At 36.2% G+C, this 57,671-nt stretch carries 57 protein-coding genes, 5 tRNA genes and 1 pseudogene (1 of these 63 running past the window's edge); 25 read left to right on the forward strand and 38 right to left on the reverse strand.

Going from position 1 to position 57,671, the window contains the following annotated elements:
• The 5 genes from INT04_RS19355 to INT04_RS10475 all read left to right on the forward strand — a co-directional run.
• Positions 1-246, forward strand: a 246-nt coding sequence (locus tag INT04_RS19355; RefSeq protein ID WP_226894066.1) for a hypothetical protein, incomplete at its 5' end; no start/stop codon positions are given.
• 65 nt (positions 247-311) lie between these two features.
• Positions 312-387 (forward strand) — tRNA-Asn (locus INT04_RS10460).
• A gap of 198 nt (positions 388-585) precedes the next feature.
• On the forward strand, positions 586-1,638 hold the full coding sequence (gene pyrC, locus INT04_RS10465) for a dihydroorotase (protein WP_193016087.1): 1,053 nt from the start codon (positions 586-588) through the stop codon (positions 1,636-1,638).
• Between the two features lie 212 nt (positions 1,639-1,850).
• Complete coding sequence (gene bssS, locus INT04_RS10470; RefSeq protein WP_075673847.1) at positions 1,851-2,105, forward strand: biofilm formation regulator BssS; 255 nt, start codon at positions 1,851-1,853, stop codon at positions 2,103-2,105.
• Positions 2,106-2,383: 278 nt separating this feature from the next.
• On the forward strand, positions 2,384-2,986 hold the full coding sequence (locus tag INT04_RS10475) for a LuxR C-terminal-related transcriptional regulator (RefSeq protein ID WP_193016088.1): 603 nt from the start codon (positions 2,384-2,386) through the stop codon (positions 2,984-2,986).
• A gap of 269 nt (positions 2,987-3,255) precedes the next feature.
• Here the strand turns inward: INT04_RS10475 and ttrA are convergent, their stop codons facing one another.
• Genes ttrA through ttrB form a run of 3 tightly spaced genes read right to left on the reverse strand, consistent with a single transcriptional unit; the run spans position 3,256 to position 8,097 of the window.
• Positions 3,256-6,336, reverse strand: a complete 3,081-nt coding sequence (gene ttrA, locus INT04_RS10480; protein ID WP_193016089.1) for a tetrathionate reductase subunit TtrA — start codon at positions 6,334-6,336, stop codon at positions 3,256-3,258.
• On the reverse strand, positions 6,329-7,357 hold the full coding sequence (ttrC, locus tag INT04_RS10485) for a tetrathionate reductase subunit TtrC (RefSeq protein ID WP_193016090.1): 1,029 nt from the start codon (positions 7,355-7,357) through the stop codon (positions 6,329-6,331). The genes ttrA and ttrC overlap by 8 nt, the downstream gene beginning before the upstream one ends.
• Positions 7,354-8,097 carry a tetrathionate reductase subunit TtrB gene (gene ttrB / locus INT04_RS10490; protein ID WP_193016091.1) on the reverse strand — a complete coding sequence of 248 codons (744 nt, stop codon included), beginning with the start codon at positions 8,095-8,097 and terminating at the stop codon, positions 7,354-7,356. Before ttrB ends, ttrC begins: the two co-directional genes overlap by 4 nt.
• Before the next feature lie 176 nt (positions 8,098-8,273).
• Between ttrB and ttrS the strand changes: the two genes are divergently transcribed.
• The 7 genes from ttrS to INT04_RS10525 all read left to right on the forward strand — a co-directional run bounded on the left by ttrS (position 8,274) and on the right by INT04_RS10525 (position 16,563).
• Positions 8,274-10,037, forward strand: coding sequence for a tetrathionate respiration histidine kinase TtrS (gene ttrS / locus INT04_RS10495; protein WP_193016092.1), 1,764 nt, complete (start codon positions 8,274-8,276; stop codon positions 10,035-10,037).
• A 10-nt stretch (positions 10,038-10,047) separates the two neighbouring features.
• The gene (gene ttrR, locus INT04_RS10500) at positions 10,048-10,650 is read left to right on the forward strand and encodes a tetrathionate respiration response regulator TtrR (RefSeq protein WP_193016093.1); all 603 of its coding nucleotides are present in this window, start codon (positions 10,048-10,050) and stop codon (positions 10,648-10,650) included.
• Between the two features lie 73 nt (positions 10,651-10,723).
• Positions 10,724-11,665, forward strand: coding sequence for a Kdo(2)-lipid IV(A) acyltransferase (locus INT04_RS10505; RefSeq protein WP_193016094.1), 942 nt, complete (start codon positions 10,724-10,726; stop codon positions 11,663-11,665).
• 277 nt (positions 11,666-11,942) lie between these two features.
• Positions 11,943-13,154, forward strand: a complete 1,212-nt coding sequence (mdtG, locus tag INT04_RS10510) for a multidrug efflux MFS transporter MdtG (protein ID WP_193016095.1) — start codon at positions 11,943-11,945, stop codon at positions 13,152-13,154.
• Between the two features lie 417 nt (positions 13,155-13,571).
• Positions 13,572-15,107 carry a peptide MFS transporter gene (locus INT04_RS10515; protein ID WP_193016096.1) on the forward strand — a complete coding sequence of 512 codons (1,536 nt, stop codon included), beginning with the start codon at positions 13,572-13,574 and terminating at the stop codon, positions 15,105-15,107.
• A gap of 162 nt (positions 15,108-15,269) precedes the next feature.
• The gene (locus INT04_RS10520) at positions 15,270-16,049 is read left to right on the forward strand and encodes a PhzF family phenazine biosynthesis protein (protein ID WP_193016097.1); all 780 of its coding nucleotides are present in this window, start codon (positions 15,270-15,272) and stop codon (positions 16,047-16,049) included.
• Between the two features lie 103 nt (positions 16,050-16,152).
• The gene (locus INT04_RS10525; RefSeq protein ID WP_193016098.1) at positions 16,153-16,563 is read left to right on the forward strand and encodes an acyl-CoA thioesterase; all 411 of its coding nucleotides are present in this window, start codon (positions 16,153-16,155) and stop codon (positions 16,561-16,563) included.
• Between the two features lie 230 nt (positions 16,564-16,793).
• On the opposite strand, the gene INT04_RS10530 is transcribed toward INT04_RS10525, so the two are convergent.
• From INT04_RS10530 to INT04_RS10555, 6 genes are all read right to left on the reverse strand, one after another.
• On the reverse strand, positions 16,794-17,114 hold the full coding sequence (locus INT04_RS10530) for a hypothetical protein (protein ID WP_226894067.1): 321 nt from the start codon (positions 17,112-17,114) through the stop codon (positions 16,794-16,796).
• 137 nt (positions 17,115-17,251) lie between these two features.
• The gene (locus tag INT04_RS10535; protein WP_193016099.1) at positions 17,252-19,039 is read right to left on the reverse strand and encodes a YadA-like family protein; all 1,788 of its coding nucleotides are present in this window, start codon (positions 19,037-19,039) and stop codon (positions 17,252-17,254) included.
• Between the two features lie 407 nt (positions 19,040-19,446).
• A complete protein-coding gene (locus INT04_RS10540) occupies positions 19,447-20,076 on the reverse strand; it encodes a CatB-related O-acetyltransferase (RefSeq protein WP_193016100.1) in 630 nt (209 codons plus the stop codon).
• Positions 20,077-20,320: 244 nt separating this feature from the next.
• On the reverse strand, positions 20,321-21,412 hold the full coding sequence (locus INT04_RS10545; protein ID WP_193016101.1) for an NADH:flavin oxidoreductase/NADH oxidase: 1,092 nt from the start codon (positions 21,410-21,412) through the stop codon (positions 20,321-20,323).
• 348 nt (positions 21,413-21,760) lie between these two features.
• Positions 21,761-22,039: a DUF2798 domain-containing protein gene (locus tag INT04_RS10550; RefSeq protein ID WP_193016102.1), complete on the reverse strand. Its 279-nt coding sequence runs from the start codon at positions 22,037-22,039 to the stop codon at positions 21,761-21,763.
• 290 nt (positions 22,040-22,329) lie between these two features.
• A complete protein-coding gene (locus tag INT04_RS10555; RefSeq protein ID WP_226894068.1) occupies positions 22,330-22,668 on the reverse strand; it encodes a DUF5713 family protein in 339 nt (112 codons plus the stop codon).
• A 161-nt stretch (positions 22,669-22,829) separates the two neighbouring features.
• Here INT04_RS10555 and INT04_RS10560 point away from each other — a divergent pair, with 161 nt between their 5' ends.
• The 3 genes from INT04_RS10560 (at position 22,830) to INT04_RS10570 (ending at position 26,354) form a co-directional block, all read left to right on the forward strand.
• Positions 22,830-23,561, forward strand: coding sequence for a hypothetical protein (locus tag INT04_RS10560; RefSeq protein ID WP_193016104.1), 732 nt, complete (start codon positions 22,830-22,832; stop codon positions 23,559-23,561).
• Between the two features lie 723 nt (positions 23,562-24,284).
• Complete coding sequence (locus tag INT04_RS10565; RefSeq protein ID WP_193016105.1) at positions 24,285-24,950, forward strand: response regulator transcription factor; 666 nt, start codon at positions 24,285-24,287, stop codon at positions 24,948-24,950.
• On the forward strand, positions 24,951-26,354 hold the full coding sequence (locus tag INT04_RS10570; RefSeq protein ID WP_193016106.1) for an ATP-binding protein: 1,404 nt from the start codon (positions 24,951-24,953) through the stop codon (positions 26,352-26,354).
• A gap of 77 nt (positions 26,355-26,431) precedes the next feature.
• On the opposite strand, the gene INT04_RS10575 is transcribed toward INT04_RS10570, so the two are convergent.
• Together INT04_RS10575 and INT04_RS10580 are read right to left on the reverse strand one after the other, a co-directional pair.
• A complete protein-coding gene (locus INT04_RS10575; protein WP_193016220.1) occupies positions 26,432-26,761 on the reverse strand; it encodes an AzlD domain-containing protein in 330 nt (109 codons plus the stop codon).
• Positions 26,758-27,420 carry an AzlC family ABC transporter permease gene (locus INT04_RS10580; protein ID WP_193016107.1) on the reverse strand — a complete coding sequence of 221 codons (663 nt, stop codon included), beginning with the start codon at positions 27,418-27,420 and terminating at the stop codon, positions 26,758-26,760. Before INT04_RS10580 ends, INT04_RS10575 begins: the two co-directional genes overlap by 4 nt.
• 85 nt (positions 27,421-27,505) lie before the next feature.
• Between INT04_RS10580 and INT04_RS10585 the strand changes: the two genes are divergently transcribed.
• Positions 27,506-28,066: a helix-turn-helix domain-containing protein gene (locus tag INT04_RS10585; protein ID WP_193016108.1), complete on the forward strand. Its 561-nt coding sequence runs from the start codon at positions 27,506-27,508 to the stop codon at positions 28,064-28,066.
• A gap of 90 nt (positions 28,067-28,156) precedes the next feature.
• Here INT04_RS10585 and INT04_RS10590 read toward each other — a convergent pair whose 3' ends face one another.
• A complete protein-coding gene (locus INT04_RS10590) occupies positions 28,157-29,017 on the reverse strand; it encodes a D-amino-acid transaminase (protein WP_193016109.1) in 861 nt (286 codons plus the stop codon).
• A gap of 196 nt (positions 29,018-29,213) precedes the next feature.
• On the opposite strand from INT04_RS10590, the gene INT04_RS10595 reads away from it, so the two are divergent.
• Entirely contained in the window at positions 29,214-29,792 is a 579-nt protein-coding gene (locus INT04_RS10595; protein WP_193016110.1) for an HdeD family acid-resistance protein, read from the forward strand.
• Between the two features lie 75 nt (positions 29,793-29,867).
• On the opposite strand, the gene INT04_RS10600 is transcribed toward INT04_RS10595, so the two are convergent.
• Positions 29,868-31,490: a hypothetical protein gene (locus INT04_RS10600; protein ID WP_193016111.1), complete on the reverse strand. Its 1,623-nt coding sequence runs from the start codon at positions 31,488-31,490 to the stop codon at positions 29,868-29,870.
• A 600-nt stretch (positions 31,491-32,090) separates the two neighbouring features.
• Here INT04_RS10600 and INT04_RS10605 point away from each other — a divergent pair.
• From INT04_RS10605 to INT04_RS10620, 4 genes are all read left to right on the forward strand, one after another.
• Entirely contained in the window at positions 32,091-33,347 is a 1,257-nt protein-coding gene (locus INT04_RS10605) for a mechanosensitive ion channel family protein (RefSeq protein ID WP_193016112.1), read from the forward strand.
• Positions 33,348-33,705: 358 nt separating this feature from the next.
• Positions 33,706-36,141 (forward strand): DMSO/selenate family reductase complex A subunit, encoded by a 2,436-nt coding sequence (locus INT04_RS10610; RefSeq protein ID WP_193016113.1) that lies wholly within the window; start codon positions 33,706-33,708, stop codon positions 36,139-36,141.
• 11 nt (positions 36,142-36,152) lie between these two features.
• The gene (locus INT04_RS10615; protein ID WP_023581764.1) at positions 36,153-36,770 is read left to right on the forward strand and encodes a DMSO/selenate family reductase complex B subunit; all 618 of its coding nucleotides are present in this window, start codon (positions 36,153-36,155) and stop codon (positions 36,768-36,770) included.
• Positions 36,771-36,773: 3 nt separating this feature from the next.
• Positions 36,774-37,550 carry a dimethyl sulfoxide reductase anchor subunit family protein gene (locus tag INT04_RS10620; RefSeq protein WP_098942386.1) on the forward strand — a complete coding sequence of 259 codons (777 nt, stop codon included), beginning with the start codon at positions 36,774-36,776 and terminating at the stop codon, positions 37,548-37,550.
• A 74-nt stretch (positions 37,551-37,624) separates the two neighbouring features.
• On the opposite strand, the gene INT04_RS10625 is transcribed toward INT04_RS10620, so the two are convergent.
• A complete protein-coding gene (locus INT04_RS10625; protein ID WP_193016114.1) occupies positions 37,625-38,167 on the reverse strand; it encodes a DUF924 family protein in 543 nt (180 codons plus the stop codon).
• A gap of 704 nt (positions 38,168-38,871) precedes the next feature.
• Between INT04_RS10625 and INT04_RS10630 the strand changes: the two genes are divergently transcribed.
• Both INT04_RS10630 and INT04_RS10635 read left to right on the forward strand, forming a co-directional pair.
• Complete coding sequence (locus INT04_RS10630) at positions 38,872-39,051, forward strand: GhoT/OrtT family toxin (protein WP_193016115.1); 180 nt, start codon at positions 38,872-38,874, stop codon at positions 39,049-39,051.
• A gap of 296 nt (positions 39,052-39,347) precedes the next feature.
• Complete coding sequence (locus tag INT04_RS10635) at positions 39,348-40,262, forward strand: helix-turn-helix domain-containing protein (RefSeq protein WP_193016116.1); 915 nt, start codon at positions 39,348-39,350, stop codon at positions 40,260-40,262.
• Between the two features lie 53 nt (positions 40,263-40,315).
• Here INT04_RS10635 and INT04_RS10640 read toward each other — a convergent pair whose 3' ends face one another.
• From INT04_RS10640 to INT04_RS10735, 20 genes and pseudogenes are all read right to left on the reverse strand, one after another.
• A complete protein-coding gene (locus tag INT04_RS10640) occupies positions 40,316-40,738 on the reverse strand; it encodes a GNAT family N-acetyltransferase (protein WP_193016117.1) in 423 nt (140 codons plus the stop codon).
• Between the two features lie 172 nt (positions 40,739-40,910).
• Complete coding sequence (locus tag INT04_RS10645) at positions 40,911-41,303, reverse strand: tail fiber assembly protein (protein ID WP_193016118.1); 393 nt, start codon at positions 41,301-41,303, stop codon at positions 40,911-40,913.
• A gap of 13 nt (positions 41,304-41,316) precedes the next feature.
• Positions 41,317-42,534 carry a pyocin knob domain-containing protein gene (locus tag INT04_RS19485; protein ID WP_319022967.1) on the reverse strand — a complete coding sequence of 406 codons (1,218 nt, stop codon included), beginning with the start codon at positions 42,532-42,534 and terminating at the stop codon, positions 41,317-41,319.
• Positions 42,517-42,897, reverse strand: a pseudogene (locus tag INT04_RS10655) (hypothetical protein); the annotation flags it as partial. The gene INT04_RS19485 and the pseudogene INT04_RS10655, both read right to left, overlap by 18 nt.
• 5 nt (positions 42,898-42,902) lie before the next feature.
• Positions 42,903-43,559, reverse strand: a complete 657-nt coding sequence (locus INT04_RS10660; protein ID WP_193016119.1) for a DUF2612 domain-containing protein — start codon at positions 43,557-43,559, stop codon at positions 42,903-42,905.
• Positions 43,556-44,743 (reverse strand): baseplate J/gp47 family protein, encoded by a 1,188-nt coding sequence (locus INT04_RS10665; RefSeq protein WP_193016120.1) that lies wholly within the window; start codon positions 44,741-44,743, stop codon positions 43,556-43,558. Before INT04_RS10665 ends, INT04_RS10660 begins: the two co-directional genes overlap by 4 nt.
• Complete coding sequence (locus INT04_RS10670; protein ID WP_193016121.1) at positions 44,736-45,080, reverse strand: hypothetical protein; 345 nt, start codon at positions 45,078-45,080, stop codon at positions 44,736-44,738. Before INT04_RS10670 ends, INT04_RS10665 begins: the two co-directional genes overlap by 8 nt.
• Entirely contained in the window at positions 45,077-45,769 is a 693-nt protein-coding gene (locus INT04_RS10675) for a Gp138 family membrane-puncturing spike protein (protein ID WP_193016122.1), read from the reverse strand. Before INT04_RS10675 ends, INT04_RS10670 begins: the two co-directional genes overlap by 4 nt.
• A 2-nt stretch (positions 45,770-45,771) precedes the next feature.
• Positions 45,772-46,584: a baseplate hub protein gene (locus INT04_RS10680; RefSeq protein ID WP_075674206.1), complete on the reverse strand. Its 813-nt coding sequence runs from the start codon at positions 46,582-46,584 to the stop codon at positions 45,772-45,774.
• Positions 46,553-46,873, reverse strand: coding sequence for a phage baseplate plug protein (locus INT04_RS10685; protein ID WP_193016123.1), 321 nt, complete (start codon positions 46,871-46,873; stop codon positions 46,553-46,555). The genes INT04_RS10680 and INT04_RS10685 overlap by 32 nt, the downstream gene beginning before the upstream one ends.
• 12 nt (positions 46,874-46,885) lie before the next feature.
• A complete protein-coding gene (locus INT04_RS10690; RefSeq protein ID WP_193016124.1) occupies positions 46,886-47,374 on the reverse strand; it encodes a phage baseplate protein in 489 nt (162 codons plus the stop codon).
• A 2-nt stretch (positions 47,375-47,376) separates the two neighbouring features.
• Positions 47,377-49,680: a hypothetical protein gene (locus tag INT04_RS10695; RefSeq protein ID WP_193016125.1), complete on the reverse strand. Its 2,304-nt coding sequence runs from the start codon at positions 49,678-49,680 to the stop codon at positions 47,377-47,379.
• Positions 49,681-49,762: 82 nt separating this feature from the next.
• Positions 49,763-50,221: a hypothetical protein gene (locus INT04_RS10700; RefSeq protein WP_193016126.1), complete on the reverse strand. Its 459-nt coding sequence runs from the start codon at positions 50,219-50,221 to the stop codon at positions 49,763-49,765.
• A 62-nt stretch (positions 50,222-50,283) separates the two neighbouring features.
• Positions 50,284-50,736, reverse strand: a complete 453-nt coding sequence (locus INT04_RS10705) for a phage tail fiber protein (protein WP_193016127.1) — start codon at positions 50,734-50,736, stop codon at positions 50,284-50,286.
• Positions 50,737-50,746: 10 nt separating this feature from the next.
• The gene (locus tag INT04_RS10710; protein WP_193016128.1) at positions 50,747-52,234 is read right to left on the reverse strand and encodes a DUF3383 domain-containing protein; all 1,488 of its coding nucleotides are present in this window, start codon (positions 52,232-52,234) and stop codon (positions 50,747-50,749) included.
• An 8-nt stretch (positions 52,235-52,242) separates the two neighbouring features.
• Positions 52,243-52,755, reverse strand: a complete 513-nt coding sequence (locus INT04_RS10715) for a phage gateway protein (RefSeq protein WP_193016129.1) — start codon at positions 52,753-52,755, stop codon at positions 52,243-52,245.
• Positions 52,756-52,833: 78 nt separating this feature from the next.
• Positions 52,834-53,283 carry a lysis protein gene (locus INT04_RS10720; RefSeq protein WP_193016130.1) on the reverse strand — a complete coding sequence of 150 codons (450 nt, stop codon included), beginning with the start codon at positions 53,281-53,283 and terminating at the stop codon, positions 52,834-52,836.
• Positions 53,280-53,684 (reverse strand): structural protein, encoded by a 405-nt coding sequence (locus tag INT04_RS10725; RefSeq protein WP_193016131.1) that lies wholly within the window; start codon positions 53,682-53,684, stop codon positions 53,280-53,282. The genes INT04_RS10720 and INT04_RS10725 overlap by 4 nt, the downstream gene beginning before the upstream one ends.
• Positions 53,677-53,985, reverse strand: a complete 309-nt coding sequence (locus tag INT04_RS10730; protein WP_193016132.1) for a phage holin, lambda family — start codon at positions 53,983-53,985, stop codon at positions 53,677-53,679. Before INT04_RS10730 ends, INT04_RS10725 begins: the two co-directional genes overlap by 8 nt.
• A gap of 364 nt (positions 53,986-54,349) precedes the next feature.
• On the reverse strand, positions 54,350-55,165 hold the full coding sequence (locus INT04_RS10735) for an antitermination protein (protein ID WP_193016133.1): 816 nt from the start codon (positions 55,163-55,165) through the stop codon (positions 54,350-54,352).
• Positions 55,166-55,404: 239 nt separating this feature from the next.
• Here INT04_RS10735 and INT04_RS10740 point away from each other — a divergent pair, with 239 nt between their 5' ends.
• The gene (locus INT04_RS10740) at positions 55,405-56,142 is read left to right on the forward strand and encodes a helix-turn-helix transcriptional regulator (protein ID WP_193016134.1); all 738 of its coding nucleotides are present in this window, start codon (positions 55,405-55,407) and stop codon (positions 56,140-56,142) included.
• A gap of 145 nt (positions 56,143-56,287) precedes the next feature.
• On the opposite strand, the gene INT04_RS10745 is transcribed toward INT04_RS10740, so the two are convergent.
• The 4 genes from INT04_RS10745 to INT04_RS10760 all read right to left on the reverse strand — a co-directional run bounded on the left by INT04_RS10745 (position 56,288) and on the right by INT04_RS10760 (position 56,903).
• A tRNA-Thr gene (locus INT04_RS10745) sits at positions 56,288-56,363 on the reverse strand.
• 6 nt (positions 56,364-56,369) lie between these two features.
• Positions 56,370-56,457: transfer RNA gene (locus tag INT04_RS10750), tRNA-Ser, on the reverse strand.
• 276 nt (positions 56,458-56,733) lie between these two features.
• Positions 56,734-56,809 (reverse strand) — tRNA-Thr (locus tag INT04_RS10755).
• 6 nt (positions 56,810-56,815) lie between these two features.
• Positions 56,816-56,903, reverse strand: a tRNA-Ser gene (locus INT04_RS10760).
• A gap of 202 nt (positions 56,904-57,105) precedes the next feature.
• On the opposite strand from INT04_RS10760, the gene rcsD reads away from it, so the two are divergent.
• Positions 57,106-57,671, forward strand: the 5' end (the start) of a protein-coding gene (gene rcsD, locus INT04_RS10765) for a phosphotransferase RcsD (protein WP_193016135.1). Its footprint extends 2,143 nt past the window's final position; the window shows 566 of its 2,709 coding nt (coding positions 1-566); the start codon lies at positions 57,106-57,108; the stop codon falls past the right edge of the window.

The raw sequence follows: 57,671 nt of genomic DNA on the forward strand, positions 1-57,671 counted from the left end.
GAACGGCGGACTGTTAATCCGTATGTCACTGGTTCGAGTCCAGTTGGAGGAGCCAGATTTAGAAAAGCCCGCGCTATTACAGTGCGGGCTTTTTGCTTTCTACCTTTTCTTTTCCAATTCTCGTTCATTTTAATTCTTATTAATAACCATGAAAAATACCGCCAATCTCAATCCTCTATAATTCCTTTTATTCGATTATCTGTTTTAGAAATGCACAATATGTCGTTTATCTATGCACTTAAATAAATATCATTGATTGTCCTTTGACATATCAAATCGACCGCTATATGATACACGCCACTTAATGTTATTCCTCCATAGTTCAGTTGGTAGAACGGCGGACTGTTAATCCGTATGTCACTGGTTCGAGTCCAGTTGGAGGAGCCATTTTTGTTTGTGTCACCCTCGTAACCTTTTGATTTTACTCTCTGTTTTCCCTTACATCATTCTCCTATAGACAATAAAAAATACGATTAAATGGTAGCTATTTAATCATTTTCGTATTAGCATTCGTTTCCGGCTTGACTATTTAGTCCAATCCAATCCTTGATCTTTCGATTTTCCTAAGACACACGGAGCCGGTATATGACCACTGCACAACCTATCACTCTCACTATTCGCCGCCCTGATGATTGGCATGTTCACTTTCGTGATGATGACATGCTAAAAACTGTTGTTCCTTATACCAGTCGTTATTTTGGCAGAGCCATTGTCATGCCAAACCTTGTCCCCCCCGTGACAACAATTGAAGCTGCTCGTTCTTATCGTGATCGTATTAAAGCAGCTATTCCTGCTAGCGATAAGTTTGATCCTTTAATGACTTGTTATTTAACTGATGGCACACAGCCTTCAGAAGTAGAGCAAGGTTTCTTACAAGGTGTTTTTACCGCCTGTAAATTATATCCTGCAAATGCAACAACAAACTCAAGCCATGGTGTCTCTGATATCACAAAAATTTATCCAATCTTAAGTGTAATGGAAAAAATTGGCATGCCATTGCTGATCCACGGCGAAGTCACGGCCTCAAATATTGATATATTTGATAGAGAAGCACGTTTTATTGATAGCGTTATGTCTCCTGTACGTAAACAGTTCCCTGAGTTAAAAATTGTCTTTGAACATATTACAACCAAAGAAGCAGCTCAGTATGTACTTGAAGGAAATGAGTTTCTTGGTGCAACCATTACACCACAACATTTGATGTTTAACCGTAACCACATGTTAGTTAGTGGTGTTAAACCTCATCTTTATTGTCTTCCTATTCTTAAACGTAATATCCATCAAGAAGCGTTAAGACAAGCGGTTGCCTCTGGCCATCCTCGCTTTTTCTTAGGTACAGATTCCGCGCCACATTTACAACACCGTAAAGAATCTTCTTGCGGCTGTGCCGGTGTATTTAACGCACCAACTGCACTTGCCGCCTATGCGACCGTATTTAAAGAGCTTAATGCCTTAGCGCACTTTGAAGCCTTTTGTTCACTAAATGGTCCACGTTTTTATGGATTACCCGTTAATGAAGGCACACTTACACTAACTGAAAAATCAGTTGATGCCCCTGCTCACATTATTTCCGGTAATGAAGCACTTATCCCATTCTTAGCCAATGAAGATATTCGCTGGGATATTACTGTTGATTAATAACGCCTCTTGATGTTTATCTAAAATGCACCATATAATAATCATTCGACTATTAAATGGTGCATCACTCTTTTATCAGAGCTAGTGCACATTTTTTTGTTACAACAAAAATTTATCTTTTTAATCGCGATAAATCTCGTATACTGAAAAGCAACCACGTTGTGTGGGAACTTCTCTCTTAGTCAAAACCGGTTGTATGATTAGGAGGTATTATGAGTAGAAAAAATGAAGTTATTCAGACACATCCTGTTGTAGGCTGGGACATTAGTACAGTTGACATTTACGATGCCATGATGTTGCGTTTACATTATCTTCCTGAAAATGAACATCATCCTGAAAATGCAGTTGTAGATAAAACGCTTTGGCTCACAACAGATATCGCTAGACAGTTGATTCATATTCTTCAAGCAGGCATTGATAAAATTGAATCATCTGAAGATTCTGTTTCAGACAACACCAAGCATTAATAACAAGATCTAGAAAAAAGATAGCGAACGCAAAGCAGGAGTACAATGTACTCCTGTTCTCATTTTCACCTATCTATAAATATTATTTTTATCTATCAATATATTCATATTGAAAATAATTATTCTGATTAATAAATAAGATTTTATTAAATCCAATATTAATAATATTTGTTTTATTCGTTATATCTTAAGAAAAATAATATATAAGCCGAATTGACATAAAACAGCGTTATCTTTATTTTAATTAATAAAGCCAGAAACAAACAAGGAAGTTATTTGTGAAAGTATTAATTATTGATGAATGTTTTTTTACGCGTAATGGTATAAAAAATTTCTTCTCAATGAGAAATATTAGACATGAAATTATTGATACTCCATCTATACAAGAAGCTAATAATTATATTAATAATTCCATGCCTGATATTATATTTATTGATCTAACAAAATACTGCCGAGAAATAGCACATTGTCAGTATTTACAATTCTTTTTTATTTCAACTCGAAATTGCCGATTATATCTCTATATTGATGCAAATTATCCAGACAAGGAAAGGCCTATTGCATTGACAAATAACTGTTTTATCCTCCCTAAAAGAGTTCTGCCTTGGGTGCTTGAAAGAACGTCTCTGCTCACTTCTCGATGCCAAGTTGTCTTCCCAACATACAATCATTCACTGTGTTCCATTTTTAGCGCTCAAGAGCAAAAAATCATTACTTATTGGATGAATGAATTACCCAATCACCAAATTGCTAAAAAACTCTGTATAAGCAATAGCACAGTTTATTCTCACAAAAGACATATTACTGAAAAAATCAACGTGAAAAATAGAATTGAATTGTTTTTTATATATAACATATTAAAGTATGTATATGATAAATAATATTAAAATATAAAGTCAGTGATGTTAGGAAAAATAAAAAGAAAAAAGGAGTCCAATTCCTATTGTTACTCACTGTAAATAGAGTGGCTAATGGGCGTGATGGCCACTTGAAATTTATAATAACATTATGTCTGTAGGGTACATGAAGTATTAAAATAACTACGTTAATCGTTTATATATTTTATTAAATACAAAACTAAGATACGACTAATTGTATTATCACTTCACCCTTTTTATCGCAAGAGTGAAGTGATTTTATGAGCTAATAATTAGGCGATACGTTCAATTTTAGCGGGTAATCCTTGGCGAACTGATGCCCCTGATACCCAATCTAACCACGTATTGGTTATCTCTCGCGTTGGATCTGCAAATCCTAAATCATTAAGATTAATACCATTACCAATACCTTTATCCATCGGTAAAGGTTGTTCATCTAAATAGTGCTGACGAGAACCTAATTCCTGATGTCCATAGCCATGTTCAATTGCTAAAACACCCGGCATAACGCCATCAAGTAAACTAATTTCTGCTTCAACTTGTCCACCAGGTGTTACAATGCGAACGATATCACCATGGTTAACACCCCATTTTTTACCATCTTGAGGGTTAATCGCAACCAAGTTAGTCGGTTTTACCATTCTTAAACGTTGGATCATTCCTGTTGAACTGCTCACCACATGAGACTTAAAGGACATTAACTTTAATGGCCATTGATTTTCAGGATAGTGTTGGTGAATATCACTACCATCAGATAAACGTGGTGGATAATAAGTTGGACAACCACTATAACGTTCGCCCGTTATTGCATGATGGTTTTTCGCAACTTCTTCATTCCAAATCTGCAATGGTTTTTTCCACTGAGGTCCTGTTTCATCACCATTCCATGCTTTATCATAAGGTGCAAAACGACCTCCTCGGGTGTAAATATAGGCAACGCGAAGTACTTCTTCATTTTTTAACGTTGATGCCATTGCAGGCAGAATACGATCAACACCACTCAATAAAATATCTTCATTAGTTGCAGGTGCTACCGGTTTTTCACCCATAAACGCCATATTAGCGGCAACACGTAAATAGTAATCTTCTGCACTATTGATTGGATAGAAATTTCCATCCATATCTTCAATCGCTTTATCACCAAATCCTGGTAAGTCTAAAGCTTTTGCAACAGCAATACAGAATGTCTCCATTGAGATTGGCTGACCTTCTGCTGTTTTAGCAACACGAGGTTCAATAATCGGCCAACGTGCTGTACTGGCTTTCACTTGAACACCAGACCACGGTGCGCTAAATCCCCAACTTTCAAAGTTGTGTGTATCAGGCACAATATAATCTGCCAGCGCCGTTGTTTCATTCATAAAGGCATCAATACCGATAATTAAAGGCAGATGCTTTGGATCTTTAAGACGCTCTTCCATTACTTGACGAATACCCGCAATCCCATAAACAGGGTTGGTCATATTCGTGATCCAAGCTTTTAATGAATAAGGATAACCTGCTAATGCAGAACCCAGTTGCTCCGTTAATTGCCCTGCAGCAAACGGATACCAAGGTGCTTTTGCAGGATATGGCGATTCCCCTTTCTCTACACGTTCACGATATTCATCGGATTTTTCATAGGCTGCTTTACTGCGTGATAACACCATGCCTTTTGGCTTCACTTTACCTTTAAAGCTATCCATTTTGTAACAAGGGCCATCCGTCGCGCCATTAAACTTACCGCCACCAACAGAGACCCCACCTTTAAGGTTTAAGTTACCTATTAGCGCATTAAGCATAATTACGCTCCACGCGGTATAAAAACCATTTCCTCCCATCATACCGCCATGAGAAATAACCGCCGCTTTTCGCCCATAAGCGGTAAATTCACGTCCTAATGCAGCAATTGTTGTTTCGGGTACTTTACAACGCTCACTATACTCAGCCAATGTCATACGTTTAGCCGCTTCATCAAGTAATTGAAAACTTGATTTTACAGTCACTTCTGCACCTGTTTTTAAAGTGACTTTATGCGTAGCAAATAATTGTGCTTTATCGACTTTTGTTGTAGGAACTAATTCACCATCTAGCGATAACACTAAGTTTTGATCTTCCCCTTCAGCAACATCATTCAAATGTGCCGTAGTGAGCATTTGTCCTGAAAGCGGATGTTTTTCGTCACTGATCACAAGGTGGGTCGCATTTGTCCAGCTCTTCTCACCCATATTTTTCATTGAAACTTCGCTTGGTACTGACAGATAGTCTGCATTGTAGCGCTTGTTTTCAATGATCCAGCGGATCATTCCCATCACTAAAGCAGCATCCGTTCCTGGTTGAACAGGAACCCAATGCCCATGGTCGTTCGCTAATGTAGTCGTTAACGGTAATGCCGGAGCCACAACAACATAGTTAAATGAATCACGAATACGGGCATTAGCTAACTGACGACCTTGGCGCTTAAATGGGTTACCTGATTGTGCTGGTGATGTTCCTAAAAACAGCGCAAATTCAACGTAATCCCAATCTGGCTTAACGTGTGCGTTTTTATCTAAATCATTCATTAACGCGCCCGAACCCGCACGGTAAGCTAATCCACAATAAGAGCCATGCGCACCAAAGTTTTTGCTGCCAAATGAATTTTGAGCAAAGCGGCGAATAAATGTATCGCGCCCATCATCACCCGCATTAGTCATTAGTAATTGGTTAGCTTTAGGGCCTAAAGCGGGTTGTTTGGGATCGATTAAAGTGTCTAAGTCACGAATAGCACGTAAACCGTCAACATGACCTTCACCAAAGAGATCACCACCTTCAACAATTTCTTGGATCAACTGCTCAAAACTGATGCGTTTCCACTTACCTTCACCGCGTTTACCTACACGCTTCATTGGTTCAAGAATGCGAGTTGGGCTATCTAAGCTTTCCATCATGGTTGCACCACGCGCACAAGCCGTAGAGCGGTTTTCTAAACCACTTTCCCCCCCCATTTTTTCAAATGCGTCTTTAATTGGCATGTTATAGCCAAAGTGGTGATCATGAGAAAGCGGATGATAAGGATTACCTGCGATACGCAATACTTTATTGTTTGCTCTATCAACGCGGGCACGAACGCCGCATTGTGTCCAACAACCAAAACACTGAGTCATACAAACAGATTGATCAGTATTCGCTTGCCATTTTGTATCTTTGACAACTTTACCTTCAGGTAATAATGAGTTGCCATTGATCCTATCAAGTGTCACTTTTCCTGATGTGCCATCAATTAAGCCATCTATAGCACGTTTAGCAACATCTCGGTAACTGGCAGCAAATGCGGCAATACCACCGATAACCAATCCACCTTTAAGCCATTGACGTCTTGTAAACTTAGCCATGCTGCACTCTCCTGACAACCCAACGAATACTTTCTCTAAATAAAATGGTTAACGCTATCCACAATCCAAATGTCCCAATAATTGCCATCAGTCCATCGTTACCTAGCGTAAACTCATAAGGGTTTGTAATAATGTTATATTTGGGAATATATTGCGCACCCATCAGCATTAACCAGCGTAATACCCATGCAAGTCCCATTGAGACAAATGCCATGATGGTAATGAACGCGACTGAGCGCACTTGTTTTGCCATCATAAGCCCCATAGCGACAGAGATAGCCCATAACGCGATAACACCCATTGCACTCCACCAGCCAAGGCTTCCCATGATTAATTGTTGTCTAATGGCTTGACCTGAAAGCGTGTCACCCGCAACCCATAACCCTGTACAGACAGCCAATAACATTAATGAACTTACAAACCACATGGCTAATTCGCGTTGATGAATGGGTTCGCGACGCGTTCCCAACGCCAGTAATGTGGGTAGTACTTGCATTGCACTAAAAAATAATAAGATAGGTAACCAATATGTATACAATACAGGTCTTGCTTTTAAAATAGACGCTTCACGCCCGGTATATAACAGCAGACCAATCGCTGTTAATGAACAGGCTAATGCCACCCAACGCGTTAATTTGTATTCGCGTTTCCACACTAAGCGGACAACCATTGCAGCAAAATAAAGCATACTAAACGCAGAGAACAATGGCAGTAACAGTGAACCCCATGCCATCCATGACCATGGCGTTGGATAAGCATAAAAATGCCATACTCTGGCTGTTTGGTGTAAATCTGCCGTTAACGCAAGTGGTGCCGTAATACCTGCCGTTATTGCAATAAAGACTGCAACAGCTTCTAAACGTTGATTACCAGCACGACCTTTCCAACATTGCCAACAAGCATACAGCGTCGCACTGCAAGCAATACCGATAAAAAAGAAATATTGCACCGCCCAAGGTAACCAAAAATATTCTTGAGGGATCGCCATCACTTCTTGAATTTGGGAAACTTGAGGGATCATGAGTGAACCTCCTGCTGCCATAATGCGGGTTGTCCCTTATCGGCTAACGGTTGTACAAATGCATCATCTAAGCCGAGATAAAAAACTTGTGGCAATGTGCCACTTTCAGGTTTTAAGACTTTCAGCGCTTTTTCATGCGTGTGTAACATTTTACTGATCGTACTATTAGGATCTTTCATATCGCCAATAATACGTGCCCCACCCACACACGACTCAACGCAGGCAGGTAATAGACCTACTTCAAGGCGATGCGCACAGAACGTACATTTATCTGCGGTTTGTGTTGAGTGGTTAATAAAGCGTGCATCATAAGGGCATGCTTGAACACAATAAGCACAACCTACACAGCGTTCATTATCAACGACTACAATGCCGTCTTTACGTTGGAAGGTCGCTTGAACAGGGCAAACAGGAACACATGGCGGTTCATCACAATGATTACATAATCTAGGCAACAGAACGTTAGTTATCCCTTCTTGCCCCTTGATAGCAACCTGATATTGGTTTACTGTCGTCCTAAATTGTCCTTGAGGCGTCTGATTTTCGATATTACAGCTCACAGTACAGGACTGGCACCCTACACAACGACGTAAATCAATCAGCATCCCATAACGTTTATCCTCTGACCCTTCACGGCGCTCTGGTGATAATTTAATGCCAGCTTCAGCTAAAGGAACGAGAGAAGCTCCTGCGGTAAGGACCCCTAATTGTTGTAAAAATTTTCGTTTTCCAAGATCCATATTTGTCTCCAGTATCACTCAGTTAATCAATCTCACGATGAGTGAAGGAAATAGAAAGTAAAAAGACTGTGTTTGTTATAAGTGCATTGTAAAAATTACTGAAGACGACACCTATTGTGGTTTACCACATACTGGGTATGAACTTGATCCAAAACAATATTTAACATTAGATATTTATGACGATAAAACAGACAATTGGGATTAAAAAAGCACTTAACATTGGGCTATTACTGCTCTTTTTTGTATTTCCGCTACACGCAATAGCCAAAGAGTGGACTATCGGTGTCTTAGCACTACGTGGCGATGCCTCTACGCAACGTCACTGGCAACCCCTTGTTCAAACACTAAATGAACAATTTCCTACAGAAAGCTTTGTGCTAGTGCCTTTAAATCTTGAAGAAATGAAACTTGCTGTTGCGAAAAAACATGTTGATTTTCTACTCACAAATCCTGCGCAATTTATTCAATTAGATAATGCCTTTCCATTACGATGGTTACTCTCTTTACGTTCGGGTTATGAGCCTGATAACACAACTAGAAATGTCATTGGTAGCTTGATTTTAGTGCGTAATGATAGCCCGATTACCTCTGTTCACGAGCTAATCGGAAAACGTGTAGGGGCCATTGCTCCTGATGCTTTTGGTGGTTATCTTTTAGGGTATAAAACACTGCGAGAAGAAGGTATCGATCCTGATAAAGACTTCACATTACGCTTTACTGGTTTTCCCGCAGACGCACTACTTTACCTCTTACGAGATGAAGATATTAATGCAGCGATTATTCCGGTTTGTTTGCTGGAAAATATGGATAATGAAGGGCTTATTCGAAAAAGTGATTACCGGCCAGTTATTTCCTATCAAACTAATACGCCTTGTTTAACCAGCACACCGCTCTACCCCAATTGGTCATTTGCGGCTTTAGATACTGTGCCTGATGAGTTAGTGGATAAAGTCACTCGTGTTTTACTCACCGATGAGAGTAAACCAATGAAGTGGGGGGCCCCTGCTTCACACACACAAGTTGAAAACTTGCTAAAAGAAGTCAATCAACATCCTCGCCAGAGGCAACTTTGGCAAGATGCACAAAGTTGGGCGATCCAGCATCAATTGATTATTGGCCTTTCGCTGACTGCGATTCTTTTTCTTATTCTTAACCAAGTTTGGGTGAGCTATTTAGTGAGACGCCGTAGCCGTCAATTAGAGCATGCACATAATCGTTTAAGGCAACAAAAAGAAGAGTTAGAACATGCCCAACGCTTAAACATATTAGGAGAAATGGCATCTGGATTTGCTCATGAGCTAAATCAACCACTTTCAGCAATTAAAAGTTATGCACAAGGTAGCGTTATTCGCCTTAAAAAAGAAAATGAATTACACCCATTACTACCTGCATTGCAACAAATAGACAAACAAGCGCAACGCGGGGCTGATATTATTAGAAATCTCCGTTTATGGGTTGGAAAACAAACACCTAATACAGATACGATTTTGCTTTCTCACCAAAATATTGCAGAATGTACCCAACATATTTGGACACTTTTACGTGTAGAAGATAAGTATCCACAGGTTTCACTTATTACGCATATTGATGAACATGATACCTTGTGTCTACCCGAAACCTTATTCGAGCAAATCTTATCAAATTTAATTACCAATAGTCTTCAAGCGGGTGCAAAAACGCTGAAAATTAGTACGCATAAAGCACCAGATAGATTACTTGTCGTTATTGAAGATGATGCGGGTGGGATGAGCCATAGCCAACTTGAATCCCCCTTTTCTCCCTTCCAAACAACAAAAACAGAAGGACTTGGATTAGGTTTAGTGATTTGTCAGCGATTATTACTTTCTCAAGGTGCCGATATTCACATTGAGAACCAAAAAAATGCGCAAAATAATGTCGGATTAAAAATCACCCTTATTTTCCCTAACAAAAATAAATAACGGAGAAGAAATGCCAACAATTCACCTTGTTGATGATGATCTTGCTGTCACTGATGCTTGTCAATTTTTATTAGAAAGCTTAGGTTATTCAGCCCATGTTTGGAATGATAGCGAGTTTTTCATCAACAACGTCAATCCCTACCAACAAGGCGTTGTGTTATTAGATATGAGAATGCCAAAACCAGATGGGAGACAAGTTCATCAATATTTAATTGATAAACACAGCACACTGTCTGTTATTTTTTTAACGGGTCATGGTGATATCCCCATGGCAGTTGAAGAAATTAAAAAAGGAGCCATTGATTTTCTACAAAAACCGGTTGATAGCAATGCGTTGCTTTCTGCTTTAGATTCTGCATTTATTGAAACCAATACTCGCTTTACTGCACATGATATTCGTCGCCGTTATGCTTCATTAACGCCAAGAGAAAAAGATATTGCCTACTATGTCATTCAAGGATTGATGAATCGGGAAATTGCAGAAGTAGCGTGTGTTTCAATAAGAACCGTTGAAGTACATCGAGCAAAAGTGATGGACAAAATGGCGGCTAAAAATATTGCAGAATTGGTCACTGCATTACAAGGTATTGAGATAATTTCACCTAATGTGTAACAAAATTTCTTATCTGCGATGAAAAGTGTCACAATATAAGATATTCATTGGAAAAAAGTAAATAGATAGGTTTATGATAAAGTCACCTTCATTTAAAAAATCATTTTTGCAACCTAAATATTGGCTGACTTGGTTTGGGATCGGGTTACTCTATATTCTGGTGCTACTTCCTTATCCTGTTATTTATTGGCTAGGTACTCGCCTAGGCCGTTTTTCTAAGCTGTTTTTAAAAAAACGGGTTCAAATAGCGGAACGTAATCTCGAACTTTGCTTTCCACAAATGCCGAAAAGTGAACGAGAAGCCTTAGTGAATAAAAACTTCGAGTCTGTTGGTATGGGATTATTCGAGACGGGAATGGCATGGTTTTGGCCTGAATGGCGGGTTAAACGCTGGTTTAAAGTCAGTGGACTTGAAAATATCTCGAAAGTTCAAGATTCAGGACAAGGCATCTTATTAATTGGTATCCATTTTCTGACTCTTGAACTGGGCGCACGTATTTTCGGTATTTATAATCCCGGTGTAGGTGTTTATCGCCCTAACGACAACCCTGTTGTGGATTGGTTGCAAACATGGGGCCGATTACGCTCTAATAAATTTATGCTCGACAGAAGAGACATCAAAGGCATGATCCGCGGTTTAAAAACGGGTGAAATTCTCTGGTATGCCCCTGATCATGATTATGGCCCGCGTAAAAGTGTTTTTGTCCCTTTATTTGCCGTTGACAAAGCCGCGACTACAACGGGAACCTATATTCTGGCAAAAACCAGCAATCCTGCATTAATTCCCTTTACACCTAAACGCTTACCTGAAGCGAAAGGCTATGAATTAATTATTTCTCCTGCGATTGCTGATTTTCCGCTTGATAATGAAGAAAATACCGCCAGTGCGATGAATAAAGTGATTGAAAAAGAGATCTTACGCGCACCTGACCAATATATGTGGTTACATCGTCGCTTTAAAACTCGCCCTGAAGGTGATGACTCTTTATATAATGAAATAAAGAAAGTACACTGATAGCAAGTGGCTGTTTTTATCTGAAAACAGCCACTTATCCATATTATGAAACCCTAAAATAACAATAATAAAACCGCTAATTGCGTACGCTGTAAACCCCTGCAAAACACATTATAAGAGCAAGACCTATCGCACTTATTCTGTATCATGGCTATATTCTTATTCACTATTAATAATAATAAGAAGACCTACTCGTTGTCGCTGTTATCAACGTCACTACGGTTATTTTCAGCCTATTATCTTGGTTTACTCTCTCTTTCTCGGCTAAAGGAGTGACATGAATCTCAAGCCCCGAAATAATTCTTGGAAACGTAATCTTTATATTGTCTGGTTTGGTTGTTTTCTCACTGGTGCTGGCTTTAGTTTGATTATGCCTTTTCTACCTTTATATGTAGAAGAGCTAGGCATAACAGATCATGAAGAACTAAATCTTTGGACTGGTGTTGCTTTTAGTATTACCTTTCTTTTCTCTGCTATCGCAGCGCCTTTTTGGGGAAAATTATCCGATAGAAAAGGCCGAAAATTAATGTTGCTGCGCTCTGCCCTTGGCATGGCAATAGTGATGGTATTAATTGGTTTTGTGCAAAATATATGGCAATTATTATTTTTACGCGCTTTATTAGGTGTATTAGGTGGCTTTGTTCCTAATGCTAATGCACTCATTGCAACACAGGTTCCTGTTAAAAAAAGTGGTTGGGCGCTAGGTACTCTTTCAACGGGTGCTGTAAGTGGTGCATTGATCGGCCCTTTAATTGGCGGCATGCTTGCTGATCTCTACGGTTTACGCCCTGTCTTCTTTATAACCTCTGCCGTATTATTTATTTGCTTTTTAGTTACTCTCTTTTTTGTCAGTGAAAACTTTACGCCAGTCTCCAAAAAAGATGCGCTAACAACAAAACAAGTGTTCTCATCACTTAAAAATAAAAGACTGGTTGTGTGTTTGTTTTTTACCACCATGATTATTCAAGTGGCAACTGGCTCTGTAACCCCCATCTTGACCCTTTATATCCGTGAGTTGACGGGTTCTATTAGTAATCTTGCCTTTATTAGTGGCGTTATTGCTTCCGTTCCGGGTATTGCTGCGCTTATTAGTGCTCCCCGCTTTGGTAAATTAGGTGATCGAATAGGCCCAGATAAAGTGCTTATTTTCACCCTCGGGCTCTCTATTTTTATGCTTATTCCAATGGCCTTAGTCAGCAATTATTGGGAATTAGGCGCATTACGATTTTTATTAGGTGCTGTTAACGCAGCTATGTTACCCGCAGTACAAACGCTTATTCTTTATAACATCACACCCGCTATTGCGGGTCGAATTTTCAGCTATAACCAAGCGTTAAGAGATGTCGGCAATGTTACAGGACCGTTAATGGGGGCTTTTGTCGCAGCAAGCTACGGATTTAGAGCTGTTTTTTATTTCACCGCTGCCGTTGTCTTTTTTAATCTGATTTACTCATGGATATGCTTTAGAACACCAAAAAAGAAAGAGTGAAAAAATCTACAAATAAGATGAGTTAATCGTTTTTTTCTCACATAAAATTATACTTTTACTTTTAAAGCGCTAATTATTATTTTTTTTATTTTGATTTTTGTAATTTATTGTTTATTAAGAAAAATCTTACCCCCTATTTATTACCCCCTATAAATTTTTCTTGTTCTTTTTTTTCAGAAAATTGCAAGGTTAACTATTGCAAAATGAGATTTTTATCGACTTTTGCACCAAAAAATGGTTTATAAAGTATTAAATATACTTTTAGTTACTAAATCCTGACAAAAGTATGTTAAAAATATATTAATTAAATGCAGTGGTAATTGATAACAGAATGATATAGTTCTGTTTAACCACCTGCTAACATTTTGTTCTTTTTACTTGCAAACGACCTGTAGAGGTTTTTTTTGGGAATTTAAGATGCAATCTACTCACTCAAAATCTAGCCGAACTTTCTTTGGCCACCCATACCCATTAAGCTCCCTTTTCTTCACCGAAATGTGGGAACGCTTTTCTTTCTATGGTATTCGCCCATTATTAATCTTATTTATGGCGGCAACCGTTTATGAGGGTGGCATGGAAATCCCCAGAGAGCAGGCTTCTGCTATTGTGGGTATTTTCGCGGGCGGTGTTTATTTAACATCGTTACCGGGAGGTTGGCTCGCTGATAACTGGCTAGGACAACGCCTAGCTGTCTGGTATGGCTCTATCTTTATCGCCTTAGGCCATCTTTCTATCGCATTATCTGCGTTTTGGTCACAAAACCTATTCTTTATCGGCTTATTGCTGATTGTCTTAGGTACGGGGCTATTTAAGACTTGCGTAACCGTGATGGTAGGAACCTTGTATAAAAGGGATGATACTCGCCGTGATGGTGGATTCTCCTTATTTTATATGGGAATTAATATGGGCTCATTTATTGCACCACTTATCACGGGATTCTTAGTTCGTGATTATGGCTGGCATTGGGGCTTCGGTATTGGTGGTATTGGTATGCTTGTTGCGTTGCTGATTTTCCGCTTTTACGCAGTACCAACGATGCGCCGCTTTGATAGCGAAGTGGGTTTAGATTCAAGCTGGGATCGCCCTACAGTTGTTCGTCGTAATGTGGGTCAATGGATCTTAGCATTATCTGTTGTACTTATTGCGATTGTTAGCCTTATCATTTCTGGTGTAATTCCTTTTAATCCAGTCAGGGTTGCTAACTTTATGGTCTACGTGATTTCAGGCAGTGTTATTGCGTATTTTATCTATTTATTCCTCTTTGCAGGATTAAGTAGCAGTGACCGCTCCCGCTTATTTGTTTGTTTCCTATTATTGGTTTCAGCCGCCTTATTCTGGTCTGCATTCGAACAAAAACCGACATCATTTAACTTATTCGCCAATGATTATACTGACTTAAACTTTATGGGCTTTGAGATCCCTGCAGTTTGGTTCCAGTCTATCAATGCTCTGTTTATTATTATTCTTGCTCCTATATTTAGCTGGCTGTGGCCAATGATGGCACGTAAGAATATGAATTTAAGCAGTATGACTAAGTTTGTGATTGGTATTTTATTTGCAGCAGGTGGCTTTACTGTCATGATGTTTGCATCTGAAAGCGTTATCACGACAGGACAAGGCGTTTCACCACTTTGGTTAATTAGTAGTATCTTCTTACTGACATTAGGTGAATTATGCTTAAGCCCAATTGGGCTTGCCACAATGACGATTTTAGCGCCTGCAAAAATGCGTGGACAAGTCATGGGCTTGTGGTTCTGTGCGAGTGCATTAGGAAATCTTGCTGCCGGTTTAATGGGGGGGAATATTCGCCCAGATAAACTGGATGTCATGCCTGATTTCTTCTCTCATGTTTCTATCGCACTGGTCATTTGTGCTGTTGTTCTTGCTACACTGATTATTCCAGTTCGTAAGCTTTTACAAAGTGCAGATAGCAAAGAGAAAGCACAAGCTTAATCTGACTTGCTGACCTCTTAAGCCATGCCTCATTATTTAGGCATGGCTTTTTGCATTTAGCACATTCTATTTCGATCAATTTTTAAGTATTGCACCGACCATTTAAAACACTTAATCTCATTATCTTCCCTTTTACTACTCGTTAATCATCAAGGTAATGCCATGACTGTTCTTCCTATCTATTATATTAATGCCTTTTCCTCTGCTTCTTTTTCAGGGAACCCAGCCGCCGTCATTTTGTTAGAGGAATGGTTACCCGATACCACCTTGCTTGCGTTAGCAGCAGAGATTAATTTACCGGAAACGGCGTTTTTAGTCGGCAACCATATTCGTTGGTTTACACCCAAAATCGAAGTTCCCCTGTGCGGACACGCGACATTAGCTACTGCATTTGTACTCAAAACGATAAAAAAATCCCCTATAGATCGCTTTAAGTTTCATTCTCTCTCTGGTGAACTGACTGTCTCTTGCCAAAATTCATTCTTTACGCTCGATTTCCCCGCGATATCAGCCACATTAAATAATGACATCAAATCACAACTCAGCGCTAAACTTAACTTAGAGATAGATGAAGTTTGGCAAGCTCATGATCGATATGTGTGCTTTCTCTCTGATCCTGATACGGTTATTCATTACCAACCTGATTTTACTCAAATAGCACAATTGCCTTTACCTGGTGTAATTATTACATCTAAAGGCCATACACCTTATGATTTTATTTCTCGATTTTTCGCACCAATAAAAGGCGTTAATGAAGATCCGGTAACAGGCACTTCACACTGTGTATTAGCTCCGATTTGGGGGAATAAGCTTAATAAAACACAATTACATGCGAGACAAGTTTCAAAACGAGGCGGAAATATAGCTTGTGAAATAAAAAATAATCGCGTTTTACTTATAGGTAATGCAACACTTTTTTTAACTGGTGAAATTACCTTTTAAAGGTAGGTAGCATTATCCTCGATTCATCTACTTTGCTTTCATTTTACTCTATTTTATACTGTGAGGACTTTCCCTACCGTATTGAAGAAAAGGCTTTATTGTTATGTCCATCTCTGATTTATCTCCTGAACTACAAGATAAAATTAAAAACGCTGTCACTCGTGTTTCTAAAGTTATCTTTCCAACCACAACCAATCATCATTCCACACTCTTTGGCGGCACAGCATTAGCTTGGATGGATGAAGTGTCATTTATTACCGCGACACGTTTTAGCCGTAAACGTTTAGTCACTGTTTCTACTGAGAAAATTAATTTTAATCATCCCATTCCATCAGGAACTATTATTGAGTTAGTCGGTGAAGTTATTCGTGTTGGACGCACAAGTTTAACGGTTAATGTTTCTATTTTTCTTGAAGATATGTACGCCGAAGGGCGTGAAGAAGTGATCCATGGTCAATTTAATTTTGTTGCTGTTGATAATAACGGCAAGCCAACGCCATTATTCGATAAATAATATCTTATAAAGAGAATTATCTCTCTTTTTATCTATCTTAATTAAGAAACACACTATTTTATTGCGCCCTAATTTATTTTTAGTAACAACAAGTAATTAAACTAATTAATTTAAGTGGATATTTTTCAATCAACGAAAAATATCCAATAAAATCAAAGTGTAATGAGATTACTAACACGTAAGACAAGAGTTATCCACAGTTAATGTGGATAACTGAATAAAGTAGATAATCAGAGAACACACATTTTTATCACTGAAAACTCAATCTGACATACGGTGAGTTTCTTTCCTATTTCCGCACTTTCAGCGATAACAACATCAACAGAGTGCGAATATTGTCGTCCTATTGCACACGCTAACGCTATTGAAGGTTCAATTAGTAATATTGCACCAATATTTTCAGTATCCATAGAAATATCGGTAAGTGCCTCAAGTTTTGCTACTTGCTTCATCTTGTTTACTGCAATTTCTTGTGCTTTATCGGCAGCAACTTGGTTAACTCTTTTTTGTTTTTCAAAAGAGCCTCCACCGGAATAAAGATAGATCATCATTTAATCATCATAGAAATAAAGGTTGTTATCTTTATTATTCAAATTGAAGGTATAAAAGCCAGCTAATTTTATAAAAAGACAACAACCTGATTGCTTCCCAAGGACATAATGCTAAAACACAATAACCCTACAGATAATTACCACCCATAAGAGACACCTCCTCCTACAACACCACGATCTTCCGTATTCCATGAAGCGGAAATGCGAATAATTGCACTCTCTGTAATTTGATATTGAGCGCCGGTTGCAAATGCATTGGCATTACGATAATTGCCAGCTCCCACACCTAAACTAAAGGTATGATTGGTAACATAAGGAATATTTGCCATAGCAGCAACAGAGGCAATACCCGCACTTGCCCTCTTATCTGCTTTGTCTATTTTATTATCCATATTTTTAAGCGCGATATCGTTATCAATAAAGATATTCTTAAACTTATTATTGGTATATTCATTAGCAATAGATATCGAATCATGCTTTGATTTTTCAATATACTCTTTCAACGATTCATCTCTTTCATTAATAATTGTATTGGTCGTATTGATATATTCATTTCCTTTCTGAGTAATATATTTTTCACGATCTTTTACTATTTTTTCATTATTTCTTCCAATAAGCCCTTCGACCCCAGATGTTATTTTGCTAATTTCGCTATCTGTATAATGATTGGCATTTTTTTCTGATACATTGACTCTCTCCTCGGTTGAAGCTGTAATTTCATCCCTAACATTACCAACATATTCAACTATTTTTTTATCATGCTCATTAACTTTAAAATCAGTATATTCTTTACCACTGTTTTCAACCTCAACAACCTTGTTGTTTGTATATTCTTTAATATTATTTTCAGATTCATTAATTTTATTATTAGTATACTTTTCCATTCCCTCTTTTATGTCATTAACTTTATTATCCGTATAACTTTCAACACCTTTTTTCATTTCATCTACTTTAGTATTTGTATAGTCTTCAACACCCGCTTTCATTTCTGAAAATTGACCTTCACTATAAATATAGAATTCATTTTTCGCATCATTAATATAATTAGTCGTATTGGTTTGATGTTCTTTTATTTTACTGTCTGTATATTGGTTCGAATTCTTCTCTGCGTTATCAGATAACGCCTTTGCTTTTAATTCACTTTGTTTTAATACTGTTTCATTCGCTTTCGCGATATCACCTTGTATTATTTTATTATTTTCATTTATTTGATTATTTGTTGCTTTAATTAGTGTGTTTTTTTCTTGCTCAATTTTATTATAGATAGTTTTGGTATTATCACTAATGTGTTTATCCGTCTCTCTAAGAATATTATTTCTTTCTTCTTTTAATTGAGAAACATTCACTGCATCAGTTTCTTCAGTACCTGCGGCAACATTAATAATTTGTCGCTGATTTTGATCACTCCCAATCGATAAGGTATTATTTCGATTATTACTACTTTTGTCGCCTAATATAATTGCATTACTGGCTGTTCCTGATGATTTACTCCCAATAATAACTGAGTTATCTGCGCTATCAGAAAGGCGACTTCCACTGCCTAAAATAACCCCATTTTCTGCATTATTAATTGCTCCTTTTCCAATACTAATTGAATCTTTATTTTCGCTATATGCTTGAGAACCAATAGAAAGAGATCCTTCACCAATCGCCATTGCTCCATTTCCCAATGATAATGCATTATCACCAATTGCCGTACTTTTATGACCAATCGCTGTTGCATTTTCACCTTCAGCGCCTGCATTAGCGCCAATAGCCGTTGATTGATCTGAATGTGCCCACGTATTATATCCAACCGCCGTAGATTCATTACCATCTGCTTTGCTATTTCCGCCTAACAATGTTGTATTATTGGCATAAGTAAAAGGAGATGAAAAAAGTATAATTACTAATAGTTTCACCTTAAAATATTTATTTTTAATCATATCTACATCACCCTAAATTTAATAAACTCATATATAGAGTAAACTGTATTTTATTTTTTACACATTTTATATTTCATAAAATAATTTAATAAACCATAAAAACACTATTGAATATATATAATTACATCTTTATATAATTATCTTTATTATAAATAACATTTTTTACCTTCATTTATATTCAATATAAAATCAACAACTAAAGAAAAAAAAGAAAATAAAAAATTAAATATTTTAATTTAAAATAAAAGTAAATTATAATTCATGGTGAATTAAAATATTTTAAAATTTGAGATGATGATCAAATAAAAAATAATGTTATTATCCATATGCTAATAACATCATAAATTTATATTACAATAACAATTAAGTAAAAACCCCTAAACACATTTGCGCTTAGGGGTTTAGAATTACTCAATAAATTGTGATTCAGCAATTAATAATTTATCAATTGATGATTGACATAAATAAGGTCTGAGCGCTTCAAATTTCTTTTCTGACCATTGGTAAATCTTTAAAGAAAGAAGTTGCTCAATAATGTTTGGTTCAAATCGATATTTAAGGTGTTTTGCTGGTGTGCCACCCACGATGCTATAAGGTTCAACATCTTTAGAAACGACACTATTTGCAGCAATAATAGCACCTTCGCCAATAGTAACTCCTGGCATTATCATTGCTCGCATACCTATCCATGCACCATCCTGAATATGGGTATCACCTTTGCCAATATAGGCTTCTTCGATTTTGTCCATAAAAGGATAAAGAGAAAACCAATCCATACGATGAGTATGATTTCCCCCCATTAATATGACAGCTTCCGCACCAATACAGACATAATCACCAATATACAATTTATCAATTTCCCACAACGATTTCCATTGCAGACTAATCTCGTCACCATAAAGATAACGAACAACAGACGCTTCAAAACCTTCATCCCAGCAATCACTGTAATAACTGTGTTGCCCTTTGATGATAATATTTTTATTTTTTACTGTTTCGTGCAGATATTCTACACCTGACCAATGTTTATTTTTCATAATATGACTCGCCATAAGTTAAATGAGTCATCAAAGAATGCTTAATTCTCCGATGATGTGTTCGCATTCAAAACACACCGTCTTAAGCAATTCTAGGTTGAAGCAATAAAGGATTATTTTTCATCTTATTTATGACCTTCTATACGCTGCAATAAGCATCTGTTTGCTGTTTATCTGTATCATCATAAGCATTATCAAAGAAAAAGCCACGGATAATCTAAATGATAATCTGTGGCTTAAAATACTATTTAAAAAAATCTTTACTGCCATGGGGTGCACAACGTAAATATTGCGGTGCAACTTTTATGGTCTGCTTAAGTTTTTCTGCCGCATGCCAAGGCCAGCGAGGATCATATAAAATACTACGTCCTAAGGCGATAAAATCTGCTTGCTCTGTTAATAAAATAGCTTCTGCTTGTTCTGGCTCAGTAATAAGTCCCACTGCAATAACAGGCAGTTGCGTTTCATTATAAATCGCTTGAGCAAATGGCACTTGATAATTAGGGCCTAGTTTAATTTCTTGTTTATCTGATAACCCACCAGAAGAAACATGAATATAATGGCAGCCCAATTCTTCAAGGTGTTGTGTTAGAGCAATCGAACTTTCAAGATCCCAACCGCCTTCAACCCAATCTGTTGCTGAAATTCTGACGCCAACACAAACGTTATCAGAAACCGCATTTTTCACGGCAACAAAAACATCCGCTAATAACCGACTACGATTATTAAAATCTCCGCCATACTGATCCGTTCTATGATTTGATAATGGAGATAAGAATTCGTGCAATAAATATCCATGAGCACCATGAATTTCAATAACATCAAAACCCGCTAATTCGGCTCTTTTAGCTGCATCAACAAATGCCTGTTTAATGACTTCAATTTCATCAATAGTCAAGGCATGAGGCTGATGGTTTTTGCCAAAAGGAATTTCTGAAGGTGCAACTTTTTGCCATCCATTAGGAGAATCTGGCGCTAATGATGCTCCGCCATTCCAAGGTAAATCGGTCGATGCTTTACGTCCAGCATGTGCAAGTTGTATCCCAACTTTGGCTGATGAATATTGTTTAATATTATCAACAAGCTTTTTTAACTCACAACCGTGTTGATCAGACCAAATCCCCAAATCTTTATAGCTAATACGCCCTTGAGGCTCAATCGCGGTTGCTTCAACAATGACTAAAGCAGCTCCGGACAACGCCAACTGTCCATAATGTATTGTATGCCATGTTGTTGGATAACCCTCTTGTGCTGAATATTGACACATAGGTGCAACAATAATGCGATTATCTAACTGATGGGGGCCTAGTTTTTTGGGGGAGAATAACAAACTCATATAAAGCCTCCTGCTATCAATAAGAATTTATGCAAAGAAAATATCTTTACATACCGATAAACGATTTAAATATACACATTAAGGCTATAGGATCTTACTCACCAAGGCGATGGGCTACTTCACATAGTGATGATAAACGATATATTTATTGATAATTAGCTGTATTTATTTAAACCTTATATCAACTAAAATACGTCAAAGCTGTGTATTAAGCCACCTCGTTCCTTCAACTTATCATAAAGTTATACTTATTATTTTATGTAATAAGAAGTAAGAATTTGAATAGAAATAAAATAAGAAATAACGACAAAAGATCAGCATCAATTGCTGATCTCTCTTTTAGATTAGTTAATCATTAGTTTTGGCTGGTTTAACCAATAAAAGTGAAAAACGTCTTGCAATAGGCAATACAAATAAAACAGTAGGAAAAGCAATCATCCAAGAAATCCCCCAAGACGTTAGCCAAGGAGAAATAACGTACATACCCATTCCTAACGATTTAACGGTACTGATAAATGCAACAATACCCGACATAATAAAAGAAAGGAAAAAAGGAACAAGAAAAATCATTGCTCGGGTAGGAAGTTTAGGAATGCCTAAAAAATAATTTTTGTCTTGAAAAGACATAGATAAAGACTCCAATAATACGATTGTACAACGGCACATAACTGCCAATACAACAGGCTTAAAAATAAGTTATATGCGTTGATTAACGTAAACGCTTACGAGTCTTATTGACCAAACTGAGAGCTAGTTTATTAATAAATTATTCTTTGTCAACTAAATTATTCTCATTATCATCTAGAGTGTGGTTTACTCAATATACTCTTTTTTACTTTATATAAAATTTATTTATGTAAGAAGATAATTAAAATTAATAAAAATGAGAAAACATTATATCGCTTTCTCATTATCTTTTACCAATCTCTTGTTGCAATTAATTCTTCTATATCAGCATGTTCAAAGCCGTACTCATCCGCGATAATACCAAAATTTTCCGCAATACATTCTCTTGCTACGGTTTCGATTTCGCTATCTTCTTCATCAAACTCTTCGGCTAATTCATTAAATTGATCCGTTGTTTCTTGAGTTAGAATATAAAGTTCCGCTACGTTTTTAGGTGAAGTGGCTTCAATTTTTAAACAAAGTGCCTTTAATAACTCTTGCCCTTTTTTTACAAGATGTGTTGGATAATAATTATCATTGTCCATTTCTTTTAAAAAATAATGCGCTGCTAGTACTTTATTTTTAATCATGACGAACATCCTTATCTAAGTATTTACCTTAAGATCATTAAAGCGCATTTATTATCTTAATTACGAAAATTATATTACGATCCTTAAGTAAATATCTCGCTTTTATTACTCTGAATTTATAGAATTATGGCTATAAAATAAAAAATAGGCAATTAATTAAAATGGCTAAAAAAACACGATTTACATTTCTTTTTTTGACTATTGCACTGCTCTCTTTTTTGGTTATTAATAAGTATTTTAAAAGCACACCTTTAGCGACATGGCAATTTTATAGCAAAAATGGTAAATATATTACAGGTCATTACTACCCACCAGCAGAAGATGATGCAACAGATGCGGTGATCTCCATTCCAGAAAAACCAGCTAAAGAAGGTTTAACAATAACCCATTGGGATACCTGCAGTATTGAACTGAATGCTGATAATAAAACACTTTATATTTCTTATTTTACTAATGGCCTTATTCAAGCTTCTTTATCAACAAAAAACACATCTTATGTTGCATTAACTGAGCTATATTTTTATCAGCCTGATGATATGCATTGGTCAATTAATCGATTAGAGGATAGGACATACAAAGGTTGGATTTGGGATAATGTTGCAAATCAGCTTATTCCTGTTCGTTATCAGGAAGATAAAACAACAATTATTGACGGTACAAAATATACTTTAATGCCAAAAAGTTATTGGCTATTTCAACGTTGGGCTAATGGCGTTTTAGTGGAAGAGTACACATTAGATGATTTACCTGCGAAAGATGGCTTTATTCCTGATAGTGATAAACAACGACTGGCTCAAGCAAAAGCCGAGCTTCAAACTACCGCGAATGAATTGGTGAAACCATTAAATTTACCATTTAATTTAATGTTGTGGGATAACTCACTTTGCAAGTGATAATAATATGTGAAATGCTCCCAGAGGGTTGGGAGCATTTCTGACACAGAATGATTTAATTTATACTAAATAACACCATCTAACTTCATATAATTTCCTTCTAATAAAAATTAAATTCCTTTTAAAACATATAAATAATATTGTAAGAGCATAGATGAATAGAGTAAATAATTTAAATTTAATAAACTGTTGCACAACAAGGCTAGATTAAAACAATTTTTTTATTTCAATGAAAGAATAAAACATTAATTTAATAGATATATTATCGAATAGAATTAATATTCTATATTTATATTATTTTAAATGCACTATCTTTTTTATTAACAATTAATGATTACCATTTATAATATTTAAATAAGAAGTATGTTAAACAAGATATTTAAGTTACTTTAGCATAATCGTGTAAAAACACTTTCCCCTACAATGGATTAATAGCAATAATACTATCGAAAAATATTCTTTTAAAATTAACATTAAATGTCTTTGTATAAGTAAAGTTAGAGCTAATGTGTACTTACAATTCTAATTATGACTATTTTAATCATTTTCATTTAATAATACTTTCTTTAAAAAATCATTTCTTTTTAGTAAAAAGAAATATTAAATAAAATCTTATCTTACATTAAGAGTTCATTAATCAAACCTTACTTTACATTTTATTATATTGCTCAATTTTTATTTGCCTCTTATACTTTCTTAAGATGAATTTAGATAGGTATTGTTATGAATATTTTATTGGTTGAAGACGATTTACAACTCGGTAAAGCGCTTTGTCGTGGACTTGAAATTGCTGGTTTTCACCCCTGTTGGGTCAGGCTACTTGCTGATGCTCGTATTCAATTAAGTCAACGCCCTTTTGATTTAATGCTACTAGATTTAGGCTTACCTGATGGTGATGGACAGGATGAACTAATTGCTCTCAGAAAAAGTGGTGAGAAAATCCCGATTATTATCTTAACTGCTCGTACTCAAATGGATAATTTAGTACAAACTCTAGACTCTGGTGCTGATGATTTTTTACCAAAACCGTTCGCAATGCCGGAACTTATTTCTCGTGTAAAAGCCGTGAGTCGCAGAATGGCAGGATTTTCTTCACAAATATGGTCTATTGGTGATTTACAGCTCAATCCATCAAATCATCAAGTCACTTTAAACGATGAACTTCTTTTATTATCAGGTAAAGAATATCAACTGCTATACGAGTTAATGCGTAATACTGATAATGTGGTACGAAAATCAGAGCTAGAACAACGTTTATTTGGTTTAGATGATAAAATTGAAAGTAATTCACTTGAAGTTCATATGCATAATTTGCGTAGAAAAATAGGCAAAGAGCGAATTATTACCGTTCGGGGTGTAGGATATTTATTGAAAAAAGAAGTTAACTAAATGAAGATCCGCTCTTTTTTTATTTACACTATTTTCCTTCAAACTATCTCTATTGTCATACTTTGGGGAGTTTGGTTAGCGTGGATACAATTTGATTACCTTGCCGAATTCGAAAAAATTTATAATAAACAACAAGAGATTATTGCTGAAGGCTTTGCTAATACCTTAGAAATTGTTGCTGACCAACCTGAAGTCCTCAAAGAAATTGCACATAATTTACAAGGTATGTATATCGACGCTATGCTTAATGGTGAAGACGATGAATTACAATACTTACCTTGGTTTATCGCTTTAGATGAACATAACACGCTTATTTACACTAATAGGCCAGAATTACCAATACCCACAAGGGTGCTTTCGTTAGCATCAGAAAAAGTCTCTGTTGCGGGCGAAAAATGGATACTCTCCTTCAGTTGGGGAGAAAAACACAAAATAAAAGTATTTATTGGTGAATCTGTTGAAGATAGAGGCCATGTTATTGGTAACCCTGTTGAAGGCACATTTATTCCTTTCTTATTTATTCTTGCTACGGTTATTCTGGCTATTTTAATTACAGCCTATTTTAGTTTACGCCCATTAAGACAAGCTGCAGAACTTATTTCTAATCGCAAACCTCGTAATTTAACGCCAATTAATGTCAGTCAACAATTTAAAGAAATACGTCCTATCTTTAAAGAATTAAACCAATTAATGTCAAGAATTGATGCCGCTAATATTCGTGAAAAACAATTTATGGCTGATGCCGCCCATGAATTACGAACGCCTATAGCTGCCGTTATTGCTCAATTACATCTGCTTTCATTGGTGGATAACCTGCAAGAACGTGAAGAGATTATTGATGATATGAAACAATCTCTTGATAGAGCGGCAGCACTTTCTCATCAATTAATTGATTTAGCACGATTAGAATGTGATGATTTTCCATTAAAAATAGAAACACTTGATATCTATAATGTGATTGGTAACGCGATAGCACAACGTGTCCCTTATGCTATCACTAAAAATATTGAATTATCTCTTAATGAAGGCCCTTTTTTAACAATTAAAACGGATAAACAAGCCCTGCTCTCTATATTCAATAATCTGCTTGATAATGCCATTAAATATTGCCCGAAAGGTAGCCAAGTAGAAATTACCATTGAAAAACAACAACCTAAAGTTATTAATGTTATTGTTCGTGATAATGGCCCTGGCGTTGCGAAAGAACATATCAGCGTGCTCTTTTCACGGTTTTACCGCGTTCCTGGCTCAAATGAAACGGGCAGTGGCTTAGGTTTATCTATTGCCCAGAATTTAGCAAACAAGATCCAAGCCTCATTAATTGTTACTGATGGAATTAATAATAAAGGAATTGGATTTATTATTTCTCTGCCTTTAGAAACTAAACTATCAGACAGTGATTAATAAATAGATTATAAAATAACTGATTAAAAGGAGGTATTAAAGCCTCCTTTTAATTTGGCGATAAACTCTATACAGATTTATCCCCAGAAATTTATTAACCAACGAAGGCCAGCCGTTACAATGGCTGCACTCAGTACGATCATAATAAAAGGTTTTTTTTGCCAAGTCAGTATGCCGGCAACGCCAACACCAATAACTTTTGATATATCAGAAAGTTGGTTACCATCAAAAAAGGTAGAAGTCATCGCGACTGAAAATAAAATAACAATCGCTGATAATGAAAGTATTTCTTTACTCCTCTGTGAAACACCTGTTTTACTGTTTAACAATATTCCAGAAAGACGCATCGCATAAGTGCCAACAGCGAGAATAATAATTCCGGTAATAAGCGACGTGGTTACCATTATATTCTCCTAATCACAAATAATACGCCTAATAACGATAATAAAACGGGAATACCAACCGGAAGAAATAGCGTTGTTATTAACGCAATAACACTACCTATCATTGCGGCATTACGTGTTAATTTATTTTTTAGTGCAGGTAAACTTAAAGCTAAAATAATAGCTGGGAACATTGCATCTAACCCAAGTACCTTTATATCAACAATAAACGATCCTAAATAAATACCCAGCATAGTGCCTAAGGGCCAAACAAATAAAATAGCCAAACCACAGGCCCAAAATGCTAACTTATTTTGCTCAACAGTACGTTGAGACAAACCAAATACAACACTTTCATCATTAAGTATATGAAAACCCAATAATGATTTAAGCCCCTTTCCGGGTAAATCTTTCACTGCCATGCTAAACGGAATATGTCGTGCATTAACCATTAATCCTGCAAGAGCAGCATAAATTGCACTTCCTCCCATGGCGACAACACCAATAAAAAGAAATTCAGAAGCACCCGCTAAAACAAAAATGGATAATACTATTGGTACCCAGAAATCAAAGCCTTGTGTATGGGCTAAAGCACCGTAAGAGATACCTACAATGCCATCTGCTAATGAAACAAGCAGAATATCTCTAAGTACGTTATTATCGAGCCGACAGTTAATTTTCATAGAATATCGTATTTTTTATAGAACCATTCGTTCATTATGTTGAACGAACTGTTTTTTTGCAAGATGATTTTTAAAGGAAGCTATGATGTCATCGCCTTGTGCACCTATTGAAATTATTTCTCAAGCACTTGCTAGAGAAAGAAAAAAAGCGGGTCTTTCACTTGCTGAAATAGCAAGACGAGCAGGTGTTGCAAAATCAACATTATCTCAATTAGAAGCTGGGCAAGGAAATCCAAGCATTGAAACACTATGGGCAATTTGTGTTGCTTTAAATATCTCTTTTTCTCAGCTTATTTCTGCGCCGCAGTCTGAAGTCAAAGTGATCCGTAAAGGTGATGGATTTAAAATTAGTGCGGAAAAATCCTACTACGATGCTTTTTTGCTTTCATCGTGTCCTCTTGGTGCAAAACGAGATATATACACTGTAATTGCTCAACCTGGGAAAGACAGAGTGTCAGATCCCCATAGTAAAAATGTGACCGAACACATTATTATTATTAGTGGTAGTGCAATGGTAGGTACTTTAGATAACCAGCAAGAATTACAACCCGGCGATTATATTTGTTACCCCGGTGATGTTACTCACGTATTACGAGCATTAGAACCCGATACAACTGCGGTCATGATTATTGAGCATCACAATTAATCTAATTTAACAGACAAATTACCGCACTGTTATATATGCCTCTAAGCCCCGTAAACAGTGCGATAATTTTATAAGTAATACTGTAATAAATTATTCATTTTGTTGAGTCACCTTATCGAGATAAATCTCGCGTAAACGCTGAGATAATTCACCTACTTCACCTTGATTAACAAGTTCATTATCTATTGAAATAACAGGCCAAATTAACGTCGTGGCTGAACTGATAAAAGCCTCTTTGGCTTTTTTAGCTTCATCAAGTGTCAATAATCGTTCTATTATTCTAAGGCCATTTTCTTGCGCTAATTGAATAATCGCTTGTCGCGTAATGCCAGGTAAAATATCCTGACTTAATGGGCGAGTAATAATTTCATTATCGTGATTGATAATAAAAAAATTACTTGAACTCCCTTCCGTGATATAGCCATCTTTTATTAAAATAGCATCATCAGCACCTTGTTGATGCGCATGATGTTTGGCTAAACAAGCTGCTAATAATGCAACTGTTTTTATGTCACACCGTTGCCAGCGAATGTCTTCAACACTAATAACAGAAATGCCTTTTTTAGCGTTAGGGTGATTTACAACCGTTGAGTGTTGGACAAAGGCAACAACAGTAGAGGGCACAGATGAAGACGGAAAATCAAAAAAACGAGAAGAATCAGTCCCTCGAGTTATTTGTAAATAAATAAGTCCTTCATGAAGATGATTTTGTTCAATAAGCTGACAATGAATATTCGTTAATTGTTCTTGAGTCATCGGAAGCGATAAACCAAGTTCTCGACAGGAACGCTGTAAACGTTGAAAATGTCCATTAAAGTCGATTAATCGACCATCAATAACCGCAGTCACTTCATAAACTGCATCTGCAAATAAAAAGCCGCGATCAAAAACAGATATTTTAGCCTGCTCTTTAGGGACAAACTGACCATCTAAATACACAATATCAGGCATTTTACCTCCGTTATCAATTTTACTCACATTGTACCTTAATTGACCACCTTACTCCTTCAACTTTATATTTCAAAGGTGATTTATCCGCATTCTCTTCCCTTTTTTAATTATCTTTTTATTTAAAAAAGTCATGTTATATAAGCAAAAATTGCTATAATTTAACTTATGTCTCATGCGTAAGGATAAAGAGGTGACTATGTTAGATATTAATAAAAATAATTTATCTCAGCTAACAGAGAAACTGGTTAAAAGACAATGTACCTTAATGAATATTATCGCCACATTGGGCTTTATTGCAGGTTTTATCTGCATTATTAATCCGCTCTCTTCTGGTGTTGTTATTAGTGTATTACTGGGTATTGTTTTTTTTGCCTGTGCAATATCCAGTATTATTGGCGGTTTTAATGCCCAAGTTTCCTCAAGCTGGTCGATGCTGATAACATTATTAGCGGGTTTTATTTATCTTCTTCTTGGCTATATTTTTATTACTGATCCGCTGAAAGGAATGCTTAGTCTTGCTTTTTTTATTGGCTTTCTTTTTATTTTTGCAGGAATATTGCGTCTGAATATCGGCTTCAAACAAATCAAAGATAACTTCTATGGCTGGTTTAATATTTTGGTGGGATTTTTAGACTTAGTTATCGCCTATTTTCTTCTGGCTTTTGGCCCTGAAACATCGGTAGCCCTTGTTATGGCACTGATTGGTATACAGCTTATTTTAAGCTCTCTTACTATTTTATCGATAACCAGTGCAATAAAAAGAATGACCCGCTAATAGGCTATACATGGTTTTATCTTAACTAAGAGCCACATAACGTGGCTCTTGAGTAAAAACGGTATAACGTTAGCATTAAGCGCAAGGTAGGCGCAATGATACTGTGTACATATTTTCGCCACAAAGGTAACAGTTTCCTGTTTTTTCAAATACCATAACTTGAATACCCAATTGCCCAACTTCAATATTCGGTAGGGCATCAGCAAGAATACTTTCTAGTGCAGGTTCAAGTATTTCGACCATATTTACAGGTTCACTATTTGGCGTTGTATCATGCAAGAAATCACCTAAACGAGGATCATCTGCATAAACTTCAAGTGTAGAACGATATACTAACGTCCTTTCACTGTTATTCATTTTAGAATAGCCGTTGAAGATGATAACCATTTTTTGGATATTCATTCTTGCAACACGATTTTTAATTTGTAAACACAAGGAAGGAACTAATCTAATATTGACAGAATTAAAATAACGATCGCAAATTTGAGGAATAATGACACTAATACAAGGCTTAGGCGCAATATTTTTAATTTGCTTACTGCACTCTCCTGTTAAGGAGTTATCAACGATAATACGCTCACGTCGAGAAAAACAAACATTGTCAAAAATATCAACAGTAAAGAATGAAATATAATGAATACCATTGGTTAGCGTTTGGTTTTCTAGTCTTACCGAAACAGCAGACTTATCAGTGCAAGGCAACATTTTTAATTGATCATTAAAGTAAAAACCAACCTGCGTACTTTCACTAATATCTCGGCCTAAAATAAGGTTAGCATTCACACAATAGTTTTCACTGTGATAACTTAAAATACCATTTAACGTCGCTGGAACCTTCGGAGAAGGTAATTTTTCTGTTGTCATTTCAACATAATAGTCTCTTGATTTAAGTGTTTTAGTCGGTTCCTCACTATTTTCAGACTCTGCATGAAATACGGCTATTTGTTTTGGCTCTGTATTTTTAAATTTCACTTTAAAATTAGCAATTCCATATTTATTGGTTTTTCCAATATTAACCTTATCGCCATCTGCATTATAAATTTCAGGCTCTACGGCGAGAGTACTATTATCAATATCGTAAATTAATTTTACTTCTTTATTTGACGCATCTTCTCCCTCTTTATCTTGTAGATGCACCACAAAATTTTTAGACACGCTGTCCCATTTACTTGGCCATTGCATAGACTCTGAACGTATTGTTAATAAATCATCAAATCGCTCACAATTTGTAGCAGCACAATCAGTATTAGGATTAGGTTTTGGCGGTGTAACACGAATTTGTATAGGAGTTGCATAATAAACAATGCTTTCATCATCTTCGTCTTTTAACATTAGTTGTAATGACGCCACGCCATTTCGATTGCCTGTTAAAGAAATTTCCGTTCTATTGTTATCAACAATAGTAATGTACACATCTTTATTATTGGGAAGAATTAAAATGCCTTTCGGGCTTGTACGCCATTCCGCTAAACGTAAGTTGGTACCCGTAATGATCACTTCATATTTAATCACCCGATTCATCTTAACTTCGTTATCAACTTCATCGGGTGATGACTTCATCTGATGAAACTCCACTTCCACATCATCATCGATAACAGCTTGAGGTTGTACGTTATAAACTGGTGGTTGCAGCGCCAGCGTATCTTTTTCACTTTGTAAGATTTTTTGTAAACGTTCTTCTTTTGTTTCAATAGTCATTGCGTGATTTCCTTTCTTTTTACGATTCCATATTTAGCTTAAAGCAAAAAAAACGCGTGAAAATCACAATAGAAAAAAGTCAACTGAGTATTATTGACAGAAGTATTTAAAAAAACACTGAAGAAACAATAAAATAAAAGACATTTAAAATATATATCATGCCATTTTTTGTACAAAAAATGCCTTTAATCTAAAAAATAATTTAAAGTTTAAAATATTTTTACACAAAGCTATTGACTGTTATGAGAATGTGATTAAAATCAGTCTTAGAAAATATTTGTGACATGAATCACATTTTATTAATAGGATACTTAATATGAAATCAATGACTTCTTTTATCACTCACTTGCACCAAGTTGTTGTAAAATTATCATCAACTCGTTTACTTTAATTATTTGATATTAAAGCAAAATAAAGCCTAATGCCAGAAGTAGCTCCTTCATCGCAAACAAGACTATTTCTGGCTTTTATTCATCATTCCCACCCACTTTATCGCCACGTCTCCTCACCTATTTTTCGTAACAAAAAATTTACCTTATTGAACTAAGTCTTTGTTCTATACTCTTAATACTGAATACACATTAATTATGGGGATATTTTATGCAGCAGCAACTGCTTACATGGATACGTCAATTCAATGAAGAATACGCTCAAATCGCTTCTCTTCTACTTGTTTTAGTTATTATTTTCCTCGTTGCAATTATTCTACATTTCATTTTGCACAAATTAGTTTTACCTCGGATCTCTAAAGCCATCAGCCAATACGACCAAAAGTGGCAGGTTTCCTTAGAGGTTAATAAATTATTTAGTCGTTTTGCTTTTCTAATCCAAGGTATTGTTGTCAATATTCAAGCACTTTTATGGATGGGATCAGGTAAAACGCAAGAAATTCTAACCACCAGCGCGCAAGCTTGGTGTTTAATTTTCGGCCTATTAATGCTTTTCTCTATTATGGATCTCTGTATGCAGATCATGAGAAATTCTGCCTCTTTTGGTCGATTACCTTTAAAAGGTATTTTTCAAAGTTTAAAACTCGCGGCATCCGTCTTAATTGGGATAATGATTATTTCCCTACTTATTGGTAAATCCCCCCTTATTTTACTCAGTGGCTTAGGCGCCATGACTGCAGTACTTATGTTGGTGTTTAAAGATCCCATTATGGGATTAGTGGCTGGTATTCAGCTATCTGCAAACAACATGATAAGCCTTGGTGATTGGTTAGAAATGCCTAAATACGGTGCTGATGGCGCTGTTATTGATATTAGTTTGACGACGGTGAAAGTACGCAATTGGGATAATACCGTTACTACAATCCCAACTTACTCACTGATTTCAGATTCCTTTAAAAATTGGCAAGCGATGACAAAATCAGGAGGACGTCGTATTAAGCGAAGTCTTTCTCTTGATATCAATAGCATTCATTTTTTAGATAAAAAGCAACTTGATGATTTAGAAAAAGCACATTTGTTAGCGCCTTATATTAAAAATAAGGAAAGCGAAATTAATGATTTTAATTCAACCTTAGATAATGAATGCCAAACTCCATTAAACCAACGTGGTATGACTAATATTGGAACATTTCGTGCTTATGTTGAAGCTTATTTAAAAAATCATCCTAATGTTCATAAACAAATGACGATTATGGTCAGGCAGTTAGCACCCACCTCTGATGGACTTCCTATTGAAATTTATGCCTTTACGAACACTACTGTCTGGGTACAATATGAAGCGATTCAATCTGATATTTTTGATCATATCTTTGCTATTATGCCTCAGTTTGGTTTAAGAGTGCATCAATCCCCAACGGGAAATGATGTCAGAGCACTCAGATTTCCGATAGAAAATAATCCTCAATAAGCCCTTTTAATTTAAATAAAAGAAGGAGATCGCCTCTCCTTCTTTCTTTTTGTATTAACAAATATTTTTAATCTCTTATTTTGTTATCATATTAACAATCTTGTTTTTTTAATCTATTAACAGATATCGCTATGTTATTTTTTATATATCGATTAATTGTTAGTTCCTATTTATTTGATATTTTGTTTACCACTAAAGTGGTATTTATCAAAAAATGTAACCATTTGTTTAATAGTTATTTTTTTAGATAACCTTATTAACATTTTTTATATTGATATAAATCATTATAGGTAGAAGGGTTATAACTTAACATATATATACAACTTTACTTGTTGTGAAAAATGTTAGGGTAATGTCAATGTCAAAAATTAAAAATAATACTTCTATTACTGAAATGAGTCGGCGTGGATTCATTCAGTCTGCAGCAGTGATTTCTGGTGCTGCAGCGGTTGCAGGAACGGTTTCATTACCATTCGCTGCTAATGCTTTACCTACCCCCCAGGGTATTCGTCCTGATGAGACCACTGAAACTATCAAATACAGTGCATGCTTAGTGAACTGTGGTAGCCGTTGTCCATTAAAAGTCCATGTGAAAGATGGCGTTATTCGCCGTATCTCTAATGAAACTATGTATGACGATTCAACATTTGGTCTTCACCAAATTCGTCCTTGTTTGCGTGGTCGTTCTGTACGTTGGAAAACGTATAATCCAGATCGTTTAAAATACCCAATGAAGCGTGTTGGTAAACGTGGTGAAGGTAAATTTGAACGTATTTCTTGGGATGAAGCTACCTCAATCATCGCCGAAAAATTAAAATATACCATCGAAAAATACGGTAATGAAGCAATTTATTATCAATACGGTACAGGCTCTACAGGTGCAAACTTACACGGTAGAACTGCATGTAAACGCTTATTAAGTACTGTGGGTGGTTTTTTAAGTGACTACGGTACTTATTCATACTCTCAATTAACTGGTATCGTCCCTTATGTTTATGGCGACATGTTGGAATCGCTGTTAACAGAAATTGAGAACTCAGATTTAGTCGTCATGTTTGGTCATAACCTTGCTGAAACGCGGATGTCGGGCGGTGGTCAGTTCTATGAAACGCTAAATGCGTTAGATAAGAGCAAAAGTAAAGTCATCATCATCGACCCTCGCCGTACTGACAGTGTGACAACATTAGGTGCTGAATGGATCCCTATTTATCCGGGCACTGATGCCGCATTAGTTGCAGCGTTAGGCTATGTGATGATCCAAGAAGGCATTACCGATGAAGATTTCTTACGTGAATATTGCGTCGGTTGGGATAAACAAACACTCCCAGCATCAGCACCTGAAAATGGCTCTTATAAAGATTATATTTTAGGTAATGGCCCTGATGGTATTGCAAAAACCCCTGAATGGGCAAGCAAACTAACCGGTATTTCTGTTGCACGTATTATTCAATTAGCACGTGAAATTGGTAATGCAAGAGCTGCATGGATCTCTCAAGGTTGGGGTATTCAACGTACCACTAATGGTGAGCAAGCCTGCCGTTCTATTATGATGTTACCATTAATGTCTGGTCATATCGGTCGTCCTGGTACAAATACTGGTTGTTGGGGCGGTAACGTTGCTTACCCTGTTGCCAGCTTCGCACTCCCTAACCCAGTAAAAACGCTGATCCCAACCTTTATGTGGTCTGAAGCGATTGCGCGTGGCGAAGAATTGACCAGCAAAAATGCGGGTGTCAGAAATAAAGATAAACTGGATACTGGCATTAAATTTATGTGGTGTTATTCCAGTAACGTGATTGGTAACCAGCACGCTGACCTGAATAAGACTCATGATTTACTGCAAGACGAATCAAAATGTGAGTTTATTTTAGTGTGGGATAACCACATGACGCCATCTGCAAAATATGCGGATATTTTGCTACCAGATGTCACAACGGTTGAAACAAACGATCTTATCAATAACTCTTATGCGAGTGGTGCTTACCACTATGTTGTCCGCTTACAAAATGCGATTAAACCTCTTTGGGAAAACCGCCCTTGCTATGATGTCTTAACCGATATCGCAGAAAAAATGGGGACTAAAGCGCAATTTACAGAGGGACGGAGTTACGAAGAGTGGATTGAATATTGCTATAACCAAATGCGTGAGAAAAATCCAGCACTGCCAACATTTGCAGAAACCAATGATATGGGGATTATCGATCGTAAATTACCTAATCGTAATCAATACGTAGCACTTGAAGCATTCCGTCAAGATCCTCTCGCGAATCCATTAAAAACAGCGTCTGGTAAGATTGAAATTTATTCTGAAAAATTAATGCAAGATACTGATGGCTGGATTTTACCTGAAGGTGATCGTATCCCTGCAACACCAGAATATTGTAAGAATGAAGAAGGCGTTGAAAACGTTAAACTTAAAGAGAAATTCCCTCTGCAAATGACCGGTTTCCATGATAAAGGTCACGTTCACTCAAGTTATTATAACGTTGCGATGTTACGTGAAGCTATTCCTCATCAATTCTGGTTAAACCCCGTTGATGCGGCTGAACGTGGATTAAAATCAGGCGATATTGCTGAAATTTATAACGGCCGAGGTCGCTTAAATATTCTTGTCAAAGTCACTGATCGTGTATTACCTGGTGTGATTGCAGTACCGCAAGGTGCATGGCGTTCACTTGATACAACAGGTGTAGATACAGGTGGATGTATTAATACATTAACAAGCTGGCACCCATCGCCGTTTGCTAAAGGAAATCCACAACATACAAACCTTGTTGAAGTGAAACGTGCATAAGGAGTTAACTCATGAAGCAATATGGTTTTTATTTTGACTCCACTAAATGCACTGGCTGTAAAACCTGTCAAGTCAGTTGCAAGGATGAAAAAGATTTAGATTTAGGCCCAAAATTCCGCCGTGTTTATGAATACGGTGGTGGTAGCTGGGCTAAGCAAGACGGGATCTGGACACAAAATATTTATAGTTATTATTTGTCTATTTCTTGTAACCACTGCTCTAATCCAACATGTGTTGCGGGTTGCCCTACTGGCGCAATGCATAAACGTGAAGAAGATGGTTTAGTGGTTGTTAACCAAGATATTTGTGTTGGCTGCCGTTATTGCGAATTGCGTTGCCCATATGGTGCGCCACAATTCGACGAGAAGAAAAAACTCATGTCTAAGTGTGATGGTTGCTACGAACGTGTAGCCCAAGGCATGAAACCGGTTTGTGTTGAGTCTTGTCCTCAACGTGCACTTGATTTTGACGATATTGAAGTAATTAGAGCAAAACATGGTACAGAGTGCGGTATCGCACCAATGCCGGATCCTAGCCTGACCAATCCAAATATCGTGATTAAAGCACACAAAGAAGCTAAACCTTCTGGTGATAAAACCGGCTCAGTTCAAAATGCGGCGGAGGTATAAACCATGCATGAACTTCCTCTAGTCTTTTTTACTGTTTTAGGTTCTTCAGCAGCTGGCCTATTTCTGATTGCTTATATCAGTAAAAAATTAGGTCAAATTGATGAAAACCAACTGCGTAATGCCAATATTTTAGCCCTGATCTTAACATTAGTTGGCTTAGGCATTGGTGGATTACACGTTGGTCAACCTCTACGTTTTTTCAATATGCTATTAGGCGTTGGTCGCTCTCCAATGAGTAACGAAGCCTTCTTAAGTGGTGTATTTACAGGTTTTGCTTTTGCCACTGTTGCACTCACTATCATGAAAAAATGGAAGGGTTTACGTGAAATTTGTAACCTATTTACTGTTGTATTTGGTCTAGCATTTGTTTGGTCAATTCCACAAGTTTATCATATTCCTACAATTGCTAACTGGAATACAGATTACACCACATTGCAATTCTGGATGACGTTGTTAGTTGGCGGCGGTGTATTAGCAATGGCAACAGGTGCAAGACGTTTAGGTGCATTGTCCTTCATTATCGGTGCCATTATTACTTTTGCTACACGTTCTGGTTATGTTAGCTTCCTTGGCTTTACAGGCCCAGAACTTAGCGCTGACCAATCTCTATTTTGGGGATTCCAGTTAGCTGTATTAGCATTAGGTGTGGTTATCGTAGGATTTACTGCCGTAAAAGCGCAAGCATCAAAAATGACGCTAGCAACGTGTGCAGCCGCGGTCATTATTGCCGAATTATCAGGCCGTATCGCCTTTTATAATTTATGGCACATTACCATGTGATCTTGATGTTATGGGCGATTAATCAGCCATAAAAAAGAGACAAAAATGCATACCCGAAAAGGTATGCATTTTTTTTAGAATGAAGAGCCAGGTTGCTGTAAAAAATCTAATTCTTCTGGTGTAGATGTTCGACCTAAGATGGCATTACGATGAGGATAACGACCATATTTATCAATAATCTCTTTATGTCGTAATTCATATTGATATGTATTTTCGTCATCAAGTTGGGAGAATAACGCGACCGCATCTTGATGAATTTTAGCTGATTCTGAATGCATAAACGGCATGATCATAAATTTACGTTTAACGGGTGTTAATGTGAGGTATTCAGGTAAACGAATCGCTTCTTGCGCTAAAATTAATGCCATAGTATCTTGCGCAAAAGCGTTTGGCGTATCACGCCAAATATTACGTGAAAATTGGTCAAGGATAATAATTTCAGCCAAACGTCCTTCTATCGTTTCACGCCATAAGGCCAATTCGCCACGACTTGCACTTAAACATAATTCACCAAATCTACGGCTAATTTCTTTATCAAACTGAAGATCTTTTTTAAACCATTGCTCTGGCGTGCATTCTTCAAACCAAAATATCAAAGTTGATTGATAAGGGATCATAAAAACCACCACATTCATTGTTTATTTATCAAAACAATGTTTATTTTTATTAAAATAAACATTATTGACTGACTGTCACACTAAATAAATTAACATTTTTACATCTCAACGACTATAAACCCCAATCCTAAATAGACATAAAAAAATAAGCCCTCTTTAATTATTAAAAAGGGCTTAAACTGCTTCCTAGCTAATGCTTAACTCCATTAAGTCGCGCCATCCATAAGCTAAGTTATCTACAAGTATGTAAAATATATCATCCAATCTGTTTTTACATTTTGTCGATATCTCTATTTAATATGAAAGCTATGTTTATTTTGTGTAACCATCATATTTACCCTAAAACATCACTATCCTGCCTTAAAAATAAACATTCTAAAATTATTTTTTTTATACTAAAACTGCTAAAAAAGATCTAAAGTTTCACTTTTCAGCTTTTAAGGATAAATATATTACCCACAATAAACATTGTTAAAAATAACATTTAAAATCAATATATTATAATTTTATATTTACTTTATTAGCTCTCAAATTGTTACTATCTTGTGTCATTAAAACCCACGGTAATAGATGATCAGAAATGAGATGAGTGTTTAAAAATTACACATTGCTCATGACATTTATCGAAAAATTTGTCCTATTCCTCTTTTTCTTTAACAATTTTAGCGTACAATTATCGCAGTCTATTTACTGAATGATCGATTATGTCTGCTATCGCTATTATTGGAATAAGCTACCTTATTGGGGCGGTATTATCATTTATTATTACCTTCTTTTTAACGAAAGATCCTAGTCTTGCTATGCGCTTTCTAAGTGCATTCTTAATTGCACTTACTTGGCCTCTTAGCTTTCCTATGGCGCTTATTTTTTCTATTTTTAGTTAGTTCTTAATATTAAATTTAATAAAAATAACACTTTTAGCTTAGATTTTATCTAAAAAAAAACATCTAATTACTCGTTAGTTTATTCTATACCAAACACTATTTATCAATAAATATCAGCGATTTATAATTTAAAATTATTTTATTAAAAATAGAGTGCTATTTTTAAATCTGATATAAAATAATATTTTTATAAATTTACAATTATGTATGATTTCATTACAGTACCTTATGTAAACTGGTCGAATATACATATTATTCTATATCATCAATAATAAACTTTTAATTAGAGTCAAGATATGTTTAGCGAAAATGTCATTACAGATATTATCTATTGGATTGAAGAAAATTTAGAGAAAGATCTGAAACTTGAAAATGTTTCACAAAAATCAGGATATTCAAAATGGCATCTTCAACGCATGTTTAAAGAACAGACGGGACTGACATTAGCCTCTTATATCAGAGCAAGACGTCTTTCTTGTGCTGCAGTTGAATTACGTTTACAAAGAACACCACTGCTTGATATTGCGTTAAAATATCGTTTTGACTCTCAACAAACGTTCTCTAGAGCGTTTAAAAAACTGTTTAATATGACGCCCTATAATTATCGCAGAAAAGAGAATTGGCAGGCTCACGGCTTTACATTACCGTTAAGAAAATTTAGTGGCTTTAATTTAGATATTGAAATTGTCACTATTGATTCGCTTTCTTTAATAGGAATAGATCATACCTATAAAGCCAATGTTATTAATTGGAATTTTAGTACAGAAAAATCACGCGAAGTGTATTGGAAGGTTTTCTTTCAAAATGCACTGTATAAGCATAAACGTGTTTATGCTGTGCATAATATTTTATCAAAGAAAAATGATGAATTAACAATAAAATATGCAACAATGATGGAAAATATACCTGAAGTATATAATGCACAATTTGCTAATAATATTCATATTGAAAATGCAAAATATTTAAAATTTAGTATTCCAGAAAAATTACTCACATTAGAGTATAAAGACATTATCTATAATATTTATGGTATCTTACTCAAAAAACTCAATATCCCCAGAAAAAAAGGTGCACCTGATATTGAAGAGTACATTTTAACAGATGAATACTCTGTTTCCAGTCTAGCCTATACTCCCATACCTTTAGTGAAAGACGTGAATTACTATATTCCGATTGAAATTGATACCAATGATAAAAACAAAATAAAGTAAGCTCACTCAAACCATCTATTTCTAGATGGTTTGAGTTTATTATTTATAACAATTTATTTTGGTTGAATAAAACAATAAATTATTTCAAGATCATTTTCATCAAGATTTTCAATGCAACCACTTTCAATAAATCCTAATTGAGTTAGCATATTGCGCATTGCGTGATTAGATTGATTCGTTGATGTAAACAACTTATCTCCCTCACTATTTTTTTGAAAATAAGCAATTAAGCTTTTGCCATAACCTTTTTGGCGAGACGCTTTTGCTATCATTATAAGTTCAATAAATGGTTGACTAAAGAAGTGATGGTGGATCACACCATAGCCTACTACTTCACGATTAACCTCTAGAAGATAAACAGCTTGGCTATCAAGCCAAGCATTAATTTCGTCAATGCGCGAAGTGTTTTGCTGAGCGTAGGTATCTAACTCAATAAGAACAGAAAGATGATGGTGTGTGGCAGGGATAATTTTCATAATATTTTTTGCTAAACAATCTCTAATATTTAAAGCTTAAGTTTATATAATTGGATCGGTTTTTGCAGAAAAATCTATAACTATAATCGATGCAGCTCAGAAATTTTTCATAGTTCACCAATCTCTTAAGGTTAGTGGGCTAGTTATAAAAAACTTAATTAATAATATATACTCAATTTGGCTTTTCTGGCCATTTTATATTTTCCCCATCACTTATATTTATATTATATACTTCCATGAAATATTTCATTAACTTATTTCTCCTTTCTTTTTCATCTGAAGAAATAATTCCCAACTCCATAGAATAATCTAATAATTTTAATTCCTCAATGACCCACTTTAGATTTCTTCTTTTATTTCCTTTTATAGCTAAAACCAAGTCATCATTATTTATTAAATCAATTAGTACTGGATATCCATTTTTATCTGCTTGAATTCTTTTATTACCACTTTGAGCAATGCAAAGCTCAATATAATATTCATGAGAAATTTCTTTAATATCATTAGGTATATCATTATGAATTTCCTTATTAAAAAATCCATTTTTTGATGCAGAATAATACATATAAACCTCTTTATTAATATCCAATAGCAAACCAATGATAGCTATTTTCATAAGATTGGTGTACTACGGTGAAATTAGATTTTGTTAAATTTATGATTGATACACCATTATTATATGGATCTTGATTCAATTTACTGGAAACGGAAACTACAGATGTGCATTTATTTGGAAAAGATAATGGAAAAATTATAGCCTTACTTCCATCTCTAGGAACAACTCCTGTATTTCCCCACTGATAAATAATACCTGTATCATTGCATTTCCACCAGCCGCTATCAGCTTTACTCGCTGTATTTTTAGAACCATAACTACCAGCCGGAGCATAATTCCCTTTAGTCTGATATTTACCATCAGACTCACCTTTAGAATAGCTATAACCCGATGCTAGATAACTCCCTTTCGGTTGATATTTACCATCCGATTCGCCTTTGGAATAACCATAGCCCGAAGCTAGATAATTTCCTTTAGGCTGATATTTACCATCTGATTCGCCCTTGGAATAAGCCCCTACATCACCTGCAGTCGGTTTATTTTGGCTATTAAATTCTTTAGCCCATGGTGTAAAATTACCTGTTCCATACTGGCTACGAGAATAAATACGGCTAGTGTTATAAACATAATAAAGCTGAGTAATACCTGCATTTTTTAAAACAATTAATGTACCCGCCATAGCTTCTGGGTAATTTAAGTTTGTCGTTGCATTCGCATTGGCAGGCTGAAAATAGATACCCGCTGTTTTATAGTTATTTAAATTTTGATTCGCACCAATTGAAATCGCCTGACTGTTAAAAATATCTTGCGATGTTACCGTCACATCACCACTCAATGGCTTATCATTAACCTTACGTACTGTAGTAACATAGTTACCTTTAGCTTGATATTTATTATCCGCTTCAGATTTTGAGTAACTATATCCCGCAGCTTGATAATTCCCTTTTCCCTGATATTTACTATCAGATTCAGCTTTAGTATAGCTTTCACCTTTAATGGCATAATTTCCCGCAGGCTGATAACTTCCTTTGGGCTGATATTTACCATCAGACTCACCTTTGGTATAGCTTTCGCCTTTAGTGGCATAATTTCCCGCAGGGGCATAATTCCCTTTCGATTGGTATTTGGTATCCGCTTCTGCTTTTGAATAGCCATAGCCTTCAGCTTGATATTTACCTACGGGTTGGAAACGCTTATCTGCATCACCTTTAGAATAAGCACCAACATCATTCGCGGTAATATCCGCTTTTAATTCAATCCAGGCATTACCGGCAACTGGCTCAACATTATTATTTTCAATTTTAGACTGCCAAGCTTTGTTTTTATGATAAACCACACTACGAACAGGATAAGGTTTACCTGCTTCCGACCACTTAGCAAAACCCTGCAATTGTATTTCACCAATAGACTCCGTGATATCGTGAAATAAACTATTCATTTTTTCACGTTCAATATCTTTTGCTGCCGGATCAGTCACTTGGTCACGTTCATAATCATAACCATAACCTTGCGTATAAGACACTGAACCATCTGATTGGATATCTACAGGCACAACAGTTTTATCCCCTTGTGTTGCAAAGGGGGTTTTAAATATTTTAGTCATAGGAATTATTCTCCGAAATTACTCTTCAGAAAGTTTTTACGATATTGACCATAACCAAACGCTTTTTTAGTTATGATGCGGTATTTAACACCGACACCTGAAGGGCGTGGCATTAAGTCGAAGTTTTCTAATAAAAGGCGTAAACGTTCATCTGGATTAAAATTAAAAACGTAATACATATACGTCATATCAAAAGGATCGAGCACAAAAACCTTGCTATCCTCACGCCAGAAAAAACGTTTAAGAAATTCATTAATATTGGTTACGGTAGGGCTTTGAGTGAGATTAAAATAACGCATTCTCACCAGCATTCTTTTTTGATCTAATGTCAGCGATAACGTGTAATCTGCATTGCGTCGGAAATTAGCCTTAAAATTGGTTTTCTTCTTGCCAAAACCAAAACCTATTTTGTTTTTATCACTCGGCGGAATATCAATACCTAAAGGCACATCTAAAATGCGAGACCATACTGATAAACCAAAATCGTTAGCTGTATCAATATTAAACACATCTCGATACCAGTTTTCCCAGAATGAAACCGTCGATTGATTAAAATAAGTGGCTTTTAAATGTGCTAATGCTTTTAATTTATCTGCATTTTCATATTGCCAGAGGATCGCTTTTAGTAGATCAGAATGAAAATCAAACTCTTGAATATTCATACAATCACCACTTGTACCGCCCCTTTTGGTAATCGGGCAATCTGATTAAGTCCTATAGGAATTAATGCAACATTCCAATTCTTCCCATCAGTTGAAAGCTCCACTTTAGTGACAAATAAATGAGGCTCAACCGCATTAACTGCAGCTGAAATTTCAAAAGGAGAAACTTCTCGCCCGACCACCAGCCCATTATCTCCATCTATTTCGCCCTGAACCCATTTCTCTAACGCATTAGGAATAATGGTTTGTGCATCAATATTGGATTTTTTTACAGAAACACGGCAAAACACAGACACTTCTTTCGGACGTGAAAACTTAATAGGATATTCTTGCCCGCTTGCTGGCTCTATTACATTGATTTCAATATCACCATTAAATGCAGCGCCTATTGTTTTTGTTCTTAATAATGATTTAGCAATTTCATGGCTATCCCCACCTTCTACACACACATAAATGCTGTGAGGTAATAATGAGATACCATCGACAATCAATGCTTTATCATTAAAATTCTCACGAAAAGAGAGAGAATTAACGCCCTCTAATTCATATAACGAGGAGGTGATAGCCTCTGCAACACTGACGGTATTTTTGGCTAGTGTTTGTTTACGTCGACGTCTAGCTTTTATATCCGACTCAGCATAACGACCAACAACAGCATGGGTTAAGTTATTCACTTTTTCCCATCCTAATACAGAACTTGCTACTTTATTTAATTGTCCAACACCACACGTAATAGGGCCATATTCTTTAGCTCGCATATCACCTTTAATTTTTCCATCATTAGCGATAATTAATGGTGATAACGTTTCAAAAACAGCATCTGTTATGGTGATTGCTTGAGCACCTTTAGGAATAATAGTATCGGGGATCCCCGTAAATTCGACATCACTTAAATAGGAATATGTGGCATTAATACGCTCTCCGCCCATTAACGCCCATATTGCATCGAGAAAAACGCCACCCGAAATATCAGGGTTTATTTGATTTGCTAGTTCAGCATTATTACGAACAATCGCATCTCGATTTTCAATTTCCATTGTCGCCAATACCCCTTGAGGGGTTTCTGGCGATAAATTAATAGATTGACCAAATACAGTACGAAATTCATCTTCTACACTCTTTCTCAACATAGAAGTATCTGGAACAATCACCCCTTTATTATTGATATAACGATAGTCAGCCATTCAATGTAAATCCTCCATATATCGTGCGTATATCAGCTTGATATTTCAACGTTCCCTCTTCCAGAAAAGCATGAAAATAAGTGATGGAGACAACTTCTTCTATTTCAGCAATACGTTGTCGAAATGCCATTTCAAATAAAGGTATATCCACTTGTCGGCTAAACGTTGCTGACCAATAAGGAATACCTTTATCTTTTTTATGTAGCATCTCACCACGCACCGCTTTAATAAAATGCTGACAAATGTTTTTTACTGCATCATCGTTGTCGCAAATTTGAAGATTACCATCAGCACCTATCACAAAATCATTTTGCTGGTTTATTGAAAATGTCCTCATATTGGATTCCCTGTATTGTCTTTCCCTGCTTGCACCCCACTATGACTGTGTGTTGAACCGATATCCTTTCCGTTATGGCGCATCAAACCACCTTTAGAGTCGCTATGACCATTTACGGCGTAATTACCATTAACAGTGACATTGCCAGTGAATATCGTTTCAGGTGCATTGATTTCATATTTTGGGGCTTCTAATACAACTTTATCGTTATGAAGAGAGAAACAGACAGAGCCATCCATTGACTGAATAACTAATGCATCAATGTTCTTCCCATCAATAGCCCATCCTTTGATCGTGTCAGGAAAAAACATCGCATCACTAAACGAATGTAATCGTGTTGTGTTGGGCTGATCTTCCAATCCATTACGTTGAAAAATAAGGCTAATGTCTCGGTCGCTGGCCTTTAACCAGCCAAAATCACCCGGTTTAATGGGCGCTCTAATAAAAAATCCGCCGCCTCCCAATCGAAACACGGGAATATTAGCAATCGGTGCCCGAGAGATTTTTTCATTATCTGTCGTCAACATCATGACTAAAGGCTTGATCATGGCTCGATTGGTTTGCTCATCATAATTAATAACCGTGGCGGGCAACATATCATCTGTACTCATCATTAAATGGCGAAATGCAGACGAAAAAGCCCCTGCCAGTGAGCCCACACTGGCAATATCATTATTAGGTTTACTCATAATTAAGCTCGTTTACACGTTGCGGTATAAGTGAAATCTGCATCATGTGAAGCAACTTTAAATTCAAGTTGTTCAATAATGTAATCACCATTTAGTGAGGTATTTAATTTGCTATCAAGGCGAAGCATTCCGCCTAATTCAGAGGTGCTATCGATAAGATAACTCACCGTTAAGCCACTCTCAGTGGCTTTGGGAATACCAATCATGCCTGAATTCATATTCAAAATACGAAACCGGCTTTTTAATGCTTTATCATCATCTTTTACGAATAACGTATCATCATCAATAAAAGCTTTAACATTTCCCGACTCTTGTAAACGCTCTATTTGATGTAATGCAGAGCCACAATAATACCAATTAGCAATATTCTTATCAGTTGCCTGAAAATCCAATTTCACACCGCAATCATTAGCAATAGTTAACGCGATTTCACTCAATTTTTGAATTGCGCCACCACTAGAAGAAATAATTTTCCCAGAACAATGGTGGCTAGTTTTTGCAGATAACGTTACGGTGACATCCGGAGGAGAGTCTATTTCGGCACTGACAATATCGCCAATAAAAAGTGAGAATAGCCCAGAGTTAATTCGACCAACTTCTAAATAAAGTCGTCGAACTTGCTTATTTTTATTATAAGGACTTGTTTCCGTCAGCAAATAATCTCTTGTCTCGGTATTAAGCCCTGTAATAGCGATTTTACATTCGTTTTGTAATGGATTTGCATATTTCTTTCCTCCTGCTGATATACGCAATCCTTCATACCATTGAAGCCTTTCACCGACCTCAATCCCCACCCTTATTCGCCGAAGATCCATCTTCATGACTCCAATACACTAATGATTGTGTTTTTGTAAATTCCTCATACCACGGCAAAGCATCATTTTCTGTGAGAAACATTAAATTAATTCCCTGGTTTAAATAGCGATAAGGAATAATAGGTGTATTAGCAACTAAGCGAATACCTGTCATAAGCAGTTCACCGTCTCGCTCAATATCACAAAACATTGTTTGATTAGCGATTTTTAGCGTAAATGTCCAATCAACACTGGCTATTTCGACAGAAAATCGCTGATTAGGAATAGCTTGTAATGGAATAACTTGCATTTTATCTATCTCCTATTTTTCTTTTTTTCCTACTTGTGTTGATTTTTTACTTTTGACATTTCCACGATTGACTGTTGAGGTTTGCTTTGGTTTTTGAGTCGATTTAGAAGATTTTTTATTATATTCAGGCTCTATTGTTTTCCATTCTGTAAATTTAAGCTTTAATTCGATGACATTCACTTTTTGGGGATCCTCATCGTGAGTCAGACTTTCTAACAACATCGGTTGATAGGTTCTGACTCTAGTTTGAATTCCCACTAATGTATGTTCGTCATAAAGCTGCTTTATAATAGAATAACGATCCGCAATATCACCCGTTAGTAGTAACTCGACGCCTATACTAATCGGATTAATAATGACGTGGTCGCTACGATTTTCACCATTTTCAACCGCAAATTTAATGACTTGATGACTATCAGTAATTGAAACTTTCATCGGATTAACGCTATCAAATAGTGTTGCGAATGACTCTAAATCAAAAATTCTAACTTCAGTTATCATAGTTAAGCCTTTCCTCCGCTAGAATAATGCTCTGATATTTCTTTAGAGGCTTTATTTTTCAATGTCTCATCAAGAACTTTTGCAACAGCAACGCCATCAGTCGCTTGTGTTTCAATTCTGATTTCACCAATTTGAACATTACTTTCATTTTTAATGCTTGATTGGTTACTGATCATTTGGCTGGTCATCGGGTTTAAACTATTTATTGAAGATAGTGTTAATCCATTATTTAACGCATTGACATCTTGTATTGGATTATAGTGTCGTACTGCTGGATTTGATTGTGGCATGGTATAATTGAGACTGCCCTCATCAGATAATTTTCGCTCTACTTTTTGAACAACCGTGATCTTTTTTTCAGTATCCTCCATTCCCAAAAAGCTTTTTGCTGATTGCCAAATCCCTTTTATCGAATCAATACCCTCATTAACCCACCCTAATATTTTTTCTATATATTCCCACATCCAATTAAACACACTGACCACTGCATCGGAGACAAAAATAAAAATACTAATAATTGATTGTCCCCACTCAATAATATTATTAATGCCTGCATTAAGAACTATAACAAATTGATTAAATGCATCTGAAATAAAATCCCAAGCTGCAACAACAACGTCCGCAATAAAGCTTGCTGCAATTTTTAAATATTCAAAAAACGATTGCCATACACTCCATAACGCCATAATCGTTTCTTTCAATACTGGGTATTGATCCAAAATACTGCCTATCATTGAATCATTACCATTAATGAAATTCATAATATCGTCATAGACCAGCTTAAATGCTGCAGCTAATACACCAATGACCGCCGCAATGGCTAAAATAGGCAGCGCAGTGGCAAGTGTAGCAACTGCCGCAGATACCATTGCGGGTAAATAATAAATAGCAACCGCACTACCAATCGCTGAAAAAAAACCAATAACAAAATCTTTATTCTCAATACAAAAATTAACTAATTTATCAAACCACGTTATTCCTTTTGCAAGAACGGGAATGATTATCTCCAAAAAGTTATTTTTTAATTGTGCCGCTAATTGATCAAATTTATTCATTACGGCATTAAGTTGAATAGAGCTTTCGATACTTTCATCATTAATACCAGAGAATTGCTTTTGCACGCCCATTGTTCGCTCTAATTCTTCGCGACCTTTCATCATTAATTCAATGGTTTTTTCATCCACAACACCCAATTTTTCTAACTCTTTTTGGGCGCCTTCAAAGTTCATTCCTTTGACTTTATCTGCGGTTTGCAAAAGTTGTTCGATAGGATCTTCTGTATCATTAAATGCATTCGCCATTGCTGTTAAATCGGCTTGAGCGGCTTCTTTTGTGCCCCCCATTTCAGCCATAGCACCCGAAAAAGCATCGATATCGATAGCTGCGATACCTATTTTTTTACTCAGTTTATCTAACGACTCTATTTCTTTGGCGCGATCTAATGAAGCAGAAAAAACTTTTTGCAAAGTTCCCATAATATCCTTAACACCAGTAGCGTTAAGAATATAATCCTTCATTTTTCCTACGATTTTTTGATAGCTTTTACCTGTTTCATCAACACTATCACCTAATCGACGTTGAGCCTTTGCTTCTTTAACGGCAGCCTCAATACCTTGCGTTTGCATTGTGTTAATAAAAATATCGTAATCAGCACCTAATTGTTTAATCAGTGCGTCGATAGCCATTTTACTTTCTTTATTTTTCTTCTCGGCTTCAGTTAACGATCCCAATTCACTATTTAGTGAGGATAGTTGATCCTCCATTGCATCATATTCAGCATTGAGACTTGCTAAAATATGGGCTTCAGCTGCGCCATTATTATTGACCAATCCTCTTTGGTAATCTAACACCGACATAGAACCTTTTAGAAAGTCAATACTTTGTGTCACTGAATTAATCTTGTCTTGAGTGTCACTAATATTAAGGTCAATATTTATTGGCTCATTAAGTGATAAACCCAACATACCCACTAAGATTTCTTGCAAGAATTTATCAAACTCTTGCGTTCCCATTAGTGCGCTTTTAACAATACTTTGAATTGAATTTTCTATGGTGACAGAAGCACTTGTAATTTCATCACTATTAAATGAAATACTTATGTCATGATCTTCAGGTAATTCACCAAGATTGAGATGAATTTCTTGAACAAAGTTATAGAAACTAGTAATACCGTTTGACACACCTTGCTCAATATTTTTCATTTCAGCAAGGATTTCATCTGCTGATTTTCTGATATTTGTTAATGCGCTATCAGATACTTCAGCCTCCAACATCAGTACCTGAGAAAATACCTGTAATAGAGACATTATCTCTCCTTTGACGCCGCAAGCGCCTCGTTATAACGATTGGTAATTGCGATCTCCCACAGATCAAAGGCTTCCTCTAGATCTATGGTTGTTTTGAGTTCGGTGAAGGAGGCGAAACCTGCGGAGATGATGACTGCAAAGAAGCCATCAGCGTTTTTATAATCGACGGGAGAGAACCGCTGAACTTGCCTAGAAGGTATTGTAGGAAATTTTGGCTCCCGTCTTTGCCGAAAAAACTGGTGTTGTACTTCAGCATTTCGAGTTCAAGACGAATTAAAGCTTCCCCATCAGGTACATGATTATCAATTAATGTACTGGTTTTTAGGTAAATCTCTTGCCCTTCTTTTTCAACTGCCACATAAGCCATCATTTTTAACATGGCTTCTTTGCTGACGTCATAATCACCAATTTTAGGCGCATTTGATAAAGGGTATTTAGCGAGAATTTCTCGCCCAATCGTTGCGGGTAATCGGCTAATAATAAAAGTATGTTCTTCACGGTCACTATCAATAACCGTGATCTCTTTTGGTTTAATTAACATGATTAAATTCCATAAAAAAGGCGGCCTAAGCCGCCATAAATGAATAAGAATAACGCTAAAAATTAACGTGCTCTGACACGATCAAAATCTTGGAAAATAAAGGTGTATTGCTTAGATTTAAAACGAGCATTATTTGAAATTGAATTACCACGGCTACCATTAGTAATTCGACCATTACGAGCGGTGGTAATAGAGCCATCACCATACGAAGCCACTAGTGTAATAATATCGCTTGCATGACGGCGTCCTCGTCTTGCCGTATTTGCATCAAGCAAAATAGCTAAGTTCTCATCCTCTTCACTACCCGCTAACACATTAATCGTCACTGTTTGAGGTGTAGGCGCCGACCAACTCACTAAATTACCATTAATATCTACTGCGGTTGCTGTAATATCGACAGGCGGTAAATCTAATGGATCACCCTCATCAGAAAATGTGGTAATAGGAATACCTGCTGGAAATGTGTTGCTTGCCTGAATAATTAAACTCAGACCTGTTGCTGAAATATCGTTCATTGTTTGTTCCTTAAACTAAATTATGTGAGCCTTCAACTTTACGAACCCAATCGCCTTTACCGTAAATTAATACATATTTCATAGTGTATTCTGGTAAATTAGACGGGCCTGTTTCTTCAACAATTTCAGCGTTGTACCAATAACCTTTATTTTGTACATCGTGCCACGCTAAATCATCACCTGCAGTATCTGTAATTGCGATTTTTTGTACTTCAGTCAGCGTTTTACCAATAAGAATAGTGCCATTATTTAATGCTTTCGTAACAGCGCCGGCAATAACCATCATCGCTCTTGCTTCACCATCTTTATTAGCTGGAATACCGCGAGTGGAGAGTAATAAGCTTAACCATTGCTGTGCGATATAGGCTTTTAGCCATTGCTCATTAGTATGAACACTCATATCTAATGGATTAGACGCATTCCCACATAAAAAACCACGTTGATAAAAACGAATATCAGTACCAGTAACCGCCGTTTCACCGTAATAGTTCACGCGTAATTTATCTAATCGATCTGCCGCAATATCAGTTTTAACTTGAGATGGGAAAGTAATACCGAATTGGCGATACATATAGTTAGTGGTCGCGTTTGTGCGATCAAAATCTGTTGCCGCCATAATTGCCATTGGTAACGCTTGAACAAAAAAGCCCTCATCTGTTTTTAAGTTTAAGCCTGTCGATGCTGTACCGATTAATGCTTTGCTATAGATTTCAGCTTGTTTATCTGGCACTGATAAATAGAGCTGATATTTAATATTCTCTCCTGCAACATATTCGGCTAATTCAACACTTTGCTCTACCGAAAGTTCAGTTAAAAATGTCGCACTACCAAATGAATCAGAAATCACTTCTGCTGCAGTAAATGCTTGAAGAGCCGTTTGTGCAGTATTACCTTCTGACGCTTCACCATCACTTAATCCCATAGCATCAGCTAAAGGGGAATGTTCCATCGTAATCGTCACTTTTTCTTGTACGCCGCCACTTATTAAAAAAGCACCATCAAGTGCATTAAACGTGACATAACAACTTGCAAATTGCGCTTCACTTTCAGCATTTAACTTAGCTTGAATAAGAGAGGCAATATCAGCGTAAGATTCAACCTCTGTAAGAGAAATACCGGTGATATTTTTAGCGATATCACCGATAGTCAAAATAAATGCCCCCTCTTCAATTAGCTTTAATTTATCAAGCGTTGCTGCTGGCGTACCAAATAATGTCGGTGCTCGACCTACAGGTTCAAAAGAGGCAATTTGTAGCTCTTTGGGTTTACTAATAGGTGCAGGGCTAACATAACTAAAATATTGGCGAGCAAATTTTGCTTCTGCCGATGCAGCTCCCAAAAATTCATCCACTTGGCCACTGGCAAATTCAAGTACTTTACCTGCTGGAATTTTAGGGTTTGTTGAGAAAATACGGGCTGTCAGTTTGCGCATAGGTGCAGCGGATGCACCAACAACCGCGCTCGCAATATCAATATAGCGAGTTTGTTTAATAGACATATTTATCCTTAAATACGAAATAGATTAGAAATAAGTAAATTTGTTGCAGCAGTGTCTAAAGATAACGTACTGAAAAAAGTAATATTGAAATCAAATGAAGGATTATGCTCATAGCTATTTCCAGCATTCATTATCGGCGCTCGTCTAATTTCGCTCGCTCGTTGTATCCCTATTCCCACTTTTCTCATTGATTCAACAAAAGACAGCGAATTAATAATCATTCGAGTCATTCGAACTAAATCGCCTGCTGTTAAATTTGGATATTGTTTAATAAAACCTTGAACTTGAAACGTTAATTCGAACAGTTGTTGTTCTTTGTGGTTTGCATTATTACCTTGAATATTATAATTTCTTTTTTGCCAACCTTGGCCAACCTCCTTTATAGGAAAGAACATAACAATATTATTATCTTTTATTTTCTCCGGCTGAAAACCAGCAATAACTTCAACATTAATATCTTCTAATTTAAATTGTTTTAATAGTTGTCCACGAATGGCAATATTAATATCATTATCTTTCATTCCACCTCCTTAATATAATGCTCCTTTTATTTAAAATCAATTGATTATTTTTATTTTATAAATCGTATAAAAATATTTTTAATTAATACATTCTTGGCGAATATAATCTTGTAAACCTAAAATTATCTGTTCTGACTGCGCAATTCGTTCTCTGAGTAACCAATAATTTCGGATAGCGGTGTCAGTAGGTCTGGCGGTGTTTGCATCATCCAAGCCGGTGGTGGAGGCGGTGGATATTTTTGGACACTCGGCGTTGATGTACACCCTATCAGGAGTGCGCTCACTACGATCACGCAACTCATTAATTTCTTTTTTTGCATGAGAAAGTTCCTGCAAATAATGATTATCAAGCTGATTAAGTCGATTAACTCTTAATTGATACTCTTTATTTTCTGCAATTTGTTGAATAAGTGATTGATTAATATTATCGTATTCCTGTTTTAAGGATTTGTTTTTATCAATTAACCAAACCAATCCCGCACCTAAGCATAAAATAATTATTACCATTATTCTTGATAAAGGTTTCATAATAATAACCAAGCATCTTCAAAAACTTTCTCAGAATAAGGTTGGTAGCCAAGTTCAATATTAACAATCGCTACTGCTAAAGGAATAGTGACATTTTTTAATTGCGTATTAACAGGAGTATCAATTTCAATATCTATTTCTTTTGAAGCACGGTTAATATAGCCTATTGTATTATTCTCGTTAGGCGGTGCATAACGATTAATAATAGTTTTAATAGTATTTAAACCATATTTTTTTTGATACGTTTGCAATAATTTGTAGATAGCTCTTATTCCATATTCTGGTGAAATAAATTGGCAAAAGTCTTTATCTGTTTGTTCAGCAGATAATCCTTGCCATTTCGAACCATGCCGAATATTACCAGGATTATTATTGCGTTCACCTCGTGCTATTTTAGCCATTTTTAACTCCTGCTCTTCCTTTAAGGAGTTTACTCACGGAATCTACTCCGACGTAACCAATAAATACACTGGCTAAGTAAGCAAACTCATGATTAATATTAAACAAAATTAAAATATCTTTAATGAACCAAGCAAACATTGCACACATCAGCCCATCTATAGAGGTTTGTTTCCATCCTCCGCCGTTATATAAACCTCGAAGAATAGCCATTCCTCCAGCTAGAGAAGCTGATATTCCTTGTTCTTTCATTGAAGAAAGGGCAATAAATATCTGTTCCCATAAATCTGGATTTTCTTTCATTGTTTCTCATGGCTTACCTCCAAATAGGAGGAAATGTAATAAATAAGATACTCATCTACTGCGCTTAAATTTAAGTACGGTTTTAACATGAGTATGTTTATGTTTTATTTATCTAATTAGATAAATGGCTGATATAAAAAAAGACCACATTGTGGTCTTCAATTGAAAATAAGCTTTAACAAATATTGTTATTGTGTATTTGTTAAGAAAATGCAGATACAAAAAAGCCCCACCAAAGTGAGGCTCTTTATATTCTGTTGTGAGGTCTTTAGAGACAAATCTCTCACTGTGGGGATATAGTATGCTTATTTTTCCTGAAAGTCAATAATTAGTTTCTACAAAAACAAATAAATATAGAAAATTATTACTTAACAGTCACTTCTTGCAGAATTTTTTCTGATAAAGACTCTTCTTTAAAGCATTCTTCCACTAAATGTTCAAATAATGGCTTATAGTTACTGTACGCAACAGTTTTAGAAACACTCACTACCGCTTGTACTTGTTCTAATACTTCGCTGAATTTTAAACGAGGATACCCGCGTCCTGAACATTGATTACAAGGTTTGAAAACAGGCATACCCTGCTTTTCGCTCTCTTTTTTATCTAAAACTTGACCACGCCCGTGACAACGACATGCTAAACGAATTTCAGCTTTTCCTTTACATGTTGGGCAAATAACGCGCGTAACCTCGCGAATTTCACGATAAGAAGGATGATTTATGGGTTGTACTTTAAGCACAGTTGTTGCCTTTCGCTCAAACTCCGTCACTGTTCTTTGAGAATATTTTTTTGTTGTAAAGACTTCAACTTCAATAAAGCCATTGCTGCAATCAGGACATGCTTTCTTACTTGCAGCACTTCTTGCGTAATCTTGGAAAGCATAATTAGCCATTATATAGAGAACATGAGTCTTATCTTTTTCAACTAGTTTATCGATAGCTTTATAGTGATAAGCTTGCGTTAATGCATATTGGTAAAGGCTTTCTATCGCCTCATCTGGGTGGCTAATATTATGTTTAGCGAAAAACAGCTCTATGCCCATACGCCCTTTTCGTGTCACTAAACTAATTGAGGTCATCACATCAGTCACGGAAAGTGAATCGACTGCTTTAACCGTTCTCACATCACTTAATACAAGGCCTTTGGGTGAAAAATATTTAGGTAAGTCTGCTAGTCTCATTTAATGCTCCTTTTGATTTCCTATCACTACTAACTTGGTCATCCGTGTACCACGACAAGCATGGCATTTATGCATCTCAATCGCCCGCATTTTACGGCGTTATCTCAACGTGATTTTTACTTACCACTCTTTCTTTGGTTTATTTAGTTAATTTTTTTGTACTACACACACTTTTATTAACTAATAGTTAATGCTATATTTTAACTAAAGTGACGTCAAGTAGCAAAGGAAATTAACCAATGGTTAAAAATGATAATAAAATGGAGTTCACAAAAAGGCTTCAAGAAGCATGCTTAGATTCGGGGATCGCAGGTCGAGGATTAGGCAAAAGAATTACAGATGCCTTAGCTCAACAAGGTATAAAAGTCAGTGCGCCAGCAGTATGGAAATGGTTAAACGGTGAATCAATCCCTGACTCAACCAATATCTTAGCATTAAGCCTCTTGCTTGATGTTCGAGCAGAATGGTTAGAATATGGCCGAGGAGCAAAAAAAAATGATGGTGTTTCAGTAAACGAAATGACACCTGTTGATGATTGGGATAATAATACCCCAATAGAACGTGATGAAGTTGAAATCCCTTTCTATACGACTATTGAATTAGCTGCCGGTTTCGGAAGTTGTACCACTGATAACCAAAAGGTGGAATTATTGAGATTTTCTCGTTCTACATTTAATCGCTATGGCGTACAACCTAGTGATGCCGTTGCCTTTAAAGTACATGGTGACAGTATGTCTCCTGTTATTCCTGATGGATCTATTGTTACTATCAGTACAGGACATACAAAAATTGTTGATGGGGGTATTTATGCTATTCAACAAGGTGATCTTTTAAGAGTCAAAATTTTAAATCGACTCCCTAATAACACCATTATCATTCGTAGTTACAATACGATTGATTATCCTGATGAACGCTCGACGTTAGAAGAAGTGAAAATTTTGGGCCGAGTCTTTAATTGGTCTGTGATGGGGTGGTAATGATTTAGATATACAAAACTATTTTGAATAGCACCTCAAAAATGGGATATCCATTTTGGGGTGTTTTTATATGGCCAACTTTATATTCATATTTCAGCAAGCAATAAAAAACCCGCTATCTCTTGCGAGATAACGGGCTCTTATATGGTGCCGGCTACCGGAGTCGAACTGGTGACCTACTGATTACAAGTCAGTTGCTCTACCAACTGAGCTAAGCCGGCTAATTCTGGCGGAAGGATAGAGATTCGAACTCTAGGATGGTTTCCCATCGGCGGTTTTCAAGACCGCTGCCTTCAGCCACTCGGCCATCCTTCCATAGCGCGGAATTATGCCTATCTCTGGCCCTGCTGTCTAGTCCTGATTGTAAAAAAAATGACTTTTTTATTTGTTTGCCTAAACTTCACTCTTTTTTTGCTTAAAAAATGCTAACTGACTAATATAGTGGTTAAATTTTGATGGTTTCAAATAATAAATAAGAAAATATCGAGAGATAGGCCAAACCATCGAAAAGGGATCAAACCTGAAAAATAAGATAATAAATCATAGACAAGAAAAAACCCGTTAACTCTTACGAGATAACGGGTTCTTATATGGTGCCGGCTACCGGAGTCGAACTGGTGACCTACTGATTACAAGTCAGTTGCTCTACCAACTGAGCTAAGCCGGCTAATTCTGGCGGAAGGATAGAGATTCGAACTCTAGGATGGTTTCCCATCGGCGGTTTTCAAGACCGCTGCCTTCAGCCACTCGGCCATCCTTCCATAGCGCGGAATTATGCCTATCTCTGGCCCTGCTGTCTAGTTCCGATTGTAAAAAAATTCGCTTTTTTTGTTTGTTTGCTCAAAGTTCATCCGAATATCCCTTTTAAAGTGATAACCTGTTAATATAATGGCTGAATAATGGTGATTGTTTATTCAATTTTTCTTTTTTAATTACATTGTCTCTTAAAGGCTCGCAAACTGAATGCGTACATTGAACCAACTCAAGCCAAATACACTAACTCGCCTATATGCCCTGTTTCTTCTTTTTATGGTCATATCGCTTTTTCTATACGCTTACAGTTATTTTGATACTTGGCTAGAAAGTAAAAAGAATGCTATTAACAACACAACCCACAAATTTACTTTGCAAGTTGAAGATTACCGTTATCACTCTAATCAACTTTTCCAGTTATCGAATAAAGTAGCCGATACGGCGACCTTCCCTTTTTTGCGTATTAATCCAATAAAATTACGTTCTGATGTATTTTGGCTTGAAGGGCGAGATCAAACCGTAGATACCATTATATTTGGCAAACCTAATGAACAAACATTTCAGTTAGCCCGACGATTTGCAAACTCACTCGAAATTCTTTGGGGTGTGCGTAATGACTACAGTTCTCTTTATTACCTTAATGGTAAAGGGAATGATCTTATTTTAATTACAACCCACTCGGTGCTTAAACCCGAGATTCGTTACAAAGAAAGTTATTTGACATTGACGGCTGAAAATAAACGCTCTGAACTGTTAATGCAATCAACCGCATTGGA

Origin of the sequence: Proteus sp. FME41 (assembly GCF_014897315.1) — a bacterium.
Classification (GTDB): domain Bacteria; phylum Pseudomonadota; class Gammaproteobacteria; order Enterobacterales; family Enterobacteriaceae; genus Proteus.

Excerpts from the sequence above, each read along its gene's own strand:
- pyrC (WP_193016087.1), top strand. The coding sequence starts at position 586 with ATGACCACTGCACAACCTATCACTCTCACTATTCGCCGCCCTGATGAT.
- bssS (WP_075673847.1), top strand. The coding sequence starts at position 1,851 with ATGAGTAGAAAAAATGAAGTTATTCAGACACATCCTGTTGTAGGCTGG.
- ttrA (WP_193016089.1), bottom strand. The coding sequence starts at position 6,336 with ATGGCTAAGTTTACAAGACGTCAATGGCTTAAAGGTGGATTGGTTATC.
- ttrC (WP_193016090.1), bottom strand. The coding sequence starts at position 7,357 with ATGATCCCTCAAGTTTCCCAAATTCAAGAAGTGATGGCGATCCCTCAA.
- ttrB (WP_193016091.1), bottom strand. The coding sequence starts at position 8,097 with ATGGATCTTGGAAAACGAAAATTTTTACAACAATTAGGGGTCCTTACC.
- ttrS (WP_193016092.1), top strand. The coding sequence starts at position 8,274 with ATGACGATAAAACAGACAATTGGGATTAAAAAAGCACTTAACATTGGG.
- ttrR (WP_193016093.1), top strand. The coding sequence starts at position 10,048 with ATGCCAACAATTCACCTTGTTGATGATGATCTTGCTGTCACTGATGCT.
- INT04_RS10505 (WP_193016094.1), top strand. The coding sequence starts at position 10,724 with ATGATAAAGTCACCTTCATTTAAAAAATCATTTTTGCAACCTAAATAT.
- mdtG (WP_193016095.1), top strand. The coding sequence starts at position 11,943 with ATGAATCTCAAGCCCCGAAATAATTCTTGGAAACGTAATCTTTATATT.
- INT04_RS10515 (WP_193016096.1), top strand. The coding sequence starts at position 13,572 with ATGCAATCTACTCACTCAAAATCTAGCCGAACTTTCTTTGGCCACCCA.
- INT04_RS10520 (WP_193016097.1), top strand. The coding sequence starts at position 15,270 with ATGACTGTTCTTCCTATCTATTATATTAATGCCTTTTCCTCTGCTTCT.
- INT04_RS10525 (WP_193016098.1), top strand. The coding sequence starts at position 16,153 with ATGTCCATCTCTGATTTATCTCCTGAACTACAAGATAAAATTAAAAAC.
- INT04_RS10530 (WP_226894067.1), bottom strand. The coding sequence starts at position 17,114 with ATGATGATCTATCTTTATTCCGGTGGAGGCTCTTTTGAAAAACAAAAA.
- INT04_RS10535 (WP_193016099.1), bottom strand. The coding sequence starts at position 19,039 with ATGATTAAAAATAAATATTTTAAGGTGAAACTATTAGTAATTATACTT.
- INT04_RS10540 (WP_193016100.1), bottom strand. The coding sequence starts at position 20,076 with ATGAAAAATAAACATTGGTCAGGTGTAGAATATCTGCACGAAACAGTA.
- INT04_RS10545 (WP_193016101.1), bottom strand. The coding sequence starts at position 21,412 with ATGAGTTTGTTATTCTCCCCCAAAAAACTAGGCCCCCATCAGTTAGAT.
- INT04_RS10550 (WP_193016102.1), bottom strand. The coding sequence starts at position 22,039 with ATGTCTTTTCAAGACAAAAATTATTTTTTAGGCATTCCTAAACTTCCT.
- INT04_RS10555 (WP_226894068.1), bottom strand. The coding sequence starts at position 22,668 with ATGATTAAAAATAAAGTACTAGCAGCGCATTATTTTTTAAAAGAAATG.
- INT04_RS10560 (WP_193016104.1), top strand. The coding sequence starts at position 22,830 with ATGGCTAAAAAAACACGATTTACATTTCTTTTTTTGACTATTGCACTG.
- INT04_RS10565 (WP_193016105.1), top strand. The coding sequence starts at position 24,285 with ATGAATATTTTATTGGTTGAAGACGATTTACAACTCGGTAAAGCGCTT.
- INT04_RS10570 (WP_193016106.1), top strand. The coding sequence starts at position 24,951 with ATGAAGATCCGCTCTTTTTTTATTTACACTATTTTCCTTCAAACTATC.
- INT04_RS10580 (WP_193016107.1), bottom strand. The coding sequence starts at position 27,420 with ATGAAAATTAACTGTCGGCTCGATAATAACGTACTTAGAGATATTCTG.
- INT04_RS10585 (WP_193016108.1), top strand. The coding sequence starts at position 27,506 with ATGTCATCGCCTTGTGCACCTATTGAAATTATTTCTCAAGCACTTGCT.
- INT04_RS10590 (WP_193016109.1), bottom strand. The coding sequence starts at position 29,017 with ATGCCTGATATTGTGTATTTAGATGGTCAGTTTGTCCCTAAAGAGCAG.
- INT04_RS10595 (WP_193016110.1), top strand. The coding sequence starts at position 29,214 with ATGTTAGATATTAATAAAAATAATTTATCTCAGCTAACAGAGAAACTG.
- INT04_RS10600 (WP_193016111.1), bottom strand. The coding sequence starts at position 31,490 with ATGACTATTGAAACAAAAGAAGAACGTTTACAAAAAATCTTACAAAGT.
- INT04_RS10605 (WP_193016112.1), top strand. The coding sequence starts at position 32,091 with ATGCAGCAGCAACTGCTTACATGGATACGTCAATTCAATGAAGAATAC.
- INT04_RS10610 (WP_193016113.1), top strand. The coding sequence starts at position 33,706 with ATGTCAAAAATTAAAAATAATACTTCTATTACTGAAATGAGTCGGCGT.
- INT04_RS10615 (WP_023581764.1), top strand. The coding sequence starts at position 36,153 with ATGAAGCAATATGGTTTTTATTTTGACTCCACTAAATGCACTGGCTGT.
- INT04_RS10620 (WP_098942386.1), top strand. The coding sequence starts at position 36,774 with ATGCATGAACTTCCTCTAGTCTTTTTTACTGTTTTAGGTTCTTCAGCA.
- INT04_RS10625 (WP_193016114.1), bottom strand. The coding sequence starts at position 38,167 with ATGATCCCTTATCAATCAACTTTGATATTTTGGTTTGAAGAATGCACG.
- INT04_RS10630 (WP_193016115.1), top strand. The coding sequence starts at position 38,872 with ATGTCTGCTATCGCTATTATTGGAATAAGCTACCTTATTGGGGCGGTA.
- INT04_RS10635 (WP_193016116.1), top strand. The coding sequence starts at position 39,348 with ATGTTTAGCGAAAATGTCATTACAGATATTATCTATTGGATTGAAGAA.
- INT04_RS10640 (WP_193016117.1), bottom strand. The coding sequence starts at position 40,738 with ATGAAAATTATCCCTGCCACACACCATCATCTTTCTGTTCTTATTGAG.
- INT04_RS10645 (WP_193016118.1), bottom strand. The coding sequence starts at position 41,303 with ATGTATTATTCTGCATCAAAAAATGGATTTTTTAATAAGGAAATTCAT.
- INT04_RS10660 (WP_193016119.1), bottom strand. The coding sequence starts at position 43,559 with ATGAATATTCAAGAGTTTGATTTTCATTCTGATCTACTAAAAGCGATC.
- INT04_RS10665 (WP_193016120.1), bottom strand. The coding sequence starts at position 44,743 with ATGGCTGACTATCGTTATATCAATAATAAAGGGGTGATTGTTCCAGAT.
- INT04_RS10670 (WP_193016121.1), bottom strand. The coding sequence starts at position 45,080 with ATGAGGACATTTTCAATAAACCAGCAAAATGATTTTGTGATAGGTGCT.
- INT04_RS10675 (WP_193016122.1), bottom strand. The coding sequence starts at position 45,769 with ATGAGTAAACCTAATAATGATATTGCCAGTGTGGGCTCACTGGCAGGG.
- INT04_RS10680 (WP_075674206.1), bottom strand. The coding sequence starts at position 46,584 with ATGGATCTTCGGCGAATAAGGGTGGGGATTGAGGTCGGTGAAAGGCTT.
- INT04_RS10685 (WP_193016123.1), bottom strand. The coding sequence starts at position 46,873 with ATGCAAGTTATTCCATTACAAGCTATTCCTAATCAGCGATTTTCTGTC.
- INT04_RS10690 (WP_193016124.1), bottom strand. The coding sequence starts at position 47,374 with ATGATAACTGAAGTTAGAATTTTTGATTTAGAGTCATTCGCAACACTA.
- INT04_RS10695 (WP_193016125.1), bottom strand. The coding sequence starts at position 49,680 with ATGTCTCTATTACAGGTATTTTCTCAGGTACTGATGTTGGAGGCTGAA.
- INT04_RS10700 (WP_193016126.1), bottom strand. The coding sequence starts at position 50,221 with ATGTTAATTAAACCAAAAGAGATCACGGTTATTGATAGTGACCGTGAA.
- INT04_RS10705 (WP_193016127.1), bottom strand. The coding sequence starts at position 50,736 with ATGAACGATATTTCAGCAACAGGTCTGAGTTTAATTATTCAGGCAAGC.
- INT04_RS10710 (WP_193016128.1), bottom strand. The coding sequence starts at position 52,234 with ATGTCTATTAAACAAACTCGCTATATTGATATTGCGAGCGCGGTTGTT.
- INT04_RS10715 (WP_193016129.1), bottom strand. The coding sequence starts at position 52,755 with ATGAAAGATAATGATATTAATATTGCCATTCGTGGACAACTATTAAAA.
- INT04_RS10720 (WP_193016130.1), bottom strand. The coding sequence starts at position 53,283 with ATGAAACCTTTATCAAGAATAATGGTAATAATTATTTTATGCTTAGGT.
- INT04_RS10725 (WP_193016131.1), bottom strand. The coding sequence starts at position 53,684 with ATGGCTAAAATAGCACGAGGTGAACGCAATAATAATCCTGGTAATATT.
- INT04_RS10730 (WP_193016132.1), bottom strand. The coding sequence starts at position 53,985 with ATGAAAGAAAATCCAGATTTATGGGAACAGATATTTATTGCCCTTTCT.
- INT04_RS10735 (WP_193016133.1), bottom strand. The coding sequence starts at position 55,165 with ATGAGACTAGCAGACTTACCTAAATATTTTTCACCCAAAGGCCTTGTA.
- INT04_RS10740 (WP_193016134.1), top strand. The coding sequence starts at position 55,405 with ATGGTTAAAAATGATAATAAAATGGAGTTCACAAAAAGGCTTCAAGAA.